The sequence below is a fragment of the Granulicatella balaenopterae genome (genome assembly GCF_900111135.1).
Classification (GTDB): Bacteria; Bacillota; Bacilli; order Lactobacillales; family Aerococcaceae; genus Granulicatella; species Granulicatella balaenopterae.
Genome location: NZ_FOGF01000015.1, coordinates 1 through 47,269, shown reverse-complemented (window position 1 = coordinate 47,269; position 47,269 = coordinate 1). Strand labels below are relative to the sequence as shown.

The 47,269-nt window shown below is 36.0% G+C and carries 37 protein-coding genes; 31 read left to right on the top strand and 6 right to left on the bottom strand.

Going from position 1 to position 47,269, the window contains the following annotated elements:
• Positions 1–1,307: Cna B-type domain-containing protein (locus tag BMX09_RS04825; RefSeq protein ID WP_143054376.1), on the top strand; the 1,307-nt coding region annotated here is incomplete at its 5' end.
• A 233-nt stretch (positions 1,308–1,540) separates the two neighbouring features.
• On the opposite strand, the gene BMX09_RS04820 is transcribed toward BMX09_RS04825, so the two are convergent.
• Positions 1,541–2,083: an ECF transporter S component gene (locus BMX09_RS04820; RefSeq protein ID WP_089746573.1), complete on the bottom strand. Its 543-nt coding sequence runs from the start codon at positions 2,081–2,083 to the stop codon at positions 1,541–1,543.
• Entirely contained in the window at positions 2,077–2,934 is an 858-nt protein-coding gene (locus BMX09_RS04815; protein WP_089746572.1) for a pyridoxamine kinase, read from the bottom strand. The genes BMX09_RS04820 and BMX09_RS04815 overlap by 7 nt, the downstream gene beginning before the upstream one ends.
• A 113-nt stretch (positions 2,935–3,047) precedes the next feature.
• Between BMX09_RS04815 and BMX09_RS04810 the strand changes: the two genes are divergently transcribed.
• Positions 3,048–4,355 (top strand): aminotransferase-like domain-containing protein, encoded by a 1,308-nt coding sequence (locus tag BMX09_RS04810; RefSeq protein ID WP_089746571.1) that lies wholly within the window; start codon positions 3,048–3,050, stop codon positions 4,353–4,355.
• A 130-nt stretch (positions 4,356–4,485) separates the two neighbouring features.
• On the opposite strand, the gene rnhC is transcribed toward BMX09_RS04810, so the two are convergent.
• Complete coding sequence (gene rnhC / locus BMX09_RS04805; protein ID WP_089746570.1) at positions 4,486–5,400, bottom strand: ribonuclease HIII; 915 nt, start codon at positions 5,398–5,400, stop codon at positions 4,486–4,488.
• A gap of 197 nt (positions 5,401–5,597) precedes the next feature.
• On the opposite strand from rnhC, the gene BMX09_RS04800 reads away from it, so the two are divergent.
• From BMX09_RS04800 to BMX09_RS04725, 16 genes are all read left to right on the top strand, one after another.
• Positions 5,598–6,857, top strand: coding sequence for a murein hydrolase activator EnvC family protein (locus BMX09_RS04800; RefSeq protein ID WP_089746569.1), 1,260 nt, complete (start codon positions 5,598–5,600; stop codon positions 6,855–6,857).
• Between the two features lie 206 nt (positions 6,858–7,063).
• A complete protein-coding gene (locus BMX09_RS04795) occupies positions 7,064–7,840 on the top strand; it encodes a TrmH family RNA methyltransferase (RefSeq protein WP_089746568.1) in 777 nt (258 codons plus the stop codon).
• Positions 7,841–7,843: 3 nt separating this feature from the next.
• Positions 7,844–8,359, top strand: coding sequence for an HD domain-containing protein (locus BMX09_RS04790; protein WP_089746567.1), 516 nt, complete (start codon positions 7,844–7,846; stop codon positions 8,357–8,359).
• Between the two features lie 351 nt (positions 8,360–8,710).
• The gene (gene pheS / locus BMX09_RS04785) at positions 8,711–9,766 is read left to right on the top strand and encodes a phenylalanine--tRNA ligase subunit alpha (protein WP_089746566.1); all 1,056 of its coding nucleotides are present in this window, start codon (positions 8,711–8,713) and stop codon (positions 9,764–9,766) included.
• Positions 9,767–9,772: 6 nt separating this feature from the next.
• A complete protein-coding gene (pheT, locus tag BMX09_RS04780) occupies positions 9,773–12,184 on the top strand; it encodes a phenylalanine--tRNA ligase subunit beta (RefSeq protein ID WP_089746565.1) in 2,412 nt (803 codons plus the stop codon).
• A gap of 169 nt (positions 12,185–12,353) precedes the next feature.
• Positions 12,354–12,608, top strand: a complete 255-nt coding sequence (rpsT, locus tag BMX09_RS04775) for a 30S ribosomal protein S20 (protein WP_089746564.1) — start codon at positions 12,354–12,356, stop codon at positions 12,606–12,608.
• 328 nt (positions 12,609–12,936) lie between these two features.
• Positions 12,937–13,575 (top strand): guanylate kinase, encoded by a 639-nt coding sequence (gmk, locus tag BMX09_RS04770; protein ID WP_089746563.1) that lies wholly within the window; start codon positions 12,937–12,939, stop codon positions 13,573–13,575.
• Between the two features lie 35 nt (positions 13,576–13,610).
• Positions 13,611–13,826, top strand: a complete 216-nt coding sequence (gene rpoZ / locus BMX09_RS04765) for a DNA-directed RNA polymerase subunit omega (protein WP_089746562.1) — start codon at positions 13,611–13,613, stop codon at positions 13,824–13,826.
• 89 nt (positions 13,827–13,915) lie between these two features.
• Positions 13,916–16,324: a primosomal protein N' gene (priA, locus tag BMX09_RS04760; RefSeq protein WP_089746561.1), complete on the top strand. Its 2,409-nt coding sequence runs from the start codon at positions 13,916–13,918 to the stop codon at positions 16,322–16,324.
• A 64-nt stretch (positions 16,325–16,388) separates the two neighbouring features.
• Complete coding sequence (gene fmt / locus BMX09_RS04755) at positions 16,389–17,348, top strand: methionyl-tRNA formyltransferase (protein WP_089746560.1); 960 nt, start codon at positions 16,389–16,391, stop codon at positions 17,346–17,348.
• On the top strand, positions 17,341–18,678 hold the full coding sequence (rsmB, locus tag BMX09_RS04750; protein ID WP_089746559.1) for a 16S rRNA (cytosine(967)-C(5))-methyltransferase RsmB: 1,338 nt from the start codon (positions 17,341–17,343) through the stop codon (positions 18,676–18,678). The genes fmt and rsmB overlap by 8 nt, the downstream gene beginning before the upstream one ends.
• A gap of 28 nt (positions 18,679–18,706) precedes the next feature.
• Positions 18,707–19,456 carry a Stp1/IreP family PP2C-type Ser/Thr phosphatase gene (locus BMX09_RS04745; protein ID WP_089746558.1) on the top strand — a complete coding sequence of 250 codons (750 nt, stop codon included), beginning with the start codon at positions 18,707–18,709 and terminating at the stop codon, positions 19,454–19,456.
• Positions 19,456–21,444, top strand: coding sequence for a Stk1 family PASTA domain-containing Ser/Thr kinase (gene pknB, locus BMX09_RS04740; protein ID WP_089746557.1), 1,989 nt, complete (start codon positions 19,456–19,458; stop codon positions 21,442–21,444). Before BMX09_RS04745 ends, pknB begins: the two co-directional genes overlap by 1 nt.
• A 621-nt stretch (positions 21,445–22,065) precedes the next feature.
• A complete protein-coding gene (locus BMX09_RS04735; RefSeq protein WP_089746556.1) occupies positions 22,066–22,821 on the top strand; it encodes a CAMP factor family pore-forming toxin in 756 nt (251 codons plus the stop codon).
• 369 nt (positions 22,822–23,190) lie between these two features.
• Positions 23,191–24,966 carry a C39 family peptidase gene (locus tag BMX09_RS04730; protein ID WP_089746555.1) on the top strand — a complete coding sequence of 592 codons (1,776 nt, stop codon included), beginning with the start codon at positions 23,191–23,193 and terminating at the stop codon, positions 24,964–24,966.
• Between the two features lie 271 nt (positions 24,967–25,237).
• Positions 25,238–32,491, top strand: coding sequence for a type II secretion system protein (locus BMX09_RS04725; protein WP_143054375.1), 7,254 nt, complete (start codon positions 25,238–25,240; stop codon positions 32,489–32,491).
• A gap of 378 nt (positions 32,492–32,869) precedes the next feature.
• Here the strand turns inward: BMX09_RS04725 and BMX09_RS04720 are convergent, their stop codons facing one another.
• The 3 genes from BMX09_RS04720 to BMX09_RS04710 all read right to left on the bottom strand — a co-directional run bounded on the left by BMX09_RS04720 (position 32,870) and on the right by BMX09_RS04710 (position 34,619).
• Positions 32,870–33,283 carry a hypothetical protein gene (locus tag BMX09_RS04720; RefSeq protein ID WP_143054374.1) on the bottom strand — a complete coding sequence of 138 codons (414 nt, stop codon included), beginning with the start codon at positions 33,281–33,283 and terminating at the stop codon, positions 32,870–32,872.
• A gap of 146 nt (positions 33,284–33,429) precedes the next feature.
• Positions 33,430–33,906: a type IV pilus modification PilV family protein gene (locus tag BMX09_RS04715; RefSeq protein WP_089746552.1), complete on the bottom strand. Its 477-nt coding sequence runs from the start codon at positions 33,904–33,906 to the stop codon at positions 33,430–33,432.
• The gene (locus BMX09_RS04710; RefSeq protein ID WP_143054373.1) at positions 33,906–34,619 is read right to left on the bottom strand and encodes a hypothetical protein; all 714 of its coding nucleotides are present in this window, start codon (positions 34,617–34,619) and stop codon (positions 33,906–33,908) included. The genes BMX09_RS04715 and BMX09_RS04710 overlap by 1 nt, the downstream gene beginning before the upstream one ends.
• Positions 34,620–34,779: 160 nt before the next feature.
• On the opposite strand from BMX09_RS04710, the gene BMX09_RS04705 reads away from it, so the two are divergent.
• The 13 genes from BMX09_RS04705 (at position 34,780) to BMX09_RS04645 (ending at position 47,174) form a co-directional block, all read left to right on the top strand.
• On the top strand, positions 34,780–35,382 hold the full coding sequence (locus BMX09_RS04705; RefSeq protein ID WP_089746550.1) for a hypothetical protein: 603 nt from the start codon (positions 34,780–34,782) through the stop codon (positions 35,380–35,382).
• Between the two features lie 393 nt (positions 35,383–35,775).
• Entirely contained in the window at positions 35,776–36,549 is a 774-nt protein-coding gene (locus BMX09_RS04700) for a prepilin peptidase (RefSeq protein WP_177159538.1), read from the top strand.
• Positions 36,550–36,575: 26 nt separating this feature from the next.
• Positions 36,576–37,580, top strand: a complete 1,005-nt coding sequence (pilM, locus tag BMX09_RS04695; RefSeq protein ID WP_089746548.1) for a pilus assembly protein PilM — start codon at positions 36,576–36,578, stop codon at positions 37,578–37,580.
• An 11-nt stretch (positions 37,581–37,591) separates the two neighbouring features.
• The gene (locus BMX09_RS04690) at positions 37,592–38,209 is read left to right on the top strand and encodes a hypothetical protein (RefSeq protein ID WP_089746547.1); all 618 of its coding nucleotides are present in this window, start codon (positions 37,592–37,594) and stop codon (positions 38,207–38,209) included.
• Positions 38,206–38,826: a hypothetical protein gene (locus BMX09_RS04685; RefSeq protein ID WP_089746546.1), complete on the top strand. Its 621-nt coding sequence runs from the start codon at positions 38,206–38,208 to the stop codon at positions 38,824–38,826. The genes BMX09_RS04690 and BMX09_RS04685 overlap by 4 nt, the downstream gene beginning before the upstream one ends.
• A 246-nt stretch (positions 38,827–39,072) precedes the next feature.
• Positions 39,073–40,758: a GspE/PulE family protein gene (locus tag BMX09_RS04680; RefSeq protein ID WP_218138918.1), complete on the top strand. Its 1,686-nt coding sequence runs from the start codon at positions 39,073–39,075 to the stop codon at positions 40,756–40,758.
• 70 nt (positions 40,759–40,828) lie between these two features.
• A complete protein-coding gene (locus BMX09_RS04675; RefSeq protein ID WP_089746545.1) occupies positions 40,829–41,908 on the top strand; it encodes a type IV pilus twitching motility protein PilT in 1,080 nt (359 codons plus the stop codon).
• Positions 41,909–41,939: 31 nt separating this feature from the next.
• A complete protein-coding gene (locus BMX09_RS04670; protein WP_089746544.1) occupies positions 41,940–43,148 on the top strand; it encodes a type II secretion system F family protein in 1,209 nt (402 codons plus the stop codon).
• Between the two features lie 161 nt (positions 43,149–43,309).
• Positions 43,310–43,747 carry a type IV pilin protein gene (locus BMX09_RS10380; RefSeq protein ID WP_177159537.1) on the top strand — a complete coding sequence of 146 codons (438 nt, stop codon included), beginning with the start codon at positions 43,310–43,312 and terminating at the stop codon, positions 43,745–43,747.
• A gap of 111 nt (positions 43,748–43,858) precedes the next feature.
• Complete coding sequence (locus BMX09_RS04660; protein ID WP_089746542.1) at positions 43,859–44,341, top strand: type II secretion system protein; 483 nt, start codon at positions 43,859–43,861, stop codon at positions 44,339–44,341.
• Between the two features lie 594 nt (positions 44,342–44,935).
• Positions 44,936–45,421: a pilus assembly FimT family protein gene (locus BMX09_RS04655; RefSeq protein WP_089746541.1), complete on the top strand. Its 486-nt coding sequence runs from the start codon at positions 44,936–44,938 to the stop codon at positions 45,419–45,421.
• Positions 45,422–45,615: 194 nt separating this feature from the next.
• Entirely contained in the window at positions 45,616–46,125 is a 510-nt protein-coding gene (locus BMX09_RS04650) for a pilin (protein ID WP_218138917.1), read from the top strand.
• Between the two features lie 194 nt (positions 46,126–46,319).
• A complete protein-coding gene (locus tag BMX09_RS04645; RefSeq protein ID WP_089746539.1) occupies positions 46,320–47,174 on the top strand; it encodes a type IV pilin protein in 855 nt (284 codons plus the stop codon).
• Positions 47,175–47,269 lie beyond the last annotated feature (95 nt).

Here is a 47,269-nt window from a genome sequence, read left to right as displayed (position 1 = left end):
ACTGGATTGGTGAACCAGCCGACTCAGTAACGATTAACCTTTTAGCAGACGGTACAAAAGTTCAATCAGTAACTTTAAACGCTTCAAATAACTGGCAAGCTGAATTCAATAACTTACCAGTCTATAACCAAGAAACTGGTGCTAAAATCACTTACACCATTGCAGAAACAGCAATTCCAGGTTACACAAGCGGTATTAGCGGAACAGCTGAAACAGGATTCACTGTGACTAATACCATTACAGGAAAAGTATCTGTGCCAGTCACTAAGAAATGGATTGGAAAAGAAGCAGCTTCAGTAACTATTAATCTTTTAGCAGACGGCATAACAGTTCAACAAGTAACACTAAATGCTTCAAATAACTGGCAACATACCTTTACCGACCTAGAACAATATAAAGACGGTAAAGAAATTTCCTACACCATCGAAGAAGTTGCTATCTCAGGATACAAATCACTAATCACAGGTAATCAAGCAGATGGATTTGTAGTCACAAACACTAACACAGAAACAACTGCCATTCCAGTCGAAAAACACTGGATAGGCGAACCAGCCGACTCAGTAACCATTAACCTTTTAGTAGATGGTACAAAAGTTCAATCAGTAACTTTAAACACTTCCAATAACTGGAAATCAGAATTTAATAACTTACCAGTCTATAATCAAAAAACTGGCGATAAAATTGTTTATACCATCGAAGAACAAAACATTGATGGCTATACAAGTGCAATTACTAAAAACGGTGAAACATATATCATTATGAACACTAACACCGCTAAAATCTCAATCCCAGTTGAAAAACAATGGATTGGTAAAGCAACAGAATCAGTAACGATTAACCTTTTAGCCGACGGCATAAAAGTTCAATCAATAAATTTAACTGCTGATACAAATTGGCAAGCTACGTTTGATAAGCTAATGAAATACGACCCAACAGATGGACACGAAATTACTTACGCCATCGAAGAAGTCGCTATCTCAGGTTATATAACAACAATTACAGGCTCAATGATGAATGGATTTATTGTGGAAAATAAACAAAATGATATTCCAGTCGAACCTGAAAATCCAGGAAATCCAACTCCTGATCCAAAAGTACCAGAAACAGGAAATCCAACTCCTGATCCAGAAGTACCAGAAACAGGAAATCCAATACCAGATCTAGAAGTACCAAAAACAGGAAACCCATCTCCAAATAACGTATTACCACAAACAGGAGCAAAATCTTATATGATTCAAATAGGTATGGCAGTTGTATTCGTTCTTGTTGGAGGTAGTGTAATCTATCAAAAGAAAAAATCTAAATAATAACGCTTATTATTTTATAGATTAATCAAAAATTATCTAAACTGCATCAAGTACAAAGGAAATCTTCTATGTATTTGGTGCAGTTTTTTTGCTGTAGGAAAGGGCGAATTTTTTTCATAAAAAAACTAATCACTTTATCTTATTAGAAGTGATTAGTTAAATTCGTTCGATAGTTTATTTTTGTATATTATCTCTTATTTTTTATCGTTTTCTACTTTAATATTTGCTGGTTTTTATCTTTCATAGTAGCGGATAACGATTTTTTTAAGGATTGGATATAGTAGTGGTACGGCAATAATGGTTACGGCTGCTGATCCGAATGTGCCGCCGATTTTTACTAGGGCTGCTAGGAAAGCTGGTTTGAATGCTAATCCGCCGACCAACATATTGCGGAAGAAGGTGTATTTGATTAAGTTTACAATAATTTTTGTAACAGCTGCTACAATGGCGCAAATAATAATATTAAAAGGGGTGTCGTGTTTTTTCATGGCTTTTTCAAAGACTAAATACAATACAAAAGCCACGATTAAGGATTCTAAGACTGTCACCCAAGCAACTGATGCATAACCATGTGTGATATCGAAAATAGCTAGTCCGATCGAAGCAGCAATCGCTCCTCTTTTGGCACCGAAGACTAAGATACCAACAGCGATTAATGCATTGCCCATATGAACGAACTGGCTTCCCATCGGTATTCTAAAAAACATAATTCCTAAGACAATTAATGCGGCGTATAAGCCAATAACGGTTAAATCTTTTGTTTTTAAATTCATGATACATTCTCCTTTAATAATTGATTGATAATCCCTACTAATTCCAAGATAAATGGTTCATAAAGGATCCCCATGCGCAAATCTGTTTGATGCGTAAGCGTATAGCGTAGGGTTTGGTTCATCCAAGTCATCATATTCGGTATGGCTTTTTCTAGCGGTAGTCCTTTGATATGGCAAATGGCTAGTAAGGTAGTCATTAAGTCGCCCGTTCCTGTAAAATGCCCGCCAATTTTTTCTTCTTGGTAGTAGTGTAATTCTTGTGTTGTAGCGTCATAATAACTCATGCCGATGATGGTATCTGAAAATGGAATCCCAGTTAGCACTACTTTTTTAGCTCCTAAGTCGATTAGTTTTTGGCTTAAGTCTTCTAAGTATCTCTCATCAATACCTTCCTTACGATAGACGGTATCTGTTAAAAAGCAAGCTTCGGTGATATTTGGTAAGACTAGATTGGCTTTGGCTACTAGTTCTTTTAGTTTGTGGATATATGTTTGTTCGAAGCCTTGGTAGAGTCTACCATTATCTGCCATCACTGGGTCGACAATTAAGGGGCAGTTGGGAAGTTTTTTCTCTAAGTAGTCTCTTAATAAATCGATTTGTTTGTTTTCTGAAAAGTATCCGGTCACTACCGCATCGAAATTTAACTCTAAATCCATCCACTGTGCTAAGAATTGCTGCATGCCTTCTGTGTAATTATCTTTATATATATTTGTAAAGCCACCAGTGTGTGATGAGAGAATAGTGGTTAGAAGTAAGGCTGTTTCTATTTGCGATATGGAAAATAATGGGCTAGCTGTATGCAAAGTGATTTTTCCGATACCAGCTAAATCATTAACGAGTAATGCTTTTTTCATAAAATTCTCCTTTCAATTGCTATCTATATTTATTGTAAAAAAATATTGAAAACGATACAATAGGATTGAAATGTTTCTGTACCGGTACAGATTTAAAAAAAGGGGGTCAATGGATGAAAAAAAGTGAGAAGATTGTTTATTTATTAGTGGAGCGTTTAAGGAAGGGGGAATTAAAAAAAGGCGATAAATTACCGTCAATTCGGCAAATGGTGGAGGAGTTTCATTGTAATAAGGAGACGGTTCAGCGAGCTTTGGCAGTCTTGAAGCAGGAGCAGTATATTTATTCGGTGGAAAAGAGTGGACATTATGTTTTGAATGATTTGCATAAGGAATCAAGTAGTGCTTTGGAGGAGACGGCTTTACCGAGTGAGGTGCAGTTCCCATTAAGTGATTTTCAGTTGTGTGTGAATGAAGCTTTGTTGAGTAGGCGAAATTTGATGATTGGTGATAAGATTCCAAGTGTGGGGATTCCGGAATTATTGAGTTCACTACAGCATTTATTAATGGAATATGATGTGTATGCCAAAAAGGAGCAATTATTGGTAGTTGATCGGATTCAACAAGTTTTGTATTTGATTGTGCGTATGGTGAAAGAGACACCGGGAAAAAAGATGTTAATTGAGCAGCCGACTTATCATCATATGAATCATTTAGTAGAGGTATTACAAGTGCCGTATCAAGTGATTAGTAGAACGCCTGAAGGGATTGATTTAGTGGAGTTGGAGCGGTTATTTTCTTCGGGGGAGATTATGTGTTTTTATACGATTTCTCGTCTGCATTATCCTTTAGCGGGAAGTTTTTCGGAGGAGGAGAAGAAGCGGATTGTTGCTTTGGCTAGAGAGTATCGGGTGATGATTATTGAGGATGATTATATGGCGGATTTTTCTAGTGGTCAGTCGGCGCCTTTACATTATTATGATACGGATAATCGTGTGGTTTATTTGAAAACATTTTCGTCTATTATGTTTCCGTCGTTTCGTTTAGGAGTGGTTGTCTTGCCTAAAGCTTGGCATCAACAGTTGAGTTATCAGAAGGAATTGATGGGGTATGATGCGAATTACTTATTGCAGAAGTCTTTATCTTTATATATTGAAAATGGTATGTATCACAAACACCAAAAACGATTAATTGCTTTGTATCGAAAGAAAAAACAAGTAGCCGCTATGATTTTAGAACAGTATTATCCAGGTAAAGTCTATTTGCAACATACGATGATGATTTTTCCTTTGAAAGAGAATGTATCTATGGATTGTTTACATCAATTGGTTCAACAAGAAGCCAACTTTGACTTAATGGAGCGTGCTTATTTAGCGGAATGTCCTTATCAATACTTAAAATTGGATATTCGCTTAATGGATGTATTAGTGATTGAACAGCAATTGCCGACTTTATTAGCTAAAATTACTGACTTTACTCAATAAAATGTAAATAAAAAGTACCACAATCAAACTTAGGTTGTGGTACTTTGCTAGTTAGAGTGATGTTTTCGAGTTAATGATAAAAAATATTTTCACCACTTTGTTTTTAGTTTTGTGAGCGAGTTGCATTGGTTTACATTAATGATTTGCTGGCTAGTTGTTGTGCTTTTTTTGTATTGGCAAAGTGGAGTTTTGCGACTTTTCCTAGGGTTTCCATACCACCTTGTTTTAGAATTTTTGCGGCTACTTGATCACTAACAGCATTGGCGCCTGAAGGTAATCTTGTGCCGTATTTTTTTTCTAGGGTTTCTAAGCCATCTAAAAAGGCTGCACGGGCAATAATTGATGCGGCTGCCACGGCGATGTGTTTGCCTTCACCTTTTGTTTCAAAGTAAAGATTGTCACGGATGATACTTTCTTGTCCTTTTAAGTAGCGGAAATAGGTTTCTGGCTTACAAAATTGGTCGATTAAGTAGGCTTGTGGCTGTTTATCTAGTTGTTTGGTTAGTAATTGTAGGGCTTGATTATGTAATAATACCTTCATTTCATGAGCGTTTTTTGTTTGTTGGACGCTATTATATTTTTCGGGCCATAAGACTAATAATTTATAAGGGATAGTGACTTTGATTAATTGAGCGATGTCACGGATTTGTTTATCACTTAAGGCTTTGGAATCTTTTACCCCTAATTCTTTTAATAAGTCGATTTTATCGCTAGAAACATAGGCGCTACAGACGGTTAGTGGGCCAAAGTAGCTACCATTGCCGACTTCATCGCTTCCCATTACTGACCAAGTGCTAAAACCTTTTGGTAGGGAAGATTTTTTTGTTGCCTCTGATTCGGATGCGGATAGATTTTCTGTTTGTAAGAATGCATCGACTCCTAGGCCTTGGATGACGGTTTTGCCGGATTGATAGGCTGTTATTGTAACGTCTGGTAATTTTAGTTGATAGTGTGCATAGGGCGGTGTTTTGGCTTTATAGGCTTTGTATTTTTCGCCCATCGCTTCAATTTGTTGGTTGGTTAATTTGATGACGGCTTGTGACATGTTATCCCTCCTTAAAATAGTTATTTTTACTATAACATGATGTTTGAGATGTGTCGATTTTAATTTTTAGTTGGGGTGGCTTTTGTCTAGAATATGTAGTTGAAATCATTTTGTAATATTTTGTTATCAGTTAGTTATCACAATTTGACGTATTTATGGTATAGTAGGTACGTCTGAAAAAGGGAGGGATTTGTGCGATGAAAAAAAGATTATTAACGTTAAGTGCAATCTTTTTAGCTAGTCTATCGGTAGTGCCTAGTGTATTTGCAGATTCAGTCGACGAGATGGAGAGTCGCAAATCTGAATTACAAGAGCAATCTTCAAGCATTTCTGAAGAGATTTCCGAAAAAGACCATCAAATACAAGTATTAGAGCAAGATATCGCTGCATTAGAGGAAGAAATCTCTGTTATGCAAGGAGAGATATCTCAATTAGTTAACCAATTAGAAGAGCAAGAACAAAAATTAATGGAAACCCAACAAGAAATAAAACGCCTAGAATCAGAAATAGAGTCATTAGTGAAGATTATCAATGAGCGTAATGATTTATTAGAGTCGCAAGCTCGTGTTGTGCAGATTAATGCTAATCCACAAGAGTTGTTAGCTATTTTATTAGAATCGAATAGTATTACTGATTTGTATAATCGTGCTAATGTCTTAACAACTATTATGGCTGCTAACCGTTCGATTATTCATGAGCAAAAAGAAGACCAAGATACATTGGTTGCTAAGCGTCAAGAAGCTGAAGCGGATTATAATTATTCATTAGAATTAAAGCAAGAGATTGAAGTTTCTAAAAGTAATCTAATTGCGCAAAAAAGTGAATTAGATGATAAGGTTAGTCAGATTATGGCAACTGTTTCGATGACGGAATCAGAAAAAGAACAATTAGAAAGCAAGCAATCTGACATTACTCAACAAACAACAGCCCTAGCAGCTGAGATTGAAGCTGAGCGTGCTCGTCAAGAAGAGATTAAGCGTCAAGAAGAGGAAGCGCGTCAAAAAGCCATTGCCGAAGCGGAAGCTAAAGAAGAAGCAGAATCAGCTGATAAAGAACAAGTTTCATCGAATTCAAGCTTTATTATGCCAGCAAGTGGGGTGTATACATCTTATTTTGGCCCTCGAGTATATCCATTTGGTGGGTATGATTTCCATTTAGGCTTAGATATTGCCGGTTCAGGTACTATTTCAGCAGCATATGGTGGTACCGTTGAGCGTGCTGGGTATAATAGTAGTTATGGTTATAATGTGATTATTAATCATGGAATCATCAATGGTGTGGAAGTGAAGACTTTATATGGTCATATGCAACCAGGCTTAAAAGTTGCGGCAGGGATGACTGTTTCGCAAGGGCAAGCATTAGGTATTATGGGATCAACAGGGGATTCAACAGGGGTTCACTTACATTTTGAAGTTCGTGAAAATGGCCGACATGTTGACCCATTAGGATATTTATAAAGTGCATCTGAAGATGAGTCATATTAGGTGTCTATATTTTATGATAGGTTAGGACTAAGCGCTTTTGTGTTTAGTCTTTTTTATCGAAAAAACTGCCAAGTATCCTTGGAATATAGCGGACAATGAGCGGTTTTAATGCATTAAAATTGCGTTAGCATTAGAAGAGTAGTATCATAATAATCACAATAGAAAAAGGGGAAAATTGAGTGGAAGTCATTAAATCAAATAAGAATACCAAGATTAAAGAATGGATAAAATTAAAAGCAGCAAAAGGTCGTAAGAAGGCTCGCCAATATATGATTGAAGGGGAGCATTTAGTTGAAGAAGCCATTAACCATCATGCAGATATCGATAAGGTTGTTGTAACGGATGAAAAGCTTGATCAATACCGCTCATTATTATTCCCATATGAATCTGATATGGTCGTTGTAAATGATAGTGTGATGAAGTCATTATGCGAGACACAAGCTAATCAAGGGATTGCAGCGATTATCAATATGCCTGATCGTAGTAGTGAAGTAAAAGAATTTGATGGGAAAGTTTTATTAGTAGATGCGGTTCAAGATCCAGGTAACTTAGGAACCATTATTCGTACGGCTGATGCGGCTGGATTTAGTGCGGTGGTATTAGGTGAGGGGACGGTTGATTTATATAATGATAAGGTATTGCGTTCAATGCAAGGGAGTAACTATCATTTACCAATTGTTCATGCGAATTTAGTGGAATGGATTACAACTTATCAAGAAAAAGGTTTGCCAGTATTTGCGGCGGCTTTAGATGAACAGGCCAAAGATTATCAAGTAATTGCTGGTATTGAAAATCAAGCAATCATAGTTGGAAATGAAGGTCAAGGAATCAATCCAGATATTCTTTCCATTACGAAGAATAAGATTATGATTCCAATCTATGGAGAAGCTGAATCCTTAAATGTATCGATTGCGGCAAGTTTATTGATGTATAAAGCACAAGAAAAAAAGGGGTAAAAAATGAAAAAACATTGGACACAGGATACACATTTTGTTGAAATTGTTGGAGATTTAGTGAATACGGATGCTGTTAAGAAGTTGGATGAGATTACTCACCACCATGTCACTACTCGTTTTGAGCATAGCGCTTCAGTTGCCTATGTTAGTTATAAATTAGCAAAACGTTTTAAGAAGATGGATGAAAGAGAAGTTAGTCGTGCAGCTTTACTACATGACTTATTTTATTATGATTGGCGTGAGACGAAATTCATTGAGGGAAGCCATGCTTATGTGCATCCCCGAATTGCGGCTGAGAATGCTGAAAAGTTAATGCCATTGACCGACAAACAAAAAGATATCATTGTGAAACATATGTGGCCAATGACCATTGCTTTACCGAAATATAAAGAAAGTTTCATGGTATCATGTGTTGATAAATACTGTGCCTTGAAAGAAGTAATCGTTTTAGGAACACCTAGAAAATACAATCAATTAAAAGTTTTAGCAGCTAGTGCTTTATTTTTCCTAGTTAAATAATGAAAAAGCTTGAAAACTATTGACGAAGGATAGCCAAGTTGTTAGAATGAAGTAAGTTAAATTAATAAATACAGTGACAGAAAAGGGTTTTATACAAGATTCAAATTACAGGGAGAAAAATCACTAGACTGCAAGTTTTTCAACTGAATCATAAAGCTTTTCACTTCTGTAGTAGACATTGGGATTTTATAGTATATAAATGAATAATGTTCCGGTTAACTAGCCGTTAGTTAGTATCGAGTGCCTAATCACACGTAATGATAATCGATTAGGAACTAGGGTGGTACCACGATGATTCGTCCCTTATTTTATATAAGGGGCTTTTTTATATACAAAAGAGGAGGAAGATTGATGAATTTAGAAGAAATGAAACAACAATTTGATGATATTAAAGCTCAAGTTCTCGTGCAATTAGAACAAGCACAGTCATTAAAAGATGTTGAAAAAATCCGTGTTGAGCAATTAGGTAAGAAAGGCCCAATCACAGGAGTCTTACGTAATATGAAGAACTTAGACCCTGCAGAACGTCCAAAAGTTGGCGCATTAGCCAATGAATTACGTGGATTATTAGAAGAAAAAATTGCAGAAGCTAAAACAATCTTAGAAGCAAAAGCCTTAGAAGAAACATTAATGAAAGAAACCATTGATGTAACATTGCCAGGTAAACCAATACCAGTCGGAACAAGCCATGTCTTAGCACATGTATCTGACCAAGTTGAAGATTTCTTCGTTGGCTTAGGTTATCAAGTAGTGGAAGGTCCAGAAGTAGAATCAGATCACTATAACTTTGAAATGATGAACTTACCAAAAGACCACCCAGCTCGTGATATGCAAGATACTTTCTATATTACAAATGAGCATTTATTACGTACACAAACATCTCCAGTACAAGCTCGTACAATGGAAAAACATGACTTCTCGAAAGCTCCATTAAAAATGATTAGTCCTGGACGTGTATTCCGTCGTGATAGCGATGATGCGACTCACTCACACCAATTCTACCAAATTGAAGGTCTTGTAATTGACAAACATATTACAATGGCTGACTTAAAAGGTACTTTAGCAGCATTTGCCAAAGAATTATTCGGCCCTGAGCGTGAAGTTCGTCTACGTCCAAGTTATTTCCCATTTACTGAACCATCATTAGAAGTAGATATTAGCTGTTTCAAATGTGGCGGTAAAGGCTGTTCAATCTGTAAAGGAACTGGTTGGATTGAAATTTTAGGATCAGGTATGGTTCACCCGAATGTATTAGAAGCTGCAGGCGTTGACTCAAGTGTATATGGTGGGTTTGCATTTGGTTTAGGACAAGACAGAATTGCCATGTTAAAATACGGAATTGAAGATATCCGTTCATTATATACAAATGACGTACGTTTCTTAAATCAATTTGCAGGGAAGGAGTAAAAATAAATGAAATTATCTTATGAATGGTTAAATGAATTTTTAGATTTATCAGAAATCACACCACACGAGCTTGGTGAAAAAATGTCTCGTACAGGTATCGAAGTTGATAGCGTTGAAATCCCTGGAGAAGGAATGAAAAAAATCGTTGTAGGGAAAGCATTTGCTGTTGAGCCTCATCCAGATTCAGATCACTTAAATATCGTTCAAGTTGAAGTTGGTGAGGAAGAACCAATTCAAATCGTTTGTGGCGCTCCAAATATTGCTGCAGGTCAAAAAATCATCGTAGCAATGCATGGCTCTCGTATTGCTGGTGGACACAAAATCAAACGTGGTAAATTACGTGGTGTGCCTTCAAATGGTATGATTTGTTCATTACAAGAATTAGGTATTTCTGAATCATTAGTACCAAAAGAATACGAAGATGGCATCTATGTCTTTGAAGATGAAGCTGTTGAAGTAGGTTCTTCAGCAATTGAAGCTTTAGGATTAGACTCAGCAATCGTTGAATTAGATATTACTGCTAACCGTGCCGATGCTTTAAGTATGCGTGGTTCAGTTCACGAAATCGCAGCAATTTATGGTTTAGAGCACAATTTAGGAGCTGACGTATTTGAAGCAGGCGAATCAAATACCATTCCTGAATTCGTAACCGTTAATGTAGAAAATAATGAAGATGCACCAGCTTATCACGCACAAATTATTAAAAATGTAACGGTAAAACCAAGTCCACAATGGATGCAAAATCGTTTAATGGCAGCTGGAATTCGTCCAATTAATAATATTGTCGATATTACGAACTATGTATTAATCGAATTTGGTCAACCCTTACACGCTTTTGACTACGATAAATTAAACTCAAAAGAAATCTTAGTAAGACGCGCAACAGAAGGTGAAACAATAACAACTTTAGATGAAGTTGAACGCACATTAACAGATGAAATCGTTATTACTGATGGTCAAAAACCAATTGCCTTAGCTGGCGTAATGGGTGGATTTGACACTGAAATCTCTAAAGAAACAACAACTGTCTTATTAGAATCAGCAGTCTTTAACCCAGTGGCTATTCGTACAGCAGCCGCTACTCATAACTTACGTAGCGAATCAAGTAGCCGTTTTGAAAAAGGTATTAACTTATCTACTATCTTACAAGCGGGTAAACGTGCTGCAGAATTAATGGTTGAATTAGCAGATGGAGAATTAGTTCCAGCAGTAGCATCAGTTCAAACATTAACAAATGAAGAACCTGTTGTATCAATTCGCTTATCTCGTTTAAACCACGTATTAGGAACAAAATTGTCAGTTGAAGAAGTAACACGTATTTTCGCACAATTAGGCTTTGATTGTGATTTTAATGATGATTTATTTACAGTAACGATTCCTTTAAGACGTTGGGATATCTCAATTGAAGCTGACTTAGTAGAAGAAGTTGGTCGTATTTATGGATATGATCGTTTACCACAAACGATGCCAACAACTGAAAGTACACAAGGCGGCTTAACACCGAAACAACGCTTTGTACGTTGGACTCGTCAATTCATGCAAGGAGCAGGCTTATCACAAGCTTATTCATATGCCTTAACAACACCAGAAAAATCTCACTGGTTTACAATGGAAAATCATGAAAGTATTCGTTTAGATTTACCAATGAGTGAAGATCGTAGTGAATTACGTCAATCATTATTACCAAGTCTATTAGAAGCTGTTCAATATAATGTTAACCGTAAACAATCAGACGTTCGTTTATTTGAAGTAGGGAAAATCTTCTCAATCCAAAATGATGAATACGTTGAACAAGAAGTCATCGGGGCAGCAATTACTGGTAATGTCTTAAACAAAACATGGCAAACAGCTGCAGAATCAGTCGACTTCTTTATGATGAAGGGAATCTTAGAAGCCTACTTTGCACAAATGGCTTGCCTAGATCAAATTCGCTTTGAAGCACTAACGGATATGGAACAATTACACCCAGGACAATCAGCTTTAATCTACTTAAATGATGAAGTAATCGGTTTTGTGGGACAAGTACATCCATTAGTTCAAAAAGATTTAGACCTAAAACAAACATTTGTATTTGAATTAGCACTTGAACCATTATTGGCTATTAATAGCAAACAACGTGAAGTACATACTGTTGCAAAATTCCCAGGTATGTCTCGTGATATCGCCTTATTAGTACCGACTAGCGTTTCAAACGATGAATTAGTAACAATCATTAAAGCTAATGGCGGTAAATACTTACAATCAGTTACATTATTTGATGTTTACCAAGGTGATAAAGTAGAAGATGGCTTTAAATCATTAGCTTATAGTTTACAATTCTTAAACCGTGAAGCTACTTTACAAGAAGAAGATGTTACTAAAGCAATGAGTAAAATTACGGAAGAATTACAATCAGTTGAAAAATTAGTCATCCGTTAAAACGCTTTAATTAAAGTGATTTTGGATGAAAATTTCGAATTTATTAGTGAAATTTAAATTATATGTAAGAAAATTATTGCAATCATAGTTTGAATTTTGTATAATGAAAGACGTTGGAAACAACTGATCAGTAATACTTAATACAAAGATTGAAAGAGGGGTGAACCCATTGCCAAATATCGAATCACAAATCAAACGTGTACGTACTAACGAAAAAGCAACTTTAGCTAACAACGCTAAAACATCTGCTATGCGTACAGCAATCAAAAAATTTGACGCTGCTGTAGCTGCTGGATCTGAAGACGCTGAAGCTTTATTACGCGCTGCTCACAAAGCAATCGACGGAGCTGCTTCTAAAGGTTTAATCCACGCAAACAAAGCATCACGTGACAAATCACGTTTAGCTGCTAAATTAAACAAATAATTATTAATTGTTTATAAATTCCTTGCCACTTAATGTGGTGAGGTTTTTTTGTTGTGTGGGAGACAAGTCTACTTTAAAGGGTTCTATCATTTATAGGCGTTACAAGTCTATTTTATGAGAAAAAAGTGTAGCAGAGTCTTTTTGTGGTGGGGTTCATTAGAAAGGTTTAGAAAATGTTTTCATTTTGTTCTAGTAAGGAATCAGTTGGCTTTTGTAATTGCTTTTTGGGATAATCTTGGTAATTTTATAGTTTAGACTGTTTTATAATACTAATTTGTGATATTATAGTAGAAAGAGCTTAATGATAGATTGGAGTCGTATTCACATAATGAAAAGAAAAGGATTATTAATTGTTTTATCAGGACCATCAGGAGTGGGTAAGGGAACTGTTAGAACAGCAATTTTTAACAAAGAAAATCAAGAATTTACATATTCTGTCTCAGCAACAACTCGCTCACCACGCGCAGGCGAAGTTCATGGGAAGGATTATTTTTTTGAAACAAGAGAAGATTTTGAAGAGATGATTGAAAAAGGTGAATTATTAGAATACGCTGAATATGTTGGCAATTATTATGGTACACCAATGAATTACGTAGAAAAAACTTTAGAAAGTGGCAAGGATGTCTTTTTAGAGATTGAGGTTCAAGGAGCGATTCAAGTTCGCGAAAAGATGCCAGATGGAGTATTTATCTTCTTAACGCCACCAGACTTAGATGAGTTGGAATCACGTATTGTTAATCGTGGGACAGATTCAGATGAAGTAATTTTAAAACGTATGAAGAAAGCCCGTGAAGAACTTGAATTAATGAAGTATTATGACTATTCTGTCGTTAATGATAAAGTTGACAATGCTGTAGATGCGATTGAGTGCATCATCAAATCAGAACATTTAAGAATTGACCGTAATATGGATATTATTCTTGAAATGGAAGACGGCTTTGAAGAAGCAATGGAAGATAAAAAATAAAAATAAAAATAGCGATAAGAAATGAGGAATGTATTATGATGTTATATCCATCAATTGACAAATTATTAAACAAAATCGATTCAAAATATTCATTAGTTATTTTGTCAAGCAAACGAGCACACGAATTACACCACCAAGCAACTCCACGTTTAGAAAAATATGAGTCAGCTAAAAATGTAGGTCGTGCTTTAGAAGAGGTTTTATGCGGAGAATTAACAATTTCTGAAGATAGCAAACCGGTTGAAGTATAATCTGAGTATTAATATCAGAAAATAAATATGCTAATAGAGGTTAGAAGCTATTTCTAACCTCTATTTATTTTTTTAGAAAGGGGTAGTATATGTACGCAAAAGTAATTGTTGATGTTTGGGCAAATCAATTGAATCGACCATTTGATTATTTAATTCCTGAAGAGTTTGAAGATATTATTGAAGTTGGGATGCGTGTGGCTGTGCCATTTGGTTCTCGTACAGTGCAAGGTTTTGTGATGGACATTGTTTTAGAAACTACTTTTGAAGGGAAGATTAGTCCCATTATCAAACCCATGGACTTAGAGCCAGTGTTAACACCAGAAATGATTTTATTGGGACAGCATATGTCTCAAACGGTCTTTGCTTTTTTAATTTCTTGCTATCAGACTATGCTACCGCCAATGTTAAAATCAAAATACGAAAAATATTTTCACTTAAAAGACCCAGAAGCTTATCCGGAAATTTATCAAAATTATTTTAATGGCGAAGATACAGTCGAGGATGTGGGTCAATTTACTAACCAAGAATTAGCAAAATTATTGCGTTTGCGTAAAGAAGGTGTTGTATCAGTTGAGCATAAAGTGATTGATAAAGCCAAGGTTAAGATGGAAGATTGGCTTATTAGATTGCAATCACCGATGGATTATCAAGTGATTCAAGCAGCTACTCCATTAAAAGCGACGAAGCAAAAATTGTTTTTAGCAGCTTTAGAAGCTTTACCAAAAGAACAATCTGAGATACTAAAAAAAGATTTTGTTGACCAAAATGGCTTTACCGCTGCAGATGTTAAGACTGCTATTAGTAAGGGGTGGGTAAAATTAGAAAAACGTCCTGTTAATCGTGATCCATATGCAGGTAGAGAATTTACCCAGACAAATGCTTTACAATTAAATGAAGCGCAGCAATTAGTTTTTGATGAAGTGTTACATGATATGCGTCAAGATATTGTTAAAACCTACCTTTTAGAAGGGGTTACCGGTAGTGGGAAGACCGAGCTTTATTTACAATGGATTGATGAAGTGATTCAAAAAGGCAAGTCAGCCATGATGTTAGTGCCAGAAATTTCTTTAACACCGCAAATGGTGAATCGCTTTAAGTCACGTTTTGGGGACCGAGTGGCGGTATTACATAGTGGATTAAGCGCAGGAGAGAAGTTTGATGAATGGCGTAAGATTAAGAATAAAGAAGCGGATATTGTCGTTGGGGCAAGGTCTTCAATTTTTGCGCCGATTGAAGATATTGGGATTATTATCTTAGATGAAGAGCATGAAAGCAGTTATAAACAAGAAGAAAATCCACGTTATCATGCGAGAGATATTGCCATTTGGCGTGCGAGGTATCATCATTGTCCAGTTATTTTGGGAAGTGCTACACCATCTTTAGAATCACGAGCTCGAGCGCAAAAAAGTGTCTATCAATTATTAGAACTACCAACACGTGCTAAGGATCAACCCTTACCAGAAGTTAAAATCATTGATATGAAGCAAGAATATTCAAAAAATCGTGGGACATTCTCATTGGAATTGCAAGAGGCGATAAAAGACCGCTTAGATAAAAAAGAACAAACTGTCTTATTACTGAATCGTCGTGGTTATTCCTCTTTTGTGATGTGTCGTGATTGTGGTTATGTCTTGGAATGTCCCAATTGTGATATTTCACTAACTTTACATATGGACGTCCATCAAATGAAGTGTCATTATTGTGGCTTTGAGACCAATATTCCCCGTCGCTGTCCAAAATGTTTTGAAAATCAGATTCGTTATTACGGAACAGGGACACAAAAAGTAGAAGAAGAATTACAAGAATTATTCCCAGAAGCACGCATTATTCGTATGGATGTTGATACAACTCGTAAAAAAGGGCAACATGAAGCTTTATTGAATAAATTCGGTTCAAATCAGGCGGATATTTTACTGGGAACGCAAATGATTGCTAAGGGACTTGATTTCCCAAATGTGACATTAGTGGGGGTTATTAATGCTGATACGAGTTTGAATATTCCTGATTTTCGTTCTTTTGAGCGGACATTCCAGTTATTAACGCAAGTAGCCGGGCGTGCAGGTCGAGGAGATTTAGCAGGGGAAGTCATGATTCAAAGTTTTAACCCAGAAAATTATGCCATCCAACTAGCCAAAAGTCATAATTATCGTGAATTTTATGCTAGAGAGATGCAAGTACGTCATATGGGGAATTATCCGCCATATGTCTTTACTACGATGATTACTGTCTCTAGTGAAGAAGAAGGCCTAGCTTTGCGTGAAGCTGTTAAGATTAGACAGTATTTGGAACAGATATTAACAGGACAGACGATTCTTTTAGGACCAACACCTAAATCGATTGCCCGCATTAATAAGCGCTATTATTTCCAAATATTAATTAAATATAAAAGAGAACCACAATTAACTCGAGCATTAAATGAATTGATGCTTCAAACCCAACAAACAACCGCTAATAAAGTGACGGTCTCGATTGATGTCGAACCGATGAGCTTTTTATAGTCATAAAATAAATACTCGTGACTTTGGTTGTGAGGAGAATTTTTTTAGAGAAAGGACGTACAAAATGAAAAATATTATCTTTATGGGAACGCCCGTATTTTCAACAAATATCTTAGAAATGTTATTGGAGGAAGGCTATACAGTAAAAGCTGTTGTAACTCAACCTGACAAACCTGTTGGACGCAAAAAAATTATTACACCAAGTCCAGTAAAAGAAGTCGCATTAAAACATGATTTACCAGTCTACCAACCAACAAAATTATCTGGTTCAGACGAATTAAAAGAATTAATGGCAATGGAAGATATCGATTTAATCGTTACGGCTGCATATGGTCAATTCTTACCACAATCATTTTTAGACTTTCCAAAATATGGTGCGGTCAATGTTCACGCTTCATTATTACCAAAATATCGCGGAGGAGCACCAATTCACTACTCAATCTTAAGTGGTGATAAAGAAACTGGTGTCACTATTATGCGTATGGAGAAAAAAATGGATGCCGGTAATATCCTCATGCAACGAGCAATCCCAATCCAAAAAACAGATGATGTTGCTTCAATGTTTGAAAAATTAAGCCTACTAGGTACCCAACTATTAAAAGAAGCCCTACCATTATTATTCGCAGGAAAATTAAAAGAAGTAACACAAGACGAAGCAAAAGTCTCATTCTCACCAAATATTACTCGTGAACAAGAACAAATCGATTGGAATAAATCAGCCGAAATGGTGGATTGTTTTATTCGTGGTTTACGTCCATGGCCAAGTGCCTTTACCTTATTAGAAGGAGCACGCTACAAAATTTGGGATGTAACACCATTAGAAGAGACAACTAAAGAAGCGCCAGGAACCATGTATATTGATGACGAAAATCGTGTCGTTATCGCATGTGGTGACCAAAAATTAGTCCAAGTTAATGTGATTCAACCAGCTGGTAAAGCAAAAATGGATATTAAAGCCTATCAAAATGGCTTCAAAGCTTTACTAGAGACAAAACCAGTATTTGAGGGGAAAATAAATGGATAAAGTAAGATCATCAGCAGTTGATATGTTAGTCGAAATCGAAAAAGGTGGCGCATACTCAACCATTCTATTTAATAAATATGTGCAAAAATATGACTTTTCTGATCAAGATAGAGGCTTATTAACGGAATTAGTCTATGGTACATTGCAACACAAACTAACCATCGATGAATATTTATCAGATTTCGTTAAAAAACCACAAAAAGTACAGCCATGGGTGATGAATTTATTACGCATTTCTGTCTATCAAAAAGTCTATTTAGATCGTATTCCTGATCATGCCATTATTTTTGAATCAGTTGAAATTGCGAAAAAGCGTGGACACCAAGGAGTCGTGAAATTCGTCAATGGCGTCTTGCGTTCATTCCAACGCGCCACATTAAAAGATTTAACTAAGATTAAACCCGACATAAAACGTATTAGCGTGATGTATAGTATGCCAGAATGGTTAGTTGAATTACTAGTCAAACAATTTGGCCTAGAAGAAGCAGAAGTGATTGCTGAATCTGTCTTAACTGCTCCAAGTGTTTCATTACGTATGCAAGATCCAAATGCTGACCGTGATGCTGTAATAGAAAGTCTAATTAAGCAAGGAATGGAAGTTGTGCCGTCTGTTGTATCACCACTTGGTATTCGCATTCTGAATGGTTCTATTACTAAGACACAAGAATTCCAAAATGGTGAAGTAACCATTCAAGATGAGTCTTCCATGTTAGTAGCCCCAGTCGGCAATTTAAAAGCAAGCGATCAAGTATTAGATACCTGTTCAGCACCAGGCGGAAAAACAACGCATATGGCTAGTTACCTAGCGGCTTCACAAGGCGGAAAAGTAGTCGCATTAGATATTCATGACCATAAAATCGCTCTTATCAATCAAAATGTTAAACGTCTACATGTAGAAGATCGTGTCGATGCCCGCAAATTAGATGCTAGATGTGCCGCAGAAGAATTCGGTGAAGAAACCTTTGATGCAATATATGTTGATGCGCCATGTTCCGGATTAGGTTTAATGCGTCGTAAACCAGATATCAAATATACAAAAAAATACCAAGATATGGAACAATTACATAAAATACAGGTAGAAATTTTAAATTCTGTAGCAAAACTTGTAAAAAAAGGTGGACGATTAATCTATTCAACGTGTACACTAAGTAATATAGAAAATAATTTAACCGTAATGGACTTTTTAGCTAGTCATACAGATTTCGCAATTGATCCAATTGTTGAATTAGACTACTTAAATGAATCATTACAAGAAAATGGAACAATTCAAATTTTACCAAATTACTATTATACAGATGGATTCTTCATCTGTCGTTTAGTGAGAATATAGGTAATGTGAAATTAGTCGAGGTGATAAGATGGAAATCGTAGTGAAAAGTGATCGTGGTCAAAAAAGAGCGGTCAACGAAGATTATGCCAATTATTTTTATAACCAATCAGGAATTGTATTATTAATTACTTGTGATGGGATTGGGGGTCATAATGCTGGAGATGTTGCGAGCGCAATGACTGTTTGTGAATTAGGTAATGCATGGCAAGAAACAGACTTTACCAATTTAGAAGACATTCATTTATGGTTGCGTAAATCGATTATAGCAGTCAATCAATCAATTTATTTAAAAGCCAAAAAAAATGAAGAATTAATCGGGATGGGAACGACTTTGGTAGCTGCTGTAGTCGTCGAAGAGAATGTATTGGTTGCCTATGTTGGAGATAGTCGTGTGTATTTACAACATAATCACACCTTAAATCTTTTAACGGAAGACCATTCTTTAGTGAATGAATTAGTAAAAAGCGGTGAAATTACTGCTGAGGAAGCCTTAGTTCATCCGAAAAGAAATTATGTTACTAGATCAGTAGGGGTGATGGATTCTGTTGAAGTAGATTTTGTCCGCTCCACAATGAAACAAGGAGATTGCTTATTATTATGCACAGACGGTTTAACGAATATGATCAGTGTGGATACCATTGAAGAATTATTAAGTAGCCAATTAAGTATTGAAGAAATTGCCGATACAGCAGTCGGACTAGCTAATGCTGCGGGGGGGACAGATAATATTACCATCCTATTAGCAAAAAAACAGATCAATGAAGGGTGTGAGAATTAATGCTTGAAGCTGGAAGAAATATCGGTGAAAGATATAAAATCATTTCGCATTTAGGGACAGGTGGAATGGCTACAGTTTACCTAGCAAGAGATTTGATTTTAGAGCGTGAAGTAGCCGTAAAAGTATTAAGACAAGACTTTTACACTAATCCAGATGCAATGAGACGTTTTCGTAGAGAAGCACTATCAGCAACACAATTAACTCACCCAAATATTGTTGGTGTGTATGATGTTGGTGAAGAAAATGGCTCAAGTTATATTGTAATGGAATATGTCAAAGGACAAGATTTAAAGTCATATATTGACGAAAAAGGGCCCATCTCACCAAGAGAGTCCGTTGCGATTATGAAGCAAATCTTATCCGCAATTGAAATGGCTCACCGTAATCGTATTATTCACCGTGATATTAAGCCGCAAAATATATTAATTGATCAATATGGCAATGTAAAAATTACTGACTTCGGGATTGCGATTGCATTATCAGAGACATCATTAACACAAACAAATACATTATTAGGTTCGGTTCACTACCTATCGCCAGAACAAGCGCGTGGTGGTATGGCAACCATTAAATCTGATATCTATGCATTAGGGGTTGTGCTATTTGAATTATTAGCGGGGCATGTACCATTTGATGGTGAATCAGCTGTCTCAATTGCTCTAAAACATTTCCAATCACCAATGCCACAATTAACCAAAATTATGCCAACGATTCCACAAAGTTTAGAAAATGTCGTCTTAAAAGCAACGGCTAAAGACCCATTGAATCGTTATGACTCATGTGAAGAAATGTTAGATGATATCTCAACAGCCTTAAATCCTAATCGTATTCATGAACCAGTCTATCAACCAAATACATTCTCAGGTGAGACAAAAGTATTGAAGCCGGTTGTCGAACATAGCCCAATTAAGAAGACAGCAACATCATTTGAAGATATTCCAATTGTCCCATTAGATGATGAACCACCAATGACAGTGAAGCACACAAACAATCAACCCGAAAAGAAAAAGCGTCGTAAATGGCCTTGGGTTGTTTTAGGATTGATGGTTGTTGCTAGTGTTTTCTTATTTTTCTATTATTCATTCGTGATGAATACACCAAAAGATGTTGAGATTCCAAATGTTGTGAATTTAACAGAAGAAGATGCGACTAAATTATTAGAAAAGTTCGAGTTAAGTGTAAAAGATATTAAACGTGAAAGTTCAGAAACTGTTGAAGCAGGAAAAGTCTTAGATAGTAATCCCAAACCAGGAACATCCGTTAAGACAGGCTCAAATGTGGTCTTAACAGTCAGTACAGGAACTGAAAAAATTACCGTAGCCAATTACGAAGGTCAAGATTATGAACAAGCTCGCGATGAACTCAAGAAATTAGGTTTTATTGTTGAGCGACGAGAAGATTATGATAATAATACACCAGAAGGAAAGATTATTTCACAAAGTATTGAAGCAGGAAAAGAATTAATCGCAAAAGACCAAGTCATGACTTTAACTATTAGTAAAGGGCAATCACCAATTGTTATAAAAGACTTATCAAAATATAGTCGTCAAGCAATTGAAGATTATGCTAAACAAAATGGTTTGCTAGTAAGTTTTAGCGAAAAAGAATCAGATAGCATGCCACAAGGCGCCGTTATTAGCCAAAATCCAGCAGCCGGAACAGAAGTCAAACAAGGTGATACATTAACAATTGTCTTATCAAAAGGCTTAGGAGAAAGAACCGTTACTAAAAAAATTACGATTCCCTATGTGAAGCCTGTTGAAACAAGTCAAGAACCAGAAACAAATAGTTCAGTTGCTGCCAAAAGTAATGTAGTTGAAATTTATGTTGAGGATGCTAATTTTTCATTTGATTCAATCTATCAAACCTATAAAATTACGGAATCAAAAACAATTGACATTAAATTCACATTATCAAATAAAGTACCAAAAGGACGTTACAAAATCGTTCGAGATGGTGAAACAATTGAAGAAGGATATGCACAATAAGCGGCTCTAAGTAACCTTATAAGCCAGTAAAAAGTGTCAATCTAGTAGAAGTTGGTAAACTAATATAGTTGCCAACTTTTTTTATCGAATTTTATATTAACGAGCTAGTTCAGTGGTACATGCTTTGCTAAATGTTTCACTGGCTTGTTCTAGGTAATATTATGCAAAAATAAAAAAGTCCTAAATCCAAATGAATCACTAAATGCCCCACAACCCAAGCGCCAAAGCCCGAAGCCATATCTTTATAGGAATACCTCTCTTCTACAACCTTAACTAATCAAGCAATAAGTTTTTATTTCTAATAATTCTTCAAAAAGAACCAGTATCATGCAAAAAAGTTGAAGATAAGTTTTCATTCTTAATAAATAAAATTTTGCGTTTTTTTATCGTTTTGCTAAGAGAAAGACACAATAAGATATCTTTGCCCAAAATAAATAAAAAATAAGAAAAGAAAACGTTCTATTCATTATGAAAATATGAATTGACCTCAGTATATCTTTGTAATAAAATGACAGCGATTTATGAAAGTAAAGTATATCTTAAGAAGCCTATTTGTCGATTAGTTGAAAGAAAATTATAAGTAGAACCATAAAAACGTTAAATCATGAAAGGGGAATATTAATGAAGAAAAAAATTATTATTGTATTAGCTTCTACAATGTTAGTATCAAGCATTGCACCCGTCATGGCAGTGAATGTACAAGCCAGTGAACCAGTATATGTGAATGACCAAAATCTTGAAGCGAAGATTACTGAAGATGCTCAGAAGTTAGCTGAACTTAAAGATGCAGTTAAGGGAACACAATATGAAAATATGACAAATAGTGCAATTGCGGCTTTGGAAAAATTAAAAGTACAAAACGAAACAGACCCAACATTGAAGTTCAATCCTGAAACAATCTATGACTTAGATAGCCTAGGTGCAAGAATTGAAGCACTAGCAGATGTAATTGATGCTATTAACTTCGCATCAAATGAACTAAGCGGCAAAGTTGAAGCAGCTCACCGTGAAATGGGATTCGCCATTACAAAACTAGTTATCCGCATTGCAGACCCATTCTCAAGTGTAGAATCAATCAAGAATCAAGTAGCTGTAGTTAACGATTTAAAAGAAAAATTAGTGAATTATGCAGACCTTGACCCAAATAGCCGCGCAACAGTCTATGCCAAAGCAAAACTAAGAAAAGCTATTTGGAATACAAGATTTGAACGCGATCAAAAAATTCTTGGGGTGAAAAATTTTAAAACCTATAATAACCTAAATAAAGTGATTACAAAAGCAGTTGGCATCCAATTAAGAAGAACAACAACTGTGCAAGATGTTGATAATGCTGTTTTGATGTTACAAGACGCAATGGAATTTGCATTACAACAATAACGAAAAATAATGAGACTTTTTGACAAATAGCATTCATAAGATTTGAGAAACCACGTGACTAAATAGCTCATGTGGTTTCTTTTTTATTCACAAACCACGACATCAACATCAAAAAGGCAAATCAAGCAAAGCGGGATGATTCCTAGTAAAGATAAGGGTAAAAAGAGAAACTATTCTGATTATTGTCTAAAAAAATAAAAAATAACGCAAATAATCAACAAAATATTTCACAAAGAAATCTGAATAATGTAATATATAAGTAAAGGATTTGACTGGATGATTCATGTTGAGACTCATTTTAGTTAATGAGTGACACATAAAGAGGAAGTTGGACAAATTTTTGAGCGATAAAAAAGATAGGAGGAAAAAATGAAAAAATTTTCTTATGTAGCCACAATTGGTACGCTATTATGGCTAGCTACTCCAACAGTAATGGCGACAGAACAAAACAATACCACACCAATTACTATTAAAGCGGTAGAGGACACCACACCAATAGATAACACCACACCAACAGACAATACCAAGCCAATAGAGGACACCACACCAATAGAAGATGGCGCTTCAATACCCCAAAAGCAACAACAAGGCTTTGTAAAAATTGACAACAAACTATATTATTTTTTAGAAACTGGTGAAAAAGTAATTGGTTTCTATACAATCCCTGATTCACAGCAGATGATTTATACGAATCAAGAAGGAATTGTTCAAACAGGCTGGATTCAAATTGGACAAGAGCGCTATTATGCGGATACTAAGACAGCATTTTTACGACAATCAGAATGGCTAAAAGATAAAGCCACAAATGATTGGTATTACTTTAACGAAAATGCTGAGTTAGTCAGAGATGCGATAGTAGATGAATACTATGTCGATAAAGATGGCAAACGTCTCCAAAATCAATGGGTACACACTCAACAAGAGCAGTGGTATTATTTCGGCAATGATGGCAAATATATCACCAATACATGGAAGGGATCATATTACCTAAAAGAAAATGGACAAATGGCCAAACAGGAATGGGCAAAAAGTCCCGAGACAGGTTGGCACTACTTTAATCCAGACGGTACCTATGTTCAAAACAAATGGGTCGGTGCTTACTACATTAAACAATGGGGCTATATGGCTAAAAACGAATGGATTTATGATAAAGACTATGAAAACTGGTTCTATATTAAAGAAGATGGCTCATATGCTCGTTATACATGGAAAGGCTCATACTATCTAAAAAAATGGGGCGAAATGGCCAAACAGGAATGGGCGTGGAGTCCCGAAACAGGTTGGCATTACTTTAATCCAGACGGTACCTACGTTCAAAACAAATGGGTTGGTGATTACTATCTAAAACAATGGGGTTATATGGCTAAAAACGAATGGCTCTATCAACAAAAAGATGGTAATTGGAATTATGTAGATGCAAATGGCAAAAAAATTAATAAAGGCTGGGTGCAAGTAGGAACAGATTGGTATTACTTTAAAGATGGTGGCTACTTAGAAAGCAATAGATGGATAGGAAGTTATTATTTAGAAAATTCTGGTAGAATGGCCAAAAATAAATCAATCGGCAAATATTATGTCGATGATACAGGATTATATCGCAAAAAAGTAACACTCGATGTACCCGTCTATCATCAATATCCCCAAGCAGTTAATTCATGCGAGGTATATGCCTTGACACAAGCCTTGCATTATAAAGGCTATGCCAAAGACAAAACAGCCTATCAACTAACCAAAGAAGTGAAAAAATCCCCTAATGGAAATCCACACAATGGCTATGTCGGTAATCCTTATTATAACGTCTCATCAATCGCAACAGTCTATCCAAAGGCACTATTGCCATTAGCACAACAATATGCTCCCGAAGCCATGGACGCAACAGGATATACACTTGATCAGATGAAAGAAGAAATCGTTAAAGGGAATCCCGTAATTGTCTGGGGCACAACGCCCAAATTTAGTTATCCAACTATGAATTATTATTGGTTTGGGCCTGAACCATCGAATGGACACGCAATTGTTTTAGCTGGATTTAAGGATGATTCCTTTTATTGCGCAGATTCAATCTCAGGACATTATTGGGTAAGTAGTCATAAAGTAGCAAAAGCCTATCAAATGCGTGGTAAAATGGCAATTATCATCAAATAAAGACTACCGCATGTTAACTAAATAGCTTCTAACAATAGATAAGCAATAGAGAAAAGACAAGTTTAGAAATCACTCGGCTAAAATAGCTGATGTGGTTTCTTTTTTTAGGAAGTGAATAGACTTTCATAATGTGCTAACCGTGAAGCGGATTGGGGGCATTCTTTTTATTTTCCTTATTGGAATGCTTAGTTTCACAAGAAATAACGCTTTTTGTGTGGTATAATTTTAGTGAGTATATTAATTAGAATGCGCATAATAGCGTTAAAAATAGATGGGGATTAGTATGGAGGAAGTTATGAAGATATTTGATAGCAATAGACGCAAGAAAGGATATTCATTGGCAGAATTATTGACAGTTATCGCAATCGTTGGGATTTTGTGTGCCATTACAGTGGTTGGTGTTGGCGGATATTATAAGCACCTAAAGCAATTAGAGATGGATCAAACAGCAAAAGAAATATATATTGCTGCACAAAACCACTTAACTTATGCGGAAGCAAATGGTGAATTAGCAGAATTAGATACGACTACTTTAGGCGAACAACTGCCATCTAAGCCATATGACATGGATGATGCGGATTGGCATGAAGGTGATTATTATTATCTTGTCTATAGTCCAGCTAATAAGGATACTTTAGATAATACGATTTTAAAAGAGATGTTGCCGATGGGGGCAATTGACGGTGTTGCACGTGAAGCAGGCTCGTATATTATTGAATATAATGTAAAAAATGCGAGTGTTTATGCTGTGTTTTATACGGAAAAAGGCCAAGAAAACGAGTTAACAGCAACTGATGAGACTGGGCGCTTTCTTCCGGGAGATGGCTATCGTGGCAGTCCTAAAGATCGTATGAAAGCTCAAAAGAAAAGTGGTAAAAAATTCCCACTTGGTTATTATGGGGGAAGTGCTGTTAGTGGGGCACCAGTAGAAAAAATAGACACACCAACTATTAATGTATTAAATGGTGATAAATTAATTGTAAAGGTAACTGATACTAATAAGATTAAGACCAATATTAGCCTCGAAGTAACAGGCGAAACAAGTCATGCTAAAAAGATAATTCCTCTAAACGAAAAAAATGCAAAAAAAGAACAGGGTAAAAAAATTTATACGGTAATATTAGATGATATTACGATAAAAGATAAGCATTTTGCACAACTTTTTGCTGAAACAGCTACTGGAAAAAAAGATGGTTTCACACCGGGAGAAGATATTACCATTACTGTGAAAGCAGTTGGTAAAGAGGTATTAACCCCAATTGTTAAAACAAAACCAGTAACGACGAATAGTTTATTTCATTCAGTCACAACAACCACTGATAAGGATGGCAATACTATTATAATGGCTAATGTTTCTTCTATTCGTCACTTAGAAAATCTTGATCCAACAATTTCTGGTATGGCGGAAGATGCGATTACGGATGCGAGTCAATTGGCAAGTACACAAGTTGAGTGTGCTGAGGGAATGGGGCTTGATATGACTAGCTTTGAACAAGACGAGCAACTAGATTATCGCATATTTGAAGCAGTAGCTAAGGAAAGTGATTCATCGTTTACAATTTATAAAGCAGATGGTACGCCAGCTACACAAGATAGCTACTATAGCATTACGAATAATCATTTAACGTCATATAATGGGAACAAATTCCAAATCAAAAATTTAACGATTACAGATCAAGCAAATGCCGGGATGTTTGGAGAATTAACATTGGATAGCTCATTATTAATGTCAAATCTACAACTAAAAAATCCAAGTATTAACGGGCAAGAAACTTCTGGAGGATTCGTTGCTAAAACAAGTGGCTCCCTAGAGATTAAGTATTCTTCTGTAGAAGCAGATGACACAAAAACAAGCCAAGAGTCATATATAACAACCAAAGCACAAGCGGCTAAACATAGCGTAGCAGGTGGAATGGTTGGCTTAGTTAGTGGTGAAAATAATCTGACTATTGAAGACTCCTTTGTAAAAGGTAAGAATATGACAGTCACAGTAACTGGTACACATCCTGCAGTAGGTGGATTAGTCGGAGCAGTTAGTGCTGGAAAGTTAACGGTTAAAGATAGTTATTCTAATGCATTAGTTACCATCGAAGCTAAGCAATCAGATAGTTCAGGAATTGAATCCTTTGCAGGTGGCTTAATCGGACAAATTATTCAGACACAGCAAGATAGTTTAATCGAAAATTGTTATGTTGCTGGCCGTACAATAAATGGTGGGAAGTATGCTGAGACGGCAAGTAATATTACTGCAAATGTAACCAATGGTAAAACAACGAATATTGGCGGCTTCATTGGGACAGTTAATAGTCCGCAAGTAGTAGCTATTAATAATTGTTATACAACTGCTTCGGTTAGTGCAACTGGAAATGGTCAACAAAATATTGGTGGATTGATTGGACAAGCTAAAAACATCCAGGTAGACAATTCTTATGCGACTGGTTTGGTTAAAGCTAATAAGAGCAATGATAACGCTGGAACATTCATTGGTAAAGTCGACCAAAATGTCAGCTCTCTTAATAAGAATAATTATGTCTTATCAGGCATCAATTCTTCAGAAGTACAAATCGTCGGCAATGATAAAGATGCAACAATTGCCACAAAAGCAAGTACCGATATAATCGGCGCTAAAAAAACATATACAGCACATCCATATGATGAAGACTTAAAAGATCCAAGCCAGCAAACAGGAACCTTCCCATTGCGCCCAGTCATTGACGAGACGCATTACGGTGACTGGCCAATTCCTGATATAACATGCGAAACAAGCTTAGTCTATTATGAAACTTTTGACAATCAAACATATTACTTTGAAGGCAACTTTGATAAAGACAACCCAACCGAAAAACAAACGTACTCTTGGGATGGAACGACTTTAACGCAGAATGTAGCATTTGATACAACACCAGGTAAATACTTAGTGGATAGTGGCTACGCTTTAGTCTTAATTGGGAATCTTGATCAAGTAACAATAACATTTGATAATAGTACGACATTAACAGGTAAACAAGCCTTTGATACGAATTTAGGAGCTATTGCAAATACGAATTTGAGCGCTGGCGTTAAGAAAGCTCTGAACATTACTGAAGAGTATCAACTATACCACTTGGATGGAATGCCTAGTGCCAAAAATACTTATCACAGTAATTGGTTTAAAGATACGATATATCCATTATTAACAAGTAATCCAAATAGTTTAACAGTAACCATTGAATCAAATGGAACCTTTAGCGCTAAATACGGATACATACCATACTTGGCACATACAGCACAAGTAGTTGGAGAATCAGAGTCACCAAATCTTGGTACAGAATTTGAAGTAAGGTCTTTAAACCAATATGAAGCCATGCAGCAAGTATCACATCAAGATAGAGCAGTAATGGCTAACAAAGATGTTACGATTCACCAAATGTTAGATGTTGATTTTGGTTTACGAGATTATAATTATACTGAAAGTTCACTATTAAAAACTGTCGCTTGTGTCATTGATGGTTCGCATAGTGGATCGGTAAGTACTTCAACAAATAAAGCAGACCATTATTGGATTAAAGGATTAGATAAACAAACTTACGCTGATAACAATACTGGTAAAATAAGTAATTTTAATTTTGAATATCAATTAACACCAAATGAGCAAGCTGCCGCCAAAGTTCGTCGTGTAGCCAATGCTAGTGCGGGTATTATTGACTCGGTTGAGATTGACTGTCTTGGCACACAAGAAGTACATTTATATAATGCCATTGCAAATATAAATAGTGGTACAATCACGAACTGTCAGGCATCAAACTTTACTACTAAGTTTGCAGATGGAGCTCATATTGGTGGCTTGGTTGGACATTCAAGTGGTAGTGAGATTGCTCGTTGTAGGGTGTCTAATATTCGCATAGAAAATCCAACTAATGCTATATATGTCGGTGGCTTGGTCGGATTAACCAATGCGGGTACTATTTCAGATAATACGGTGTCTGATATCACAATGGATAATATTACGGCCACGTATGTCGGTGGATTAAGTGGGCAAACATTAAGTAATGTCAGTGGTTGCTCGGTAGCGAATACAACAATGAATAATATCCAATCTACAGGTCAATTATATCTAGGAGGGCTGATTGGACAAGCATCCATTGTTGTAACGCATTCTACAGTGTCAGATGTTATGATGAGTCAAGTAACGAATGCCCTCTGTGTGGGTGGATTAATCGGTCAATCGCAAAGTTCTGTAACCAATTGTAACGTGACTCACCTTCAAACAGATGTAGCTTCAACGGTTGGGGGATTGGTTCATACTAGTCATAATGGTGGTTCCATTGCTGGATGTACAGTAGAGAATTCAACCATTAATCATCAAACAATTACGCCAAGAAGTATGCCAGAAATGACCACTTTCATGGTGGAAAAAGAGTTTCAAAAATTTGCTGATTTACCATTTATTTCTAATAATCAAACAGAGAACAAGTTAGCTGTCTTTAAAACAAAAGAAGTAGCTACATTTGCTACAGACGCCAGAAAAGGAACAATCAATAATCTGATGGCGGTTAGAACAAGTATTGTACAAGCAGCCGGATTAGTATTTACCAATAATGGACCAATTAACCAGTCTCAAGTAGTCGACTGCCCAGCTATCGGGAAAGATGGTACTACAAATGCTGGATTTGTATTCACAAATAATGGTGAGATTACTAGTTGTTCGGTGACATCTAATGGTACACAACCGACTCAAATATTTGGGGATGGTTTTGCTAATATTAATTCATGGATTGGTAAGATTTCTGCTAGTAAAGTTGAACGAATTGGTTATGCTAATCCGAATGATATAAGTATTTCTAATAGTGGTTTTATCTTTACTAATGGAGGAATTATTGACAATTCTCACGTCATTGATTGTCCAATTATTGGGACTAGTGGGGCAAGTAATGCAGGCTTTGTAACCTATAATCAGAAAATTATCTCTGCTAGTTCGGTTGAAGCAACAGGTCATATTACCACAAAAATTAATGGAGATGGCTTTGTCTTTAGTAATCAACCAAATGCTCAGATTATAGATAGTTTCGTTCATAAAATCGGTTATGGTTTTGCGACATCACCAAGTATTAGTGGCAATGGCTTTGCTAGTTGGAATGACCATGCAACAATAACAAATGCTCAAGTAACCGACTGCCCAACAATCGCTAAAAATGGCTTTATCTTTAAAAATGTTGGTACGATAACGAATCCATTTGTTAAAAATAGTCATATCACAGAAGCAGGTCTAGTAGCGATTAATGATGGAGTAGTGAATTCTAATAATCATCACAATATAGCGCTTATCCACTGTACAATTGATGGTCCAGGTGCTGTTATGGTGAATAATCATGAAGTTTCTGATATTGATATTGTTAATTCACAAATTGCGTCAACAGGATTTGTTACGAAAAACTATGGAGATATTTCAGGTTGTCAATTATATAGTGATCGTAGCAAGTATGAACAGTATTTAAAACAATATGTTAATGTAACGAATTATCAATGGGGGAATGACGCTTTAGTGCAAAGTATGATGTATCGCCCTGGAACGATTTTTGAAGGATATCAATTTGTAACGAATAATAAAATCACTCGTGAAGAAGTTACACAACAAGCAATTGAAGAATTAATTGGAGAGCATGGTAATCTTTATCTACTAGTGACAATTGGTAAGAAGTCAGATGGTCAATTATCAGATGAAGTAGCTGGATTTGCTCAACAAAATAATCACAAAATCGTCCGCTCATCTGTTACAGCGAATTTTAATGCAGCGAATATTGATCGTTGGCATAAAGGGGATGTAGCCGGCTTTGTAATGAATAATTATAGTTATATTGATTCTTGTTATGTTAATTATACAGCAGATATAAAAAATGAATTGGAGACTTTTAGCGGCTTTGCAAAAGTCCATTCTGATGGTGCAAAAGATACACGTAATGAGCATATAATAAAGAATTCCTTTGCGATTGGTGATTCTTATGTTAATGCAAAACAAATATCAGGCTTTATTAATTCGATCAACTACTTTAATTATGATCAGTATTCACTTCTTGTAGAACGTAATTATGCTGCTGTTAGAAATAAAAATAATTACATAAGTTTTTACAATCATACAAATCTAAAATTAAAAGATTGCTTTAGTGTAGCTAACCAAGGTTCGCAAACAACATTAGATGGTAATGGCGTAACATCTGGTTCATCTCATCAAATTGTTCAAAAAATGAAAGAAGTAGTGAATCCTGATGGTACTCCAGCTTGGAATGATTACAAGCAAAGTATGGTCTATCCATATAGTGATGTTCTTAAAGGTGTTGATTATCCTTATGGGTATTTTGTTAGTCAACAACCAGATCATACATTATTACCACAATTACCATTATATGGAGATTATTATGTAAATAATCTAGAATTATATGGTAAAAATGTGTTTGTATATGATATTAATGTGACAATTAGTTCCTTTAAAGAAGCCATTGAGATGGGACGTAATAAAGTCTATTTATCAGGAATGAAAGTTGCTTACTTTGATAATAATGGTTCATTACAGACTAAAGAATTAAAGAATATTGGGTATTTTGTTGATATTGTTGATAATATTGCATGGAATACTCGCTTACGTTTAAATCTAAATGACTTAAATCAAGAATTTAATTGTAATTTTGGTACAATAGCTAAGAAATACCATAAAGGTTGGATTAATTATAATGATAAAGGTAATTCCTATGATACATTTGAATTATTTGCGCGCTATGTTCGTGCGTTTGGAGCGTTTATAAGTGTCTATCATGAAAATGATGTGGTAAAACCAACTGTAGCTAGTGTTTATGATAATGTCTTGAAAAAAGAATTATTTACTAATAATATTTTCTTGAAACCAATTGATGGATTTAATCTTAATAAAGCAGGGAATACGATTACTAATGTTAGGTATTTCCCAGATCATACACCTTTAAAGAATGTGCAGTTCAAGATTAATAAGACGCAAGCTGGCAATATAACGACTTGTACAATTAAACCAATTGGGGATTATACTTTTGATCAGTCTGTTGTAGATCATATTACGGTTGATGGACATCCTATTGATAGTAAAGCTATTGATGTTGATTATGAATACAATCCTTCAAATAAAAAAGTAGTAGCAACATTGACAGTTCGCTTTGATGCTAGTCAAATACGAGGAGCTAGAAGTGTATTACTAGTTCAGCCAAATTCTTTATTGGAAGAAGTAGACGATGCTTCGTCATCTGATTCTCGCTCAGTAGAAGACTCTACAACAGAGCCAATACATGAAGAAGACAATCATTCAGTTAATAAGCCAAATAATAAACCAATTGCACCAGCTGAGGCAGATTCTGATAGTTCTTCTCAAAAGCCAAGTGAACCAACGAAGCCTGAAGAAAATCTGAATGAAGAATCAAGTGCCAAATCACAAACAGTTCATTCGAATGAAGCGTCAAGCTCGCAAGAATCAAGTTCAGGTGAGGCGACTTCTTCACATGAAGCAGTATCAAAATTAGAACATTAGCATGATTTCATTATGTGATTAGATTTTGCATTGGGCGTTATGATGCAATTAATAGAGGCGTTAGTAGGGAATGATCCTTGCTAGCGTCTTTTTGTTTTCGCTGAAAAACGGCGTGGGGAAGGCGTTACATTTTAGGTAGGGCTTTTCATTTGCGTTTGTCACTTAGTCTTTTTCCCACACAAAAGCCACACTAGTTTTTCGCTAGTGTGGCTTTTTAAGTGCACGTGCATATGTAATTTTTGTTTTCAACTGGCGTGTCCATTTCGAACTCGATTTTTCGCTTCTAAAGCGGGTTTTGGATTTCGGAATCGAGCTTTCGTTTCCTAATCGATTTTTCGTTTTAAAACTCTAAAACCTGTAGCTAGCACTATTCTCATCTTATTCATTCAGTAGTCTGGTGGTGACTGCTTGTTTGGTGATTTCGTTACCTTTATTGTTTTTAATGGTGATGGTGTAGTTGACGGTTTGGCCGTTTTTGTTAATGTTTGTAATTTCTGGAACTAGGCCATCATTCATTGCGCTATCTGCTAATAGTTGGTGTGATCCGCCTGTGTAGCTGATAATTAGTCCTGTGTTATTTACGCTTGCGCCACCAGTTCCAGTGCTATCACTACCGTTTGTAATGGTTGTTTTTATGCCATTAGTTGGGTCAATAAAGGTGATACTGGTAGGACTGTTACTAGTGATCTCTTCGCCATAGCGTACGTAATTATTGAATTTATTGATGGTTGTTGATAGTAGGGTTTCGGCATTGGCTTGCTGGGTGATTTTTTTGTATGAGTGATGCACCACGGTAAATCCACCTGTCATGGCCACTCCTGCTAAACTGATGATTAAAATCGTTAGCAGGAGTTCACCTAATGAGAAACCTTTAGTCGATTGTAGTTTGTGCTTGATTCTTTTTTTCATAAGTCATCTGCCTTTACTCTTATTTTGGCTTATTCGTTCATTTCATATGAGTATAAGTTGAATTGATACATGTTATCTTCTACGCTGTGTTGATTCACTTGGATAGTCTTTGTGCTACCACTAAGGTCGATTGTTAGTGAATTAGTAGTAGGAGGGACTGTTTGTTCTTCTAATTGATTGGTTACTTGATACATGGCTTCTAGTCGCTCATTACTTTTTTTGACGATGCGGGTTGAGGCGCTAATCATGATTGCTAGTAGTACGATACCTAATGCCACGATTAGTAGGGCGATTAGTGCTTCGGCGATTGATTCTCCTTTTTGGCTAGCTAGTTTGTCTTTTGCTGTGAAATAGAGGTTGCGCTGTGTGTCGTCTGAATTCTCTTTTAATTCGGAATTTTTCAAAAACTGCACATCCTGTATTTGCGCTTTATTAGATTGCACATCTTGTACTTGCCTCTTATCAAATTGTACCTCACCAGTTTGTTTTGTCAGTTCTTTTGTCATTAGTTTTGCACCTCCGCTTGTTGAATGGTTGCTTTGGGCCATTTGATGGTGGTGGTGATTTTTGTTTTTTTAGTACATTTGCTTAAATCAGTTTCGCTTGGATTGTCGACTAGAACACCCGCTGCGTCATACCATAGCAATTCTTCGGTTGTTGTAACGGAAGATGGCGCAACTAATTGGCAGTAGTAGGCATTGTTTTTATTTTCTGTTTTGAAGCTCATCTGAATATCGTAAGCTGTGTCTTCTTTGGAGCTTAGTGCCAGTGTACCTTCTGTTAGATTTAATTCTTTTTGGCTACTCGTTAGATTGAAGCTGAGTGGTTGTTTGACTAGAGCTTGTCCTAAAGTAAGATGTTCATAAGTCTCGACTACTTGTACTAAGAATTTGGGTGGTAATTGACTATCAGCCCCTTGGTAAGTAATGTTTTCGCTAACTTTTTGGCCATCTTCTTTAATATAGACCAATTCGCAACTGGTGCCCTCTAAGATATTTTTCATCATTTTGGCAGCAGAAGTGGTGGTGTAGTAGGGTTGTTGTTGGGAGACTAGTCCACCAACCCGATTGGATGCTACGGTTGCTGTTGCTAGGATAATAGAGCCAATGACTGCGCAGACAATAAAGAATAGTAATGCAAGTGGTAATGTGACTCCTTTTTGATTGGTTAAACGCTTTTTCAATGAGCGCTTGTCTTTGTTAGTGGTTATTTGGGGCATGGGCATTTCGCCTCCTTTATTTTTCTAATAGTTCATAACAAATTATAGCAATAATACTTAGTGAATTCAATTTATGACGAATAGTTGCGAGTTTGTGAAAATTTGTGATATATGATAATATTAAGTATTAAGAATATTTGAAATTTAAGAGGTGTTAACAATGATTTTTCAAGAGAATAGAAGGTCGTCTGGTGCGTCATTACCGGTTGTATTAGCGATTATTATCATTGTGGTTTGTGTGATTTTATTAATTGTGCCACAGTTTGTAAAGCAGGATAACACTCAATCTGAAACTATTATATTAGGTTATGAAAGAACGGCCCGTAATGCGGCTAGAGAGGCTTTTACTTTAGGGAGTGATTCTTTAGGGGAAGCGATTGATAAGAATGCTCAGGTGGCATTTGTGGTGGATTCAAAAGGGAAGCGTATTTATGCTTTAAAAGAAAATGAAACATTAACCGCTCTCAAGGTTCGCTTAGAGTCTAGAGGGGTTGAGCCTTTTGAGAATTATGGCGAAGCATTAACCTTAACGTCCCCAGATCCATGGCAGACGCGCTTTGTCTCATCGACTGAGGTGTCAAGTGATTTTGTGCCAGGGGATTTTTGGATTGGTGAGGAGATGAAGGTGGGTAAGACGTATGATTTGAGGGATTGTTTGTTGTTTGTGAGTGTTCATGAAGATAAAAAGGATCATTATGAGTATTATTTATGGTGGCAGGCTACAGGTGATGTGAAGTTATTGAAGGAGTCTTTAACCGATTAGGAGTAATTTGGGGGTGGTGTTCTCGCATATGTGGACGCCATTTTTTTGCTAACAAGGTAGCGGTCGTTTTTTCAGGGGCTGGTGTTTTTTTGCAAGTTAATCAGTCGGTATGTTTTGTCTACGTCACTTTTTTCGTGTGTTGGTTTACGCGGTTTAGAGTTTGTTTGCATAGATTGTCTGATATATGTCTAATTCTATGGAACTATCGATAAAAATATTACTTATATAAGACCTAAGATTGCGAGGAAATGTTTTCATATGATATAATAATGATGAGAATTTATAAGTTTTTACCTAGATAAATGAAAAGTAATCATAACGAGAAGGGTGTTAGGAGAAATGTTCCCAGATAATGGATTTTTGGTAGTGTATATATATGGAGTAGTGTTTATTTTGGGAATAGTATTTGGTAGCTTTATTAATTGTCTATCATGGCGTATGGCGAATCATGAATCAGTGAGAAGTGGTCGCAGTCATTGTACAAGTTGTGGACATATATTAGCTGCCAAGGATTTAGTGCCCATTTTTAGTTATTTATTCTTGAAGGGTCGCTGTCGTTATTGTGGCATTAAGATTCATCCTAGATATATGTTGACGGAATTGGTATTAGGACTTGCTTTTGTAGCGGTGGTAGCTGTTTTTGGTATTTCTTGGCAGGCGCTTAGTTATTTAGTCTTAAGTTGTTTGTTATTGGGATTATCATTGGTGGATTTGGCGATTTATGAGATTCCAGATAGTTTTATTATTTGGGGGATTGTGAATTGGTTAGTCTTTTTACCATTACAAGCTGGAGTGATTGGTCCGAGTGAATTAGCAAGTCCTAAAGCGCTGGTACCACTTGAGTATTTAATGTGCCGTGCAACGGATGGTTTATTAGGAGGCTTTATTATTGCGGGTTCGTTATTAGTTTTATCGATTATTTTTGATAAGTTAAGTGGGAAGGAAAGTCTTGGTGGTGGAGATATTAAGTTATTCTTTATGACTGGTTTATATATGGGGCTTTTTGAGAGTTTGTTCTGTTTAATTTTATCATGTGTGATGGGGATTCTTTTTTCAGTATTAGTTAAGAAGAATCGTATTCCATTTGGGCCGTGTATTTCGGTGGCGGTCTTTATCACATTATTAATTGGTACTTCGGTGACGACTTGGTATTTAAGTTTATTTTAAAGTTGAGTGAAGAGAGGGTTGTGAAGATGGCTAAGAAGATAGTTGGAATTGAGATTGGTAATCATACATTAGAATTAGCGATTTGTGTGAATGGTAAGCCACAAAAGTTTATTCAAGCGGAATTACCAGATAATATGGTGCGAGATAATCAGATTGTCTCTTATGATGCGATGGCTGATTTTATTAGGGAGACTTTTAAAGAGCATCGCATTAATTGTAAGAAGGTGGCGTTAACTTTACCAGATAGAAAGTTATTGGTACGTCGTTTGAATATGCCTTTGATGACTATTAGCCAATTGAAGGTGAATTTACCATATGAATTTAAGATGTATATAACAGGTAGTAAAGATCAATATGTCTATGATTATGCTGTAATTGATGTTCAGCAAGATGAAAAAAATCCTAAAATTGGCGAGATGGATTTATTAGCCATTGCCGTGGAGCGTGAATTATTAGAAGCCTACCAAGCAATGTTTCGTCGTGCAGGATTGAAGTTAGCCGTTTTGATGCCGGAATGTTTAGCGATTAAGAATATTATTGATCATTATGAAGAGCGAAATGGGATTACTGGTAAGCATGATTATGCGGTGATGGATTTAGGAGCAGAGACGATTATTATTCAATTCTTTTCTGAAGGGGAATATGATATCACTAGAACAATGGAATTTGGTTGTTATAACTTTATTGCTCAAGCTGCGGAAATTAATGAGGTAGATATTCATATTGCACATCTGGATTATGAAGCCAATCGTCAAAATATTCAATATCATGAGCGTTTAATGCCAATGTATGATCAAGTAGCTATTGAGATTATGCGGATTATGAATTTCTATTTATATAACCATGCAGGATCAGATTTAGAGAATGTCTATATTTGTGGAGGTGGCACGAATATTAAGCCATTAGTAGAGAGTATTACTCGTTCGGTTGATCTTAATGTCAAGTCCATCAAAGAATTATTTAGTAATGATGTAATGTCAATGGACGAATTAGAATTATGTCCGCAATTATTAGGAATGGTATTAGAATAGGGGGGTAAGAGATGAAACAAGTGGATTCGAATTTTCTTTCCCGCTTAAAGCAATTAGGGAGCAAAGATTTAACAAGTAATAATCAATATCCATCAAAAAAAACAATCAACTTTGTAACTGCCGAACAGAAGAAGGTCTCTATTATTACGACAGTGAGTATTATCTTGGGGATTATCTTGCTGCTTGGTTTAGGGAAAGTATTTGTGGTGGATTTAGTTGAAGAGGCCTATCTAGCTAAAGAAAATTATCAAGCCATTGAAAGCAATATTCAAACATTGCAAGAAGATAGTAAGAAATATGCTCATATTCGTGATGACTATAATCGTTATGGGAATGGTTGTCTAACTGATGAAGAAAAGTTACAGCCTAATCGTTTGATGATGATTGAGTTAATTGACCGAAAAGTGGCCGTTGATGCGGTAGTCGATTCTTATGATATAAATGACAATCATGCGGATGTCGTGATTAAAGAGACAACTCTTGAGAAGATGGCAGCAATTGTTGAGCGTGTACAAGAAGATCCAGAAGTCACCTTTGTAACGGTTCATACGGCTAATCATAATGAAGATAGTACAACAGTTGATGGCACCATCTCCATTACTTTTAAAGTTGGGGGTGAAGAATCATGATGCAATTTAAACAGAAATTAGAAGCAAAAGAAAAAGCTATTATTATTATTGCAGTAGTGATGTTAGTATTTTCGATTTATTATTTTGCTTGTTATAAGCCTTGTCACAATATGATTGATAGATATCAAACAGATGAATTAATGCAGGAACTTACTTTTGAACAGATGCGTCGTGACCAAAATAAAAATATGGAACGTGAAATAAAAGACAATCAAGAAGCCGGTCTAGGTCAAGTCTATCCATATAATCATTTACAAGCGGAAGTAGATGCTTTAAACCAAATTATGACGCAAACAACAAGTTTTGATATTAGTTTTTCAGATGCAGTGCAGACAGGAGACGCTATCAAACGTCCCGTTGCTCTTTCGTTTACAACAGAAGATTATGCGACAGCCAAAAGAATTATCCATCAATTATACACAGGGGATAATCGTTGTTTAATTAATGATATTAGCATTGCTGCTAGTACTGATGGAAAAGATAATCAGGCATCTTCATGGACTACTAGCGTGCAAATCGTCTTCGTTGAAATGATGAAAGGCGCTGACACAACAGAAGGATTAGTCCGTTCAAAAGAAGATACAGCACAGACGATTGAAGATGAACCAATCTTATAAAATGAAAAAAGTACTCGTGATTTTCGTCGTGAGAAGTTCAAAATGAAGTCGTTAAATCCTCGTCGACTTACTAAGCGAGGTAGTTCATCACGTGTCTTGAAGTATATAATATGGCATGCTTTTTGTCAGAGACGTGGTTAACGCTGCTTTACATTTACTATTAGGCGCAAGTCTTAGTAATTATCAAAGTGGAGCAAGAAAAAGATTTAAAGAAAGAAGGAATGGAATTTGGCTGGAATTCGATATATGAGATTAGGAGATATGCTTGTCGCTGAAGGTTTGATTACCGAGGAGCAAGTTCAACAAGCATTGAAGATTCAAAAGCAAGCACCAACACATACCAGACTTGGTGAAGTGTTAATTAATAATAAATTTATTTCAGAATCACAGCTTGTCGATACATTAAGCCGACAATTAGGAATCGATTATATTGACCTGTCAGAGTATGATATTGATGCAGAAATGGTACAATATATTCCTAAACAATTAGCACGAAAATATAGTATTGTACCAGTAAAAGTTGCTAAGAATATGTTGTTTTTAGCAATGCAAGACCCGCTGAATTTTGAGGCGGTTGAAGAGGCTAGACGTGCTTCCAAGATGCGTATTATTCAAATGATTGGAACAGAGCGTGGTATTCGTCATGCGATTACGACACTGTATAGTAATAAGGGTGCCAATGAAGCCATTATGCAAATGAAAGCCGAAGCAGGTATCTGGAATGAAGCCACAGAGCAAGAAGAAATTTTAGCAGAAAATGATTCTAATGCAGCTCCAACCATCAAATTAGTTAATTCAATTATCGAGCGTGCCTATGTGGAAAATGCAAGTGATATTCACTTTGAACCCTCATCAGGTGATATGCGCGTAAGAATGAGAATTGATGGTCGTTTGCATAATATTTTAGTGATTCCACGTGATTTACAAGATTCCGTTATTTCACGTTTGAAGATTATGTCTCATATGAATTTGGTGGAGCGCCGTATCCCTCAAGATGGTCGTGCTAAAGCCACCGTTCAAGGCAAATCAATTGACCTACGTGTATCAACTCTACCATCGATTTCGGGTGAAAAAGTCGTAATTCGTCTCTTAGTCCAAGATCCAAGTCTATTTGTTAGAAGTGGGATTGGCATTCCAGAAGAAGAATCAGCTAAGTTAGATCACTTAATGGCTGCCAGCAATGGGGTTATTATGATTGTTGGGCCTACCGGAAGTGGTAAGTCTTCTACAATGTATACCTTAATTCAAGAATTATTAGATGAATCGGTGAATTTAGTTACTTTAGAAGACCCGGTTGAATTTAGTATTGAAGGGGCCACTCAAGTCAATATTAATGAAAAGACAGGTCTAACATTTGCGAGTGGCTTGCGTTCAATCTTACGTCAAGACCCAGACATTATCTGTGTTGGTGAGATTCGTGATGGTGAGACAGCTGAGATTGCGATGCGTGCTGCGATGACCGGACATAAAGTTATCACCACCATCCATACAGAAAATGCCATCTCTGCGATTGACCGTCTAAAAGATATGGGCGTTGAACCGTATTTAATTGCAGGGGGCTTAACAGGGATTATCTCACAAAGATTGGTACGATGCATTTGTAAGAATTGTCGTGAAGAATACACACCAGAAGAATCAGCGATTAAGATTGCTGGCTTAGACCCAAGCATTAAGCGTACCTATTACCATGGAGCAGGATGTGATGAGTGTTTCCATACAGGATATCGTGGACGTACAGGTGTCTTTGAAATTCTATCTACCAATCGTCAATTAAGACATGCAATTGCAAAAGATGTCGACAAGCAAGAACTATTAGAAATGATTAACGAAACAGGTTTTGTATCGATGCAAGATTGTGTTGGAGAAATGGTCGAAGATGGCATTACAACCGTAGAAGAAATCGGTCGCGTAATGGCCTTTATGGAGTATTAAAACGAACACTCATAGCCAAATTTAAGGTGTGAGGTATCGTAATAAAAGAAAGTAGGGTGGTAAAGTGACAATGAATCGTATAGAACAATTGGTTGAAAAAGCTGCTAATTTGGGTGCATCAGATATTCATATTGTAAAAGGCTTACCTGTTAAATGCCGCTTACATGGACGTTTGGTCGATTTGGATGAGAAAATATTAACAGATGAAGATTGCGAACAAATGGCTCAAGCACTTGCAGGAGTGAAATATCAACAAATGCGTGAGATTGGTGAAGTGGACTTAGGAGCAACCCTTGCTAATGAAAGACTAAGAATTAATATCTTCCGCCAACAAGGATCTGTCTCAATGGCATTACGTATTCTTAGTAGCACCATCCCAGAATTAGAAAGACTAGGCTTACCACCAGTTGTTAAAGACTTTACAAAATGGCAAAAAGGAATAGTTCTTGTAACAGGTGAGACTGGTAGCGGTAAATCAACTACCCTAGCTGCACTACTTAATGAAATTAATCATAAAAGACAAGACCATATTATTACTTTAGAAGATCCAATCGAATATATCTATACACCGGATCAATGTGTGATTAATCAACGTGCAATTGGTGAAGATACTGCTAGTTATCAAGACGGCTTACGAGCTATTTTACGTGAAGACCCAGATATTATTCTAATCGGGGAAATGCGTGACCTTGACACTATCGAAACAGCTCTAACTGCCGCTGAGACCGGACACTTAGTATTTGCAACCTTGCATACTAATTCTGCCTCAGATACCATTGACCGTATTGTTGGCGTCTTCCCAGAGAATCGCCAACAACAAATTCGTATGCAATTATCAATGACATTAAAAGCCGTATTATCACAGCAATTATTACCTAATAAATATGAAAATGGCCGTGTGCTAGCTTATGAGACAATGATTTTAACACCCGCCATTAAAAACTTAATACGTGAAGGTAAAACACCGCAAATCAAATCTTCCATCTTATCTTCAGGAGACATCGGTAGCATCACTATGGATAATTGCTTGGCTGAATTAGTAAGAGCCAATAAAATTAAAAGCGAAACAGCCTTTGCCAATGCTCAGGATGTAGACTTTTTGGCGCAACGTTTAGGTACACGCCCGCCAGGAATCTCTACTTGGAAATAAGCATCATTAGACTAAAAAAGGGGGGATAATTATGAGAACCTATCGCTATAGTGCCTTAACGAATGAAGGCCTTCAAAAAAAAGGCGTCGTCAAAGCACTTGATGAATTTGAAGCGGTTGATAAGATTAAAGCGACGTATCCAGTTGTTACTAAAATCAATCCCGTAAAAGAAACCAATAGCATCCTAGATATGGAAGTTGGTAGCTCAAAAGTAGCTCATAAACATCTAGCAGTGATGTGTTCACAATTTGCCATAATCTTAAAATCAGGCGTCGGTATTGCACGAGCTATGGCGATGATTGCTGAACAAACAGAAGACAAAAAATTAAAGAAAATGCTAGTAGCCTCAGTAGAAGATATCTCAGAAGGTATGGGAATTGCTGATACTATGGAGCGACATGGACAAGGCTTACCAATGACATTTATTGAGACGGTGCGAGCAGGCGAGCGCTCAGGAACTCTAGCTAATTCTTTTAAAGCGATGGAGACTTACTTTACAAGATCGCAAAAGACCAATCAAAAAGTCAAACAAGCCCTAACTTATCCCATCTTTGTGGTGATTGTGGCTATTATTGTCTTAATTATTGTAATGGCAAAAGTTATCCCAACCCTATCAGCCGTATTTAAGGACTTTGGTGGGGAATTACCAGCGATGACTAGAGTATTAATTAAAACATCAGAATTTTTTGCGGCACACTGGCTATTCATTATGGTTATAATCGGGGCTATCATTGCCGGCTTAAAATTAAGCGCATTAACTGAAAAAGGCCAAGTATTCTGGAGTAATGTTGTCTTAAAAACACCTATCATCGGGAAGATTAATCTTCTAACAGGTTCAAGCCAATTCGCAACTACGATGGCCGTTTTATTAACTGCCGGATTAAGTATTGATGATGCTATCCAGACAACTGCCAAGTCAATGACTAACCGTACCTTAGGGGATGAAGTCGGTCGTATGACACTTTCCTTACAAGAAGGGAAGTCATTAGGAGAATGCATTAGACGTTGCAATTATTTCCCTAATACATTAAAAGAAATGTGTGCCATCGGTGAAGAGACCGGGGAATTAGAAGACACATTATTGACAATTGGTGACTATTATGATAATGAAGCATCATACGCTATGCAACAAGCCATCAGTAAGTTAGAACCGACATTACTAGTCTTTCTAGCCTTATTCGCCGGCTTTATCGTTATTGCCATCTACTTACCAATCTTCACAATGTATAACTTTATGTAGGAAATAAGTAGCAAAATTGGATACCATAGTTAAATTTTAATCAATTAGTGGAAAATTATTGACCTGTCTATGGTTAGTATTATATGATAATAGTAAGGAAAACGAAGACCATATTATGGTATTGTTTAAAAAAGAAAACACGTATTATAGGAGGAATAAAGATGTTCAAAAAATTAAAAGAACAAAAAGGATTCACATTAGCTGAATTATTAGTAGTAGTAGCAATTATCGGGGTATTAGTAGCCATCTCAATCCCAATCTTCTCAGGTCAATTAGAAAAATCACGTGATGCCGTAACAGTAGCAAACCTACGTTCAGCATATGCAGAAGCACAAGTAGCATATATGACAGAAACAACTAGTGGAAATGCTACTTATACAGATAAATCATCAACTTCTACAGCTGGTGAAGCAACAGTAGCAGTTACAAACGTTATCGCTAAAGGTAAAAAAGATGATGATTTTAGCGGGTTAGTAACAGATTTACCATTTGCAGATAAACAATCTGGTTTCGATGCAATGGATAATGCTCCAGGAAAATATACTGTAACATTTACTTATGGATCTAATGGAGAAATTTCTTCAATTGCAGTAGAATAAAACTAATTAATCCATCATTTTAATATGAACGAAACTGAAACTGGAAATACCAGCTTGGTGTTTTCAGTTTTTTATTGTCTGTAAGTGTCTAGTAGTCAATGGGAGAGCAAGATGAAGAATAATCAAAAAGGGTTTACAACGGCAGAATTATTAATGACCATATCTGCTATTGGGGTAATGCTAGTATTAACACTAACAATCTGCATGAACTTAATAGAGCAGTCACGTGATGCAGCAACAATCGCTGAATTACAAAGTGCCTATCAAGAAGCCCAATTAGTCCAACAAAATCATCAAAGCACAAAAGATGGGCATGCAATCTTTGTATCCTATCAAGATAAGGTTGGAGATGATGGCAAGACTAAAAGCATGGTTGTTATAAGAGATTTCATTGCAAAGGGTAAAAATGACAATTCATTCACTGAATTAACAGAAGATATCTCATTTAAAGATGTTTTTCATGAAACCATGGCCAAATTGGATGATGGCTCAGGGGAATCCTATGTCATAGAATTCAAATATGACCAAGCAGGAAAACTATATCTTGTTCAAGCTTTTGATCAGGAAAGTTATAACGAAGAAATACTCGAATAATTATGTAATAAACCAAACGATTTAGTGTCAGTCAATAAGGCTGATACTTTTTTATTTACATAAAAAAGCATCGATTTTAATAGGAATATGATATAATAATTTCACAAATGTAAATAATATATCATGACTGGAGAAATAATATGGTAGACAAAAAGCACAATAAAGGATTTACTTTAGCAGAATGATTAGTAGTAGTCGCAATTATTGGAGTAGTAGTCGCCATCGCCATCCCCATATTTACAAATCAATTAGAAAAGTCCCGTGATGCAGTAACGGTAGCCAATTTAGGTAGTGCCTATGCCGAAGCTCAAACTGCTTACCCAACTGAGACTAGTAGTTCGGATGGGGTGGTATACTATGATAGTTATCCTTGGAATTCTGCTGTTGACAAGATGGTGTTAGTTAAGGGATTCGAGCCAAAAGGGAAAAAGGATAACGATTAAGGAGAATTTTTTCTGTACAAGCCTTTCAAAAATAATCATTCTTCAAATATCATGCTTAGTCATTATTTTTGATAGGATTCATGCTATACTAAGGAAGAGTTAGAAAGAAGAGTAAGATTAGCTACTAATTAGAAAAAAAGGGGGCAATAATATGAAAACATTCATGAGTAAACACCTTTTTACCATATTTGAAATAATGATAGTATCAGTTGTAGCTATGGGGATTATTGCTTTATTCTGGCCTAGTGCTACTGATTATGTCGAACATTCACGCGATGAAGCGACTATTGAACAAATTATCCATGCAGAAAATGAAGCGAAATCTGTTTTTGAATCAGAATCTAGTGCATCAAATGATTGTATCTATGTGTCCTATCCTGATAAAGTTGGAGATGATGGCCATACAAAGGCAATGATTGTCGTGAAAGACATTGTAGCTAAAGGAACGAAACAGAATGATTTTAGTGGGTTAGCCGAAGAGATACCACATAAATTACTCTTTCATGGCACAATGGAGCAATTAGATAATGCTAAGGGGAAATCCTATGTGATAGAATTTAAGTATAATCAATCCAATCAGTTATATATTATTCAAGCTTTTGAACAAGATCGTTATAATGTATCCATTTTTGAATAAGTTAATCAAGTGTTGATAATCTGAATTATTGGCACTTTTTTTGCAATATTTCGAAATAATACAAAATATATAAGTGATAATTGAATAGAGACCTTGAGTAGTGGTATAATAAATTTGAATAATTGATAAATAAAATATCAACAAAATATAACTATATAATTATTTAGAATTATCTATAGTAGGAGATGAAAAATATGAAGAATAAAAAAGGCTTTACTTTAGCGGAATTATTAGTTGTTGTAGCAATTATTGGAGTATTAGTCGCCATTGCAATACCAGTATTTAATGGCCAATTACAAAAGGCGAAAGATGCAAGAGATATAGCAAATATTAGAAGTGGTATCTCTATCTGTTATGAAGAGTATCTATCAAGTGGCGAAGTAGGACCTAAATATTATCTTTACAATATTAAAAGAGAAAAATTATTTGATGAAGATAATTTTTTTAGCGGGAACTCAAACTCTTTTCATGAATATACTGAAATATTACCATGTAGAGAGCAGAAGTCAGGTAAGATTTTGGGAGTATTTGTGCTTATTAATTCAGATGATAGTGATCCTATTAAGTCGTATCCTTATATTAATGAAGATGGTGAGATTGTATTTGAAAAACAAGGTGATAAAGATTGGGACGTACCCTGCGATGCAATATCTCCTAAATATGCTTTTGATAATGCATCTGTCAATCATTTTGATAACTTATAAACTTAGTATAAGTGTCAGCTAATTAGTTGGCGCTTTTTTTGTGAAGTTATGGACGTCTTTTTGAGGAAGGATAGCAGTTTTGCTAATGAAAGAACTACTAGCACTAGGACATATCCTGTTCACAAGTTCTTTTCTAAGGTATGGTATAATCATTGTTGAATTATTATAAAGACGGAGGGGATATGTTGAGGATAATGACAAATAAAAAAGGATTTACTGTAGCGGAGTTATTAATGGTTGTGGCAATTATTGGTATGTTAGTCGCGTTATCTATTCCAATCTTTTCAGAGCATTTAGAAAAGTCTCGTGATGCTGTAACAGTGGCCAATTTGCGTAATGCCTATGCCGAAGCCCAGACAGCTTACCTGACCGAGACAAGTTCTGGTAATGCCATCTACAAGCCTGTTGATGGTGAGATAACAACTACTAGAACCACTCCAAAAGCAGTAACAATAGTAGAAGTTTCAGGTGTCGTTGCTAAAGGTAAAGCCAAAAATAACTTCAGTAAGCTAACAGATAGTTTACCATTTAAGGATAAAATGGTAGATTGTGAGGTAATGGATAATACTCCTGCTACTTACACCGTTATTTTTGAATATGAGGCAAGTGGTGCTATCATTAAGGTAAGTTGTAAAGCTACTAATAGTCCTATAGATAATCAAGAAGAAGCCGCAGAAATCCCATTTGATGTAGGAGATGCTGCAGTTACTTATATGGTAGATGGTCAGAATCAAGCCTTGCGTATTTATTTAGAAGGATTTGATCAACATAATTCTGATACAGCCCGTAAGTATCTTGATTTTACTTATGATGTAAACGACCCTGATAGTAGAGATACTACAAATCCAGCTATTTTCATAATGAAATCTAATAAAGAGTCCTTTATCGCAAACGGAATAGCAATTAATCAAGAAAATGTTGAACAAATAAAAACAAAACTTGAAAAATCAAAGGTAAAGTCAGATTATCATACAGTGGTAAAATCAGTTGAGTTGGTTGATCAGCAGATTATCGTTAAAAATAGTACCAAGAAATCTCCGAAGCTTTAGCTTCGTGGGATGAATTGTTGTATCAAGATATTTTTGATACAATCATTATTGAGGGATATAAAATGAATTGTTGGAAAAGTGGAAGCCATAATAAA

What these genes read in the sequence shown, in the direction of transcription:
- BMX09_RS04815 (WP_089746572.1), bottom strand. Translation starts at nt 2,934, where the DNA reads ATGAAAAAAGCATTACTCGTTAATGATTTAGCTGGTATCGGAAAAATC.
- BMX09_RS04810 (WP_089746571.1), top strand. Translation starts at nt 3,048, where the DNA reads ATGAAAAAAAGTGAGAAGATTGTTTATTTATTAGTGGAGCGTTTAAGG.
- rnhC (WP_089746570.1), bottom strand. Translation starts at nt 5,400, where the DNA reads ATGTCACAAGCCGTCATCAAATTAACCAACCAACAAATTGAAGCGATG.
- BMX09_RS04800 (WP_089746569.1), top strand. Translation starts at nt 5,598, where the DNA reads ATGAAAAAAAGATTATTAACGTTAAGTGCAATCTTTTTAGCTAGTCTA.
- BMX09_RS04790 (WP_089746567.1), top strand. Translation starts at nt 7,844, where the DNA reads ATGAAAAAACATTGGACACAGGATACACATTTTGTTGAAATTGTTGGA.
- pheS (WP_089746566.1), top strand. Translation starts at nt 8,711, where the DNA reads ATGAATTTAGAAGAAATGAAACAACAATTTGATGATATTAAAGCTCAA.
- pheT (WP_089746565.1), top strand. Translation starts at nt 9,773, where the DNA reads ATGAAATTATCTTATGAATGGTTAAATGAATTTTTAGATTTATCAGAA.
- gmk (WP_089746563.1), top strand. Translation starts at nt 12,937, where the DNA reads ATGAAAAGAAAAGGATTATTAATTGTTTTATCAGGACCATCAGGAGTG.
- rpoZ (WP_089746562.1), top strand. Translation starts at nt 13,611, where the DNA reads ATGATGTTATATCCATCAATTGACAAATTATTAAACAAAATCGATTCA.
- priA (WP_089746561.1), top strand. Translation starts at nt 13,916, where the DNA reads ATGTACGCAAAAGTAATTGTTGATGTTTGGGCAAATCAATTGAATCGA.
- fmt (WP_089746560.1), top strand. Translation starts at nt 16,389, where the DNA reads ATGAAAAATATTATCTTTATGGGAACGCCCGTATTTTCAACAAATATC.
- rsmB (WP_089746559.1), top strand. Translation starts at nt 17,341, where the DNA reads ATGGATAAAGTAAGATCATCAGCAGTTGATATGTTAGTCGAAATCGAA.
- BMX09_RS04745 (WP_089746558.1), top strand. Translation starts at nt 18,707, where the DNA reads ATGGAAATCGTAGTGAAAAGTGATCGTGGTCAAAAAAGAGCGGTCAAC.
- pknB (WP_089746557.1), top strand. Translation starts at nt 19,456, where the DNA reads ATGCTTGAAGCTGGAAGAAATATCGGTGAAAGATATAAAATCATTTCG.
- BMX09_RS04735 (WP_089746556.1), top strand. Translation starts at nt 22,066, where the DNA reads ATGAAGAAAAAAATTATTATTGTATTAGCTTCTACAATGTTAGTATCA.
- BMX09_RS04730 (WP_089746555.1), top strand. Translation starts at nt 23,191, where the DNA reads ATGAAAAAATTTTCTTATGTAGCCACAATTGGTACGCTATTATGGCTA.
- BMX09_RS04725 (WP_143054375.1), top strand. Translation starts at nt 25,238, where the DNA reads ATGGGGATTAGTATGGAGGAAGTTATGAAGATATTTGATAGCAATAGA.
- BMX09_RS04715 (WP_089746552.1), bottom strand. Translation starts at nt 33,906, where the DNA reads ATGACAAAAGAACTGACAAAACAAACTGGTGAGGTACAATTTGATAAG.
- BMX09_RS04710 (WP_143054373.1), bottom strand. Translation starts at nt 34,619, where the DNA reads ATGCCCCAAATAACCACTAACAAAGACAAGCGCTCATTGAAAAAGCGT.
- BMX09_RS04705 (WP_089746550.1), top strand. Translation starts at nt 34,780, where the DNA reads ATGATTTTTCAAGAGAATAGAAGGTCGTCTGGTGCGTCATTACCGGTT.
- pilM (WP_089746548.1), top strand. Translation starts at nt 36,576, where the DNA reads ATGGCTAAGAAGATAGTTGGAATTGAGATTGGTAATCATACATTAGAA.
- BMX09_RS04690 (WP_089746547.1), top strand. Translation starts at nt 37,592, where the DNA reads ATGAAACAAGTGGATTCGAATTTTCTTTCCCGCTTAAAGCAATTAGGG.
- BMX09_RS04685 (WP_089746546.1), top strand. Translation starts at nt 38,206, where the DNA reads ATGATGCAATTTAAACAGAAATTAGAAGCAAAAGAAAAAGCTATTATT.
- BMX09_RS04680 (WP_218138918.1), top strand. Translation starts at nt 39,073, where the DNA reads ATGAGATTAGGAGATATGCTTGTCGCTGAAGGTTTGATTACCGAGGAG.
- BMX09_RS04675 (WP_089746545.1), top strand. Translation starts at nt 40,829, where the DNA reads ATGAATCGTATAGAACAATTGGTTGAAAAAGCTGCTAATTTGGGTGCA.
- BMX09_RS04670 (WP_089746544.1), top strand. Translation starts at nt 41,940, where the DNA reads ATGAGAACCTATCGCTATAGTGCCTTAACGAATGAAGGCCTTCAAAAA.
- BMX09_RS10380 (WP_177159537.1), top strand. Translation starts at nt 43,310, where the DNA reads ATGTTCAAAAAATTAAAAGAACAAAAAGGATTCACATTAGCTGAATTA.
- BMX09_RS04660 (WP_089746542.1), top strand. Translation starts at nt 43,859, where the DNA reads ATGAAGAATAATCAAAAAGGGTTTACAACGGCAGAATTATTAATGACC.
- BMX09_RS04655 (WP_089746541.1), top strand. Translation starts at nt 44,936, where the DNA reads ATGAAAACATTCATGAGTAAACACCTTTTTACCATATTTGAAATAATG.
- BMX09_RS04650 (WP_218138917.1), top strand. Translation starts at nt 45,616, where the DNA reads ATGAAGAATAAAAAAGGCTTTACTTTAGCGGAATTATTAGTTGTTGTA.
- BMX09_RS04645 (WP_089746539.1), top strand. Translation starts at nt 46,320, where the DNA reads ATGACAAATAAAAAAGGATTTACTGTAGCGGAGTTATTAATGGTTGTG.